The 56109-nt window shown below is 69.2% G+C and carries 58 protein-coding genes (2 of these 58 running past the window's edge); 24 read left to right on the forward strand and 34 right to left on the reverse strand.

The window, feature by feature from the left end; all coding sequences use genetic code 11:
• Positions 1-393 carry the 5' portion of a TetR/AcrR family transcriptional regulator gene (locus OH802_RS03280; protein WP_406025065.1) on the reverse strand. 252 nt of this gene lie to the left of the window's left edge, so 393 of the gene's 645 nt are visible here — the first part of the coding sequence; its start codon is at positions 391-393; its stop codon lies off the left edge, out of view.
• 72 nt (positions 394-465) lie between these two features.
• Between OH802_RS03280 and OH802_RS03285 the strand changes: the two genes are divergently transcribed.
• Complete coding sequence (locus OH802_RS03285; RefSeq protein ID WP_406025067.1) at positions 466-1356, forward strand: sterol desaturase family protein; 891 nt, start codon at positions 466-468, stop codon at positions 1354-1356.
• A gap of 60 nt (positions 1357-1416) precedes the next feature.
• Here OH802_RS03285 and OH802_RS03290 read toward each other — a convergent pair whose 3' ends face one another.
• The 7 genes from OH802_RS03290 to OH802_RS03320 all read right to left on the reverse strand — a co-directional run bounded on the left by OH802_RS03290 (position 1417) and on the right by OH802_RS03320 (position 8536).
• Entirely contained in the window at positions 1417-2031 is a 615-nt protein-coding gene (locus OH802_RS03290; protein WP_406025069.1) for a hypothetical protein, read from the reverse strand.
• The gene (locus OH802_RS03295) at positions 2028-2828 is read right to left on the reverse strand and encodes an HAD family hydrolase (protein WP_406025070.1); all 801 of its coding nucleotides are present in this window, start codon (positions 2826-2828) and stop codon (positions 2028-2030) included. Before OH802_RS03295 ends, OH802_RS03290 begins: the two co-directional genes overlap by 4 nt.
• Complete coding sequence (locus tag OH802_RS03300) at positions 2825-3337, reverse strand: GNAT family N-acetyltransferase (protein ID WP_406025072.1); 513 nt, start codon at positions 3335-3337, stop codon at positions 2825-2827. Before OH802_RS03300 ends, OH802_RS03295 begins: the two co-directional genes overlap by 4 nt.
• A 14-nt stretch (positions 3338-3351) precedes the next feature.
• Positions 3352-4209, reverse strand: coding sequence for an HAD family hydrolase (locus OH802_RS03305; protein ID WP_406025074.1), 858 nt, complete (start codon positions 4207-4209; stop codon positions 3352-3354).
• On the reverse strand, positions 4206-5477 hold the full coding sequence (serS, locus tag OH802_RS03310; protein ID WP_406025076.1) for a serine--tRNA ligase: 1272 nt from the start codon (positions 5475-5477) through the stop codon (positions 4206-4208). Before serS ends, OH802_RS03305 begins: the two co-directional genes overlap by 4 nt.
• A gap of 52 nt (positions 5478-5529) precedes the next feature.
• Positions 5530-6222 (reverse strand): peptidoglycan-binding protein, encoded by a 693-nt coding sequence (locus tag OH802_RS03315; RefSeq protein WP_406025078.1) that lies wholly within the window; start codon positions 6220-6222, stop codon positions 5530-5532.
• Between the two features lie 100 nt (positions 6223-6322).
• Complete coding sequence (locus OH802_RS03320) at positions 6323-8536, reverse strand: calcium-binding protein (RefSeq protein ID WP_406025080.1); 2214 nt, start codon at positions 8534-8536, stop codon at positions 6323-6325.
• Positions 8537-8693: 157 nt separating this feature from the next.
• Between OH802_RS03320 and OH802_RS03325 the strand changes: the two genes are divergently transcribed.
• Positions 8694-10265: a YegS/Rv2252/BmrU family lipid kinase gene (locus OH802_RS03325; RefSeq protein ID WP_406025082.1), complete on the forward strand. Its 1572-nt coding sequence runs from the start codon at positions 8694-8696 to the stop codon at positions 10263-10265.
• Between the two features lie 410 nt (positions 10266-10675).
• On the opposite strand, the gene OH802_RS03330 is transcribed toward OH802_RS03325, so the two are convergent.
• Positions 10676-11086: a DUF4446 family protein gene (locus OH802_RS03330; RefSeq protein ID WP_406025083.1), complete on the reverse strand. Its 411-nt coding sequence runs from the start codon at positions 11084-11086 to the stop codon at positions 10676-10678.
• A gap of 78 nt (positions 11087-11164) precedes the next feature.
• Between OH802_RS03330 and OH802_RS03335 the strand changes: the two genes are divergently transcribed.
• The 8 genes from OH802_RS03335 (at position 11165) to OH802_RS03370 (ending at position 18163) form a co-directional block, all read left to right on the forward strand.
• Positions 11165-11950, forward strand: coding sequence for a prephenate dehydratase (locus OH802_RS03335; RefSeq protein WP_406029225.1), 786 nt, complete (start codon positions 11165-11167; stop codon positions 11948-11950).
• Between the two features lie 3 nt (positions 11951-11953).
• Complete coding sequence (larB, locus tag OH802_RS03340; RefSeq protein WP_406025085.1) at positions 11954-12631, forward strand: nickel pincer cofactor biosynthesis protein LarB; 678 nt, start codon at positions 11954-11956, stop codon at positions 12629-12631.
• Positions 12628-13839, forward strand: coding sequence for a nickel pincer cofactor biosynthesis protein LarC (gene larC, locus OH802_RS03345; RefSeq protein WP_406025087.1), 1212 nt, complete (start codon positions 12628-12630; stop codon positions 13837-13839). The genes larB and larC overlap by 4 nt, the downstream gene beginning before the upstream one ends.
• 32 nt (positions 13840-13871) lie before the next feature.
• A complete protein-coding gene (locus OH802_RS03350) occupies positions 13872-14474 on the forward strand; it encodes a TMEM165/GDT1 family protein (protein WP_406025089.1) in 603 nt (200 codons plus the stop codon).
• A 25-nt stretch (positions 14475-14499) separates the two neighbouring features.
• Positions 14500-15702, forward strand: coding sequence for an arginine deiminase (locus OH802_RS03355; protein ID WP_406025091.1), 1203 nt, complete (start codon positions 14500-14502; stop codon positions 15700-15702).
• 104 nt (positions 15703-15806) lie between these two features.
• Positions 15807-16178, forward strand: coding sequence for a cyclic nucleotide-binding domain-containing protein (locus tag OH802_RS03360; RefSeq protein ID WP_357334012.1), 372 nt, complete (start codon positions 15807-15809; stop codon positions 16176-16178).
• A gap of 80 nt (positions 16179-16258) precedes the next feature.
• On the forward strand, positions 16259-17197 hold the full coding sequence (locus tag OH802_RS03365) for an adenylate/guanylate cyclase domain-containing protein (RefSeq protein ID WP_406025094.1): 939 nt from the start codon (positions 16259-16261) through the stop codon (positions 17195-17197).
• A 93-nt stretch (positions 17198-17290) separates the two neighbouring features.
• A complete protein-coding gene (locus OH802_RS03370) occupies positions 17291-18163 on the forward strand; it encodes a GyrI-like domain-containing protein (RefSeq protein WP_406025096.1) in 873 nt (290 codons plus the stop codon).
• A 104-nt stretch (positions 18164-18267) separates the two neighbouring features.
• Here OH802_RS03370 and OH802_RS03375 read toward each other — a convergent pair whose 3' ends face one another.
• The 5 genes from OH802_RS03375 to OH802_RS03395 form a co-directional block, all read right to left on the reverse strand.
• Positions 18268-19206 (reverse strand): DUF5926 family protein, encoded by a 939-nt coding sequence (locus OH802_RS03375; protein ID WP_406025098.1) that lies wholly within the window; start codon positions 19204-19206, stop codon positions 18268-18270.
• Positions 19207-19250: 44 nt separating this feature from the next.
• Positions 19251-20021 (reverse strand): glycerophosphodiester phosphodiesterase family protein, encoded by a 771-nt coding sequence (locus OH802_RS03380; protein WP_406025100.1) that lies wholly within the window; start codon positions 20019-20021, stop codon positions 19251-19253.
• Between the two features lie 83 nt (positions 20022-20104).
• A complete protein-coding gene (locus OH802_RS03385) occupies positions 20105-20485 on the reverse strand; it encodes a DoxX family protein (protein ID WP_406025102.1) in 381 nt (126 codons plus the stop codon).
• Between the two features lie 49 nt (positions 20486-20534).
• Positions 20535-21263 (reverse strand): SDR family NAD(P)-dependent oxidoreductase, encoded by a 729-nt coding sequence (locus OH802_RS03390; protein WP_406025104.1) that lies wholly within the window; start codon positions 21261-21263, stop codon positions 20535-20537.
• Positions 21260-22030, reverse strand: coding sequence for a hypothetical protein (locus tag OH802_RS03395; protein ID WP_406025106.1), 771 nt, complete (start codon positions 22028-22030; stop codon positions 21260-21262). Before OH802_RS03395 ends, OH802_RS03390 begins: the two co-directional genes overlap by 4 nt.
• A 193-nt stretch (positions 22031-22223) precedes the next feature.
• Between OH802_RS03395 and OH802_RS03400 the strand changes: the two genes are divergently transcribed.
• Complete coding sequence (locus tag OH802_RS03400; protein WP_406025108.1) at positions 22224-23603, forward strand: lytic murein transglycosylase; 1380 nt, start codon at positions 22224-22226, stop codon at positions 23601-23603.
• A 9-nt stretch (positions 23604-23612) separates the two neighbouring features.
• On the opposite strand, the gene OH802_RS03405 is transcribed toward OH802_RS03400, so the two are convergent.
• Positions 23613-24629, reverse strand: a complete 1017-nt coding sequence (locus OH802_RS03405; RefSeq protein ID WP_406025110.1) for an NADP-dependent oxidoreductase — start codon at positions 24627-24629, stop codon at positions 23613-23615.
• A 65-nt stretch (positions 24630-24694) separates the two neighbouring features.
• Between OH802_RS03405 and OH802_RS03410 the strand changes: the two genes are divergently transcribed.
• The gene (locus tag OH802_RS03410; RefSeq protein WP_406025112.1) at positions 24695-25585 is read left to right on the forward strand and encodes an amidohydrolase; all 891 of its coding nucleotides are present in this window, start codon (positions 24695-24697) and stop codon (positions 25583-25585) included.
• On the forward strand, positions 25582-26115 hold the full coding sequence (locus OH802_RS03415; protein WP_406025114.1) for a cysteine dioxygenase: 534 nt from the start codon (positions 25582-25584) through the stop codon (positions 26113-26115). Before OH802_RS03410 ends, OH802_RS03415 begins: the two co-directional genes overlap by 4 nt.
• Here OH802_RS03415 and OH802_RS03420 read toward each other — a convergent pair.
• Entirely contained in the window at positions 26082-27530 is a 1449-nt protein-coding gene (locus OH802_RS03420; RefSeq protein ID WP_406025116.1) for an aromatic amino acid lyase, read from the reverse strand. The genes OH802_RS03415 and OH802_RS03420 overlap by 34 nt on opposite strands.
• Positions 27531-27681: 151 nt before the next feature.
• On the opposite strand from OH802_RS03420, the gene OH802_RS03425 reads away from it, so the two are divergent.
• From OH802_RS03425 to OH802_RS03440, 4 genes are read left to right on the forward strand one after another with little or no spacing between them, the layout of a single operon-like run.
• Positions 27682-28743, forward strand: coding sequence for an ABC transporter ATP-binding protein (locus OH802_RS03425; protein WP_406029227.1), 1062 nt, complete (start codon positions 27682-27684; stop codon positions 28741-28743).
• On the forward strand, positions 28740-29396 hold the full coding sequence (locus tag OH802_RS03430; RefSeq protein WP_406025118.1) for an ABC transporter permease: 657 nt from the start codon (positions 28740-28742) through the stop codon (positions 29394-29396). The genes OH802_RS03425 and OH802_RS03430 overlap by 4 nt, the downstream gene beginning before the upstream one ends.
• Positions 29393-30112, forward strand: a complete 720-nt coding sequence (locus OH802_RS03435; RefSeq protein WP_406025120.1) for an ABC transporter permease — start codon at positions 29393-29395, stop codon at positions 30110-30112. Before OH802_RS03430 ends, OH802_RS03435 begins: the two co-directional genes overlap by 4 nt.
• A 28-nt stretch (positions 30113-30140) precedes the next feature.
• Positions 30141-31067: an ABC transporter substrate-binding protein gene (locus tag OH802_RS03440; RefSeq protein WP_406025122.1), complete on the forward strand. Its 927-nt coding sequence runs from the start codon at positions 30141-30143 to the stop codon at positions 31065-31067.
• On the opposite strand, the gene OH802_RS03445 is transcribed toward OH802_RS03440, so the two are convergent.
• Complete coding sequence (locus OH802_RS03445) at positions 31060-31635, reverse strand: TetR/AcrR family transcriptional regulator (protein ID WP_406025124.1); 576 nt, start codon at positions 31633-31635, stop codon at positions 31060-31062. The two genes, OH802_RS03440 and OH802_RS03445, sit on opposite strands and share 8 nt — an antisense overlap.
• Before the next feature lie 154 nt (positions 31636-31789).
• Between OH802_RS03445 and OH802_RS03450 the strand changes: the two genes are divergently transcribed.
• Both OH802_RS03450 and OH802_RS03455 read left to right on the forward strand, forming a co-directional pair.
• Entirely contained in the window at positions 31790-32362 is a 573-nt protein-coding gene (locus OH802_RS03450) for a hypothetical protein (RefSeq protein WP_406025126.1), read from the forward strand.
• Position 32363: 1 nt separating this feature from the next.
• Positions 32364-33818, forward strand: a complete 1455-nt coding sequence (locus OH802_RS03455) for a dihydrolipoyl dehydrogenase family protein (protein WP_406025128.1) — start codon at positions 32364-32366, stop codon at positions 33816-33818.
• Here the strand turns inward: OH802_RS03455 and poxB are convergent.
• The 6 genes from poxB to OH802_RS03485 form a co-directional block, all read right to left on the reverse strand.
• A complete protein-coding gene (poxB, locus tag OH802_RS03460; RefSeq protein WP_406025130.1) occupies positions 33815-35539 on the reverse strand; it encodes a ubiquinone-dependent pyruvate dehydrogenase in 1725 nt (574 codons plus the stop codon). The genes OH802_RS03455 and poxB overlap by 4 nt on opposite strands.
• 96 nt (positions 35540-35635) lie before the next feature.
• Positions 35636-37927, reverse strand: a complete 2292-nt coding sequence (locus OH802_RS03465; protein WP_406025132.1) for a choice-of-anchor J domain-containing protein — start codon at positions 37925-37927, stop codon at positions 35636-35638.
• A 540-nt stretch (positions 37928-38467) separates the two neighbouring features.
• Entirely contained in the window at positions 38468-39196 is a 729-nt protein-coding gene (locus OH802_RS03470) for a hypothetical protein (protein WP_406025134.1), read from the reverse strand.
• Between the two features lie 15 nt (positions 39197-39211).
• Positions 39212-39523 carry a hypothetical protein gene (locus tag OH802_RS03475; protein WP_406025136.1) on the reverse strand — a complete coding sequence of 104 codons (312 nt, stop codon included), beginning with the start codon at positions 39521-39523 and terminating at the stop codon, positions 39212-39214.
• Positions 39524-39539: 16 nt separating this feature from the next.
• Complete coding sequence (locus tag OH802_RS03480) at positions 39540-40232, reverse strand: hypothetical protein (RefSeq protein WP_406025138.1); 693 nt, start codon at positions 40230-40232, stop codon at positions 39540-39542.
• Between the two features lie 48 nt (positions 40233-40280).
• Positions 40281-40691 (reverse strand): hypothetical protein, encoded by a 411-nt coding sequence (locus OH802_RS03485; RefSeq protein ID WP_406025140.1) that lies wholly within the window; start codon positions 40689-40691, stop codon positions 40281-40283.
• 275 nt (positions 40692-40966) lie between these two features.
• Between OH802_RS03485 and OH802_RS03490 the strand changes: the two genes are divergently transcribed.
• The gene (locus OH802_RS03490) at positions 40967-41116 is read left to right on the forward strand and encodes a hypothetical protein (RefSeq protein WP_406025142.1); all 150 of its coding nucleotides are present in this window, start codon (positions 40967-40969) and stop codon (positions 41114-41116) included.
• A 100-nt stretch (positions 41117-41216) separates the two neighbouring features.
• Here the strand turns inward: OH802_RS03490 and OH802_RS03495 are convergent, their stop codons facing one another.
• Positions 41217-42413: an AAA family ATPase gene (locus tag OH802_RS03495; RefSeq protein ID WP_406025144.1), complete on the reverse strand. Its 1197-nt coding sequence runs from the start codon at positions 42411-42413 to the stop codon at positions 41217-41219.
• A gap of 205 nt (positions 42414-42618) precedes the next feature.
• Between OH802_RS03495 and OH802_RS03500 the strand changes: the two genes are divergently transcribed.
• Positions 42619-43482 carry an Fpg/Nei family DNA glycosylase gene (locus OH802_RS03500; RefSeq protein WP_406025146.1) on the forward strand — a complete coding sequence of 288 codons (864 nt, stop codon included), beginning with the start codon at positions 42619-42621 and terminating at the stop codon, positions 43480-43482.
• A gap of 9 nt (positions 43483-43491) precedes the next feature.
• Positions 43492-43818 carry a rhodanese-like domain-containing protein gene (locus tag OH802_RS03505; protein ID WP_355228780.1) on the forward strand — a complete coding sequence of 109 codons (327 nt, stop codon included), beginning with the start codon at positions 43492-43494 and terminating at the stop codon, positions 43816-43818.
• Between the two features lie 8 nt (positions 43819-43826).
• On the opposite strand, the gene aat is transcribed toward OH802_RS03505, so the two are convergent.
• On the reverse strand, positions 43827-44555 hold the full coding sequence (gene aat / locus OH802_RS03510; RefSeq protein ID WP_406025148.1) for a leucyl/phenylalanyl-tRNA--protein transferase: 729 nt from the start codon (positions 44553-44555) through the stop codon (positions 43827-43829).
• Between the two features lie 56 nt (positions 44556-44611).
• Between aat and OH802_RS03515 the strand changes: the two genes are divergently transcribed.
• Entirely contained in the window at positions 44612-45310 is a 699-nt protein-coding gene (locus OH802_RS03515; RefSeq protein WP_406025150.1) for an EcsC family protein, read from the forward strand.
• A 90-nt stretch (positions 45311-45400) separates the two neighbouring features.
• Complete coding sequence (locus OH802_RS03520; RefSeq protein ID WP_406025152.1) at positions 45401-46003, forward strand: AAA family ATPase; 603 nt, start codon at positions 45401-45403, stop codon at positions 46001-46003.
• Here OH802_RS03520 and OH802_RS03525 read toward each other — a convergent pair.
• From OH802_RS03525 to OH802_RS03565, 9 genes are all read right to left on the reverse strand, one after another.
• Positions 46000-47178, reverse strand: a complete 1179-nt coding sequence (locus tag OH802_RS03525; protein ID WP_406025154.1) for a hypothetical protein — start codon at positions 47176-47178, stop codon at positions 46000-46002. The genes OH802_RS03520 and OH802_RS03525 overlap by 4 nt on opposite strands.
• 30 nt (positions 47179-47208) lie before the next feature.
• Positions 47209-48330, reverse strand: a complete 1122-nt coding sequence (locus OH802_RS03530) for a hypothetical protein (RefSeq protein WP_406025156.1) — start codon at positions 48328-48330, stop codon at positions 47209-47211.
• On the reverse strand, positions 48330-49439 hold the full coding sequence (locus tag OH802_RS03535; RefSeq protein WP_406025158.1) for a hypothetical protein: 1110 nt from the start codon (positions 49437-49439) through the stop codon (positions 48330-48332). The genes OH802_RS03530 and OH802_RS03535 overlap by 1 nt, the downstream gene beginning before the upstream one ends.
• A gap of 100 nt (positions 49440-49539) precedes the next feature.
• Positions 49540-50478 (reverse strand): hydroxymethylglutaryl-CoA lyase, encoded by a 939-nt coding sequence (locus tag OH802_RS03540; protein WP_406025160.1) that lies wholly within the window; start codon positions 50476-50478, stop codon positions 49540-49542.
• A gap of 111 nt (positions 50479-50589) precedes the next feature.
• Positions 50590-52464, reverse strand: a complete 1875-nt coding sequence (locus OH802_RS03545; RefSeq protein ID WP_406025162.1) for an acetyl/propionyl/methylcrotonyl-CoA carboxylase subunit alpha — start codon at positions 52462-52464, stop codon at positions 50590-50592.
• A gap of 20 nt (positions 52465-52484) precedes the next feature.
• Complete coding sequence (locus OH802_RS03550; protein ID WP_406025164.1) at positions 52485-54011, reverse strand: carboxyl transferase domain-containing protein; 1527 nt, start codon at positions 54009-54011, stop codon at positions 52485-52487.
• A 77-nt stretch (positions 54012-54088) separates the two neighbouring features.
• Positions 54089-54652: a TetR/AcrR family transcriptional regulator gene (locus tag OH802_RS03555; RefSeq protein ID WP_406025166.1), complete on the reverse strand. Its 564-nt coding sequence runs from the start codon at positions 54650-54652 to the stop codon at positions 54089-54091.
• Between the two features lie 34 nt (positions 54653-54686).
• Positions 54687-55373 (reverse strand): hypothetical protein, encoded by a 687-nt coding sequence (locus tag OH802_RS03560; protein WP_406025168.1) that lies wholly within the window; start codon positions 55371-55373, stop codon positions 54687-54689.
• Positions 55370-56109 carry the end of a DEAD/DEAH box helicase gene (locus OH802_RS03565; RefSeq protein WP_406025170.1) on the reverse strand. The gene runs 1960 nt beyond the window's last position, so the window shows 740 of its 2700 coding nt (coding positions 1961-2700); its start codon lies off the right edge, out of view; the stop codon is at positions 55370-55372. Before OH802_RS03565 ends, OH802_RS03560 begins: the two co-directional genes overlap by 4 nt.

A 56109-nucleotide genomic window follows, 5' to 3' on the forward strand; every position in this document is an offset into this window, starting at 1 on the left:
GTAGACGGCGCGGGCGGCCGCCACCTCACCGTCGTCGGGCGCTGACGGGTCGAAGAGGAGCCGCCACAGCCACGGCTGCGGCTCGAGCGTACGGAAGAGACCGTCGAGGGTGCGCAGGCCACGCTCGACGCCGACCGAGTCGTCGGCGGCGACCCGCTCCATCTCGGCGGCGAGCGTCTCGGCGCCGTAGTTGAAGCTGGCCAGGAAGAGGCCCTCCTTGGAGCCGAAGTACTGATAGACCAGCGGTTTCGAGATGCCGGCATCGGCGGCGATCCCGGCGACCGACGCCTTGGCGAACCCCATGGTGCCGAAGACCTCGCAGGCGGCCCGCAGGATCTGCAGCTCGCGGTCGGCGCGCGGGACGCCCTTGGTTCCAGCGTTGGCCCGTGACATGTCCAAGAGTCTAGCGGCGGCATATGACCTTGAGGTAACTTACTCGAAGGTCATATCCCCGGGAGGTCCCCCATGAACGACATGCTCGACCCGTTGAAGAACCCGTTGACGTACGCCATCCCGTTCTTCGTGGTCTCGATCCTGATCGAGCTGGCGGCGCTGAAGTGGCTCGACCACGACGACAACCTGGCCGGTTACGTCTTCAAGGACGCACGCACCTCGATCCTGATGGGCCTCGGCTCGATCGTGTCGATGACCGTGTTCAAGGTGCTGACCTTCGCGGTCTACGCGGCGATCTTCGCCTACGCGTCGCTGTGGCAGATCCCGGAGACGTGGTGGGGTCTGGCGATCTCGGTCGTGGTCGTCGACCTCGCCTACTACTGGAACCACCGCTTCGTGCACCGGACGAGAGTCGGCTGGGCGGCCCACCAGGCGCACCACTCGAGCGAGTACATGACGTTCGCGACCGCGCTGCGACAGAAGTGGAACCCGTGGTTCGAGTTCTTCTTCTTCCTGCCGCTGCCGTTCCTCGGCATCTCACCGGCGGCGATCTACATCGCCTTCTCGATCAACCTGATCTACCAGTTCTTCGTGCACACCGAGACGATCGGCAAGCTCTGGCGGCCGCTGGAGCTCGTGCTCAACACGCCGTCGCACCACCGCGTCCACCACGGCTCCGACCCGGAGTACCTGGACAAGAACTACGCCGGCATCCTGATCATCTGGGACCGCCTCTTCGGCACCTTCCAGCCCGAACGGCAGCGCCCGACGTACGGCCTGACCTACAAGGTCGACACCTACAACCTCCTCCGGCTGGAGTACGGCGCCTTCCGGGAGCTCTGGACCGACGTACGCAGCGCCGACGGCTGGCGGCTCAAGCTGAGCTACGTCTTCCGGCCGCCGGGGTGGGCGCCGGAGGCTGATCCTTCGTCAAGGTATGCAGATCAGGGCACACATCCCTAGCGGAGCTCCGCATGGGATGTGATCCTTCGCCTGCATACCTTGCCGAAGGAACGGACCCGATTACCCGGCCTTCCGTCGCCCGAGAATCATCACGATGATCAGGCCGAGCAGGCCGACGACGACGAGTACGACGCCCGGGGCGGCGACCTCGACGAGCTTCTGGCCCTCGGGAGACGCGGGCTCGCTGAAGCTCACCTGCTGAGGCTCGGGGGCGATCACCTCGGGGAACTCCTTGGCGATCTCGGCCTGGAGCTTGTCGGTGTATTCCTCCACGCGCGGCGCGCTGCCGGCGGCGAGGATCGTGTCGCCCTTCTTCTGCACGAAGAAGTAGTAGTCCTCGTTGGCGGTCAGCGACTTCTTCTGGCACACACCGGGGTTGAGCGCGACGTCGAGGCTGCTGCCGCCGGTGACGCCCTTGAGCGCCTTGACGACGGTCACCGGGTAGACCACGGGGCCGCCCTTCTTGGTGGCCTTGCCGGGGCCGGTCACCCGCGCGTGGAAGACCAGCGGCTCCTTGACCGCGTCGCTGAGCTCGAAGGCCGGGCACTTCGCGGGAGCCGTGACGGGGGCTGCCGAGGCGGGTGCGGGGCTCGTCATGACCACCGCTGTCACCGCAAGGGCGAGGGCAGCGAGGAACTGGGGGACGCGGCGCATGGCGAAGATCAAACCAGTCACAGGCCGAAGACTCCAGCCAGGACCCGCGCGACACCGTCATCTTCGTGCCCGGGCGCCAGGTGCGACGCGCACGCGACCACGCTCGGATGGGCGTCCGCCATGGCGTACGAGGTCCCGGCCCAGTTCAGCATCGGCAGGTCGTTGGGCATGTCACCGAAGGCGATCACGTCCGAGGCGGAGATGCCGAGCTCGGTGCAGACCAGCTCCAGCGTGGAGGCCTTGGTGACCCCGGGAGCGCTGATCTCGAGCAGCGGGAACGACGAGTGGGTGACGTTGACGCGATCGCCGACGACGGCCGCCGCGGCCGCGAGCAGCTCGTCGGCGTCGTCGTGGTCGTCACGGCGGGCGAGCAGCTTGATCAGCGGCTCGTCGGCGAGCTCCTCGATCGTCGCGACGCGCCTGGCGGGACGGAGGGCGTCGGAGGTGTGGGTCGCGAACTCGGGCTCGCAGGACCACCCCTCGAGCGACTCAGTCGCGAAGACCAGTCCGGGCACGCTCTCCTTCAGCGCCGCCGCCACCTCGGCGGTCAGGGCCGGCTCGATCAGCCGGGTGAGCCGGGGCTGATCGGTGGCGACGTCCCAGACCAGGGCTCCGTTGGAGACGATCGCCAGCCCGACGCTGCCGATGTGCTCGAAGAGCTCCCGGGTCCAGCGCAGCGGCCTCCCGGTTACGAAGATGACCGGCACGCCGATCTCCTCGAGCTTCACGAGCACGCCACGAGTGAAGTCCGAGACCGAACCGTCCGCTCTGACCAGGGTGCCGTCGAGGTCGGTGGCGACGAGCTTCGGCGTCCTCATTCTTCCATTCTGCCACCGGGCACCGGCCTGGCCATCACCAGATGCCCGTCCTCGTCGGCGCCACGCAGCTCGGTGAACCCGCACTTGGCGAGCACTCGGAGGCTGGCGGCATTGGTGGGCTCGACAGAGGCCCGGATGCGTACGCCCTCTTCGTCGGCGCACGCCAGCAGGCCCTTGAGCGCCTCGGTCGCGAAACCCCACCCGCGTGCCTCTTCGATCAGGCCGTAGCCGACCTCGGTCTCCGGGGTGCCGTCAGGGGCGGTGTCGGGCGGCCCGAAGAAGCCGATCGAGCCGAGCACGGTCCCGTTGCGCATGATGTAGCGGGAGCTCCACCGGTCGCCCTCGACCCACATCGTCGCCGCATCGCGGTCGTCCTCGCGCGGGAACTGCGGGTGCCAGCTCTGCGGCCGCCCGATCCCGCCGTCGGGATCGCGGATGGCCTCGACGTCGGCGCGGGTCCACAACGGCAGCGTCAGCCGCTCCGTCGTGACGGTGTTGGGAAGAGTCACGAGCGCTGAGACTTTCAGAACCAGCGGGAGAGTTCCAGCGCCGCGCCGTCGTCGGCGACGTGGGCCGTCACCGCGTCGGCCACGGCCTGGACGACGTCGGGGGCGTTGCCCATGGCCACCCCGCGACCGGCCCACTCGAGCATCTCGACGTCGTTGCGGCCGTCACCGATGGCGAGTACGTCGGCCGGCTCGAGGTCGAGCTGGTCGCAGACGTAGGAGAGGCCTGATGCCTTGGAGACGCCGACCGGGGTGAGGTCGAGCCAGGCGGTGTAGCCGACCACGTAGTCGATGCCGTGCAGTCCCAGCTCACGGCCGAGGGCGAGGAAGTCCTCCGGTGTCGCGTCGGGATCGCGGATGATCACCCGGGAGACCGGCTCGGCGACCATCTCGTCGATCGGAGCGATCAGATGAGCACCGTCGAGCTCGCCCTCGGGGAACGGCCGGTTGAACCGGTAGCCCAGGCCACGGTTCTCGACCGCGACCAGCACGTTCGGCCGTCGTTCCAGGATGTTCTCCACCGCCGCGCGGGCGTCGAAGGTCTCCTCGTGCACCACGTCGACCGGCGGGTAGCGGAGCACCACCGCCCCGTTGGAGGCGACGATCCACAACCGCTCCGCGCCCTCGTCCGGAAGCCCGAGCAGGTCGGCGATCCCGGTCATCGAGTGGGCCGAGCGACCGGAGGAGAGCACCACGTGGGCGCCGGAGTCGTAGGCCCGGCGGACCGCGTCGCGCACCTTGTCCGAGAGAGCCTCGGAGGTCGTGCCGGTGCCCTCGATCCAGCGCAGCAGGGTGCCGTCGATGTCGAGCGCGACGAGCTTCGGCTGCCAGGCGGCCTCACCGGGCCGGGCGGTGGTGCTCTCGGTCGTGCTCACTTCTGGATCGGCTCCAGGACCTCGCGACCGAGCCATTTCTGCAGCGCCTTCGGCACCCGCACCGAACCGTCGGCCTGCTGGTGAGTCTCCAGCACGGCGACGATGGCGCGGGTGATCGCGGTCAGCGTGCCGTTGAGGGTGGCGACCGGGGTGGTGCCATTCTCGGTGCGCGCCCGGATGTCGAGGCGACGTGCCTGGAAGGTGGTGCAGTTGGACGCCGAGGTGAGCTCACGGTACTTCCCCTGGGTGGGGATCCACGCCTCGCAGTCGAACTTCCGCAGCGCGCTCGGACCGAGGTCGCCCGCGGCCACGTCGATGACCTGGTAGGCGAGCTCGAGCTTGTCCAGGAAGGCCTTCTCCCACTCGAGGAGACGCTGGTGCTCGGCGTACGACTCCTCGACGGTGGTGTAGACGAACATCTCCACCTTCTCGAACTGGTGGACCCGGATGATGCCCTTGGTGTCCTTGCCCGCCGAGCCGGCCTCCTTGCGGAAGCACGACGAGAAGGCGGCGTAGCGCCGCGGGAGGGTGTCGGGGTCGAGGATCTCGTCGGAGTGGTAGGCCGCCATCGGCACCTCCGAGGTGCCGACGAGGTAGAGGTCGTCGTCCTCGATCTTGTAGACGCCGTCGTCGACCTGGTCGAGGAAGCCGGTGCCCTCCATCGCCTCCGGGCGCACCAGCGCGGGCGCGATGACCTGGGTGAAGCCGGCCTCACGGGCCTGCTCCATCGCCAGGTTGATCAGCGCGAACTCGAGCTCCGCGCCGACCCCGGTCAGGAAGTAGAAGCGGCTGCCCGAGACCTTGGCGCCTCGCTCGAGGTCGATCGCGCCGAGCAGCTTGCCGAGCTCGACGTGGTCACGCGGCTCGAAGCCCTCGGCCTCGAAGTCGCGCGGCTTGCCGACCTTCTCGATCAGGACGAAGTCGTCCTCACCGCCGGCCGGGGCGTCGTCGGCGAGGTTGGGGATGGCCTTGAGAGCCTTCTTCCACTCCTCCTCGGCAACGCCCTGCGCCGCCTCGGCCTGCTTGACCGCGGCCGCGAGCTCCTTCACCTCAGCGAGCAGCTGCTGCTTCTCCTCGCCCTTGGCCTGGGCGACCTTCTTGCCCATCTGCTTCTGCTCGGCCCGCTTGGCCTCGAAGTCCGCGATCGCCGTGCGCCGGGCGCTGTCCGCGGACAGCGCCCGGTCCACCACGTCGGAGGACGCGCCACGGCGCTCCTGCGAGGCACGTACGCGGTCGGGGTCTTCGCGGAGGATGCGCGGGTCGATCATGCGGCAAGGCTAGTCGACTGGACCACCAGATCTCACTTCAGTAATCGGCCGGTCACCAGTAGACCGGGCTGGTCTTGCCGCACGGGCGCAGCCACGAGCGGTAGACCGTCCGGTTGGGGAAGTCGTAGGCGTAGGAGTCGTTGGTGAAGTAGGTCCCGCCGGTGTAGGTGATGTAGGCGGCCGACGTCGGGTACGTCTTCGGGAACCCGCTCGGGTTCGACGCCGTCGAGCGCGAGCCCTTGCTGGGGATCGAGCCACGGATCAGCGGGTTCGCCAGGGAGCCGCTGGTGGTGATCGTGGCCTGCTGCCACCCGGTGCTGCGCTTGTTGGTGACCGTGTAGCGGATCGACTGGCCGCCGCGGACGATGACGCAGGCGTACCAGTTCGCGGTCGAGGTCGAGGAGACGATCGTGCCGGCGCCGGACATGCCCGCCTTGATCTTCGACCAGGTGCGCGACCCGACGATGCCGTCCGCCGACAGCCCCTTCGCGCTCTGGTAGTCCTTCACCCGCGCAGTCGTCGCGGACCCGAACGAACCGTCCGGCTCGAGCCCACCGAGCACCTTCTGCAGTAGTGTGACGCAGCTGCCGGTGTTGCCGGGACGTACGGTCTTCGGGCTGCTGATCGTGCAGCTGACCGCGGCCTCCGCAGGCGCCGTGCCCGCGTCCACGGCGACCAGTCCGCCCGTTGCCACAGCTGCCGCCGCGAGCAGGCCGCCCATGCGCAACCGCACCGATGTCTTCACTGTATGGATCCCTCTCGATTCATGTGTTCGGAACTCGAAAGGGGCAGTGTCGCGAACCGGTGCTGCCGCCCGAACCCGTACCTCTCCCGTACCTCCGGGGCTACGGAATGCGTACGCGCCGCTCGACCGACGAGCTGCTGTCGCTGCCCGTGCCACCGTCACCGTAGTCACGGCCGTAGCCGCCGTAGAGACGATCGTTGCCCGAGTGACCGTAGAGCGAGTCGTTGCCCGAGCCGCCCTCGATTCGGTCCGAACCGCCGAGACCGAGGAGCTTGTTGGCCCCCGAGTTGCCCCGCAGGACGTCGGCGTAGTTCGTGCCCGTCACGTGCTCGAAGGTCAGCAGGCGATCCGCGCCCGCCCCCGTCGACTGCACCGATGTCGTGTTGAGCGCGACCTTCACCCCGTTGCGTACATTCGAGTACTCGACGGTGTCGGTGCCCGAGCCACCCTCCGCGCGGTCGTTTCCGAGGCCGGGGAAGATCGTGTCACTGCCGGCTCCGCCAAGAAGTACGTTGGCGCCACCGTCGCCGATGAGGCGATCCGAGTAGGGGCTGCCCGTCAGGTTCTGCATTCCCACGAGCGTGTCGGTGCCGCCACCCCCGGTCGCACGGGACATGGTCGCGGTGACGCGGTTGTCGGCAGTGGCGTAGGACGCCGTGTCGATGCCGGTGCCGCCGTTCAGCGAGTCGTCGCCTGCGTTGCCCGCGAGCAGATCGTCGCCGCTGTCGCCGCGCAGCGAGTCGGTGTTGTTTCCGCCTTCCAACGTGTCGTTTCCGCTGCCACCCTCGATCACGTCGTTGCCGGCGTCGCCCTTCAGCCGGTCGTTGCCGCCACCGCCGAGGATCCGGTCGTTGCCAGAATCACCGACGACGGTGTCCGCGCCTTCTCCGGCACTCACGGTGTCGCTGCCGGGGCCAGGCTTGATGGTGTCGTTGCCGTCTCCGGCGTCGATGCGGTCAGCGGACCCGACGGTGGGGCTGTAGTAGTCCTCGTCGCCGTAGATCGCGTCCGCTTCTCCCCTGCCGTAGATCGAGTCGAGGCCGGAACCGCCGATCAGCTCGTCCTTGCCGGATCCGCCTTCGATGAGGTCGTTCCCAGCGCCACCCCTGATGTAGTTGGACTCCGCGGCCCCGAAGATCTTGTCGTCCCCCGCGTCACCGTTGGCGGAGAGCGACGTAGATCCTCCGTAGATGGTGTCGTTGCCGTTGCCGCCGTTGGCGTCGCCACCGATCGCTCCAACACTGATCGTGTCGCTCCCGTCGCCGCCATATGCAGCCGAGCTCACACTGCCGTCAAGAGTGATCGCATCGTCCCCGAGTCCGCCGAACACGCGTGCGGCGCCGTCGCCGGTGCTCAGAACGTCGTTGCCATCGTCGCCGCTGATCAGGTCCAACGCACCGTACGGTCCGCCGGTGATTGTGTCGTTCCCCCCGTCGCCCCAGAGCTCGTCGTAGTCGGTGGACCCGCCGCTCCGATTGCCGATGAAAGTGTCGTCGCCATCACCGCCGTGGACGATGTCCTCACCGGCACCGTCCTGGAGTGTGTCGTTCCCGGCTCCGGCGTCGATCCGATCGTTCCCGTACGAAGCATCGATGACGTCGTCGCCACTGGTGCCGGCGATGACATCCGCGTAGTTCGTCGCGCTGACTGACTCAAATCCCACAGCCGTCGCGCCCCAGTTCGAGGTGCCTGTGGACATGTCGAGGTCGATAGCGGCGCTCGAACCGCCGAGGTAGAAGACATCGATGGCAGCGTCGTCCGACCCGCCGTCGAGGACGTCGCCCTCGGAGCTCCCTGCCTCGGCGTGGATACGGTCCGCTCCCGGCCCTCCACGGGCAACGTCAGCGCCGTCCCCGGAACTCACGGACGGCCTCAGGAGGTCGTTGCCTGCGCCACCGTAGATCGAGTCGCTGCCGCCTTCGCCATAGATGATGTCGCTGGCATCGCCGCCGTAGACGATGTCGTTACCCGCACCACCGCGAATAGCGTCGGACCGCGACCCGGTGTTGCTGTAGATGACGTCGTCGCCGGCGTCTCCGTAGATGGTTCCGACACTGGAGGTCTCGCGCATGCAGATCACGTCGGCGCCTCCCAACGCGTGCACGCTGCTATTGAGGCCTTCCGCGAGCACGATCACGTCGTCACCCTCGGTGGGCGCCTGACCTTCGACGCTGAGGTCGACGGTGACGGGCTTGCCGCCGCACTCACCTTCTGCCGCGGCGGCGGAGCCGGCGAGGAGGCCGCCGACGCCGAGGGCGACGGCGGGGACGGACAGGAGCCCGAGGAGGGCGTACGAGGAGGCGCGAGAGCGCATGAGAGACCTCACAACGACGAGGGACCGAGGGGTGCCGGCGCCGACCCGAATCATGCGCGGAGAGCGAACGGTAGCGCTCTCAGTCATGCCCCGCCCGCGGTTTTGTCCAGCCCGTTCATTCACTGTGTGGAAGACGTATCGCGCATACTGACTCACCGTGCTTGACCTTTCGCGCCGTGCCCTGCTGCTCTGGGCGGCTTCGCTGTTCGCTCTGTGCGCCCTCATCGGGATCGCGGGGATCAACGGGTGGCCCCCGGTCTCGACGATCGACGAGCTCGGCTGGGACGCGACGGCGGTGACCGCGGAGAACGGCTGGATGCTCGACTTCTGGCACGTCGTCGAGGTGGGCACCGAGTGGTATCTCGCTGTCGGCGTCGCGCTCCTGGTCGCCGCGGGACTGTTCCGGACGTACCTGCGCGCCGCGGTCTACGTGTTCGGCGTCGTGGTGATCACCCTGGTCGTACGCCGCGCGGTGGTGCTGCTCGTCGACCGGGACCGGCCCGCGTGGCAGCTGGCGTCGTGGTTCCACGAGTCACCGTCGTACCCGTCCGGTCATGCGACCGGGATCGCGGTGCTGGCGGGCGTGATCGCGGTGGTCGTGACGATGTTCGTACGCCGCCGCGGCATCCGCCGCCTGGCCTATACCGGCCTCATCGTGCTGGTCGTGCTCGTCGCCGCCGACCGGGTCTTCCTCGGACGCCACTACCCCTCCGACGTGCTCGGCGGGATCCTCTTCGCTGCCGGCGCCGTCTTCCTCGGCATGGCGCTCTACACGCCGCTGCCCGCCTCGCACGCGCTGGGACGTCGGCCGCTGGTCGACTCGGTGCGTGGCAACCGGAAGATCGCGGTCGTCCTCAACCCGATCAAGGTCGAGTCGGTCGAGCATTTCAAGACGATGGTCAACACGATGGCCAAGGAGTCCGGCTGGAAGACGCCGACCTGGCACCTGACCACGGTCGACGACCCGGGCAAGGGCATGGCGCTGGCGGCCCAGGCGGAGGGCGCCGACCTGGTCCTCGTCTGTGGCGGCGACGGCACCGTACGCGAGGTCTGCTCCGCACTGGCCGGCACCGGCATCGCCGTGGGGATCGTCCCCGGCGGCACCGGCAACCTGCTGGCCCGCAACCTGTCGATCCCGCTCTACATCCGCGCCGCGATCGACGTCGCGCTCACCGGGCAGGACCAGGCGATCGACCTGGTCGAGGTCTCGGGCGACAACATCGAGGACACCAACTTCCTGGTCATGGCCGGGATGGGCTTCGACGCCGCGATCATGAGCGGCGTCAACGAGGACATCAAGAAGCGGATCGGCTGGATGGCGTACGTCCTCTCCGCCTTCAAGAGCCTGATGTTCCCGGCGATGCGGCTGGAGATCTCCGTCGACGACGGCGAGTTCACCAGGCACCGGGCGCGCACGGTCGTGGTCGGCAACGTCGGCTACCTCCAGGCGAACATGCCGCTGCTGCCGGCGGCCGCGCTCGACGACGGCCTCATCGACGTGGTGCTGCTCTATCCGCAGCGATTCTGGTCCTGGCTCCCGCTCGCGGTCCGGGTGCTGAGCAAGCGCCCGCGCACCGACAATCTGGTCAACCGGATGACCGGTGCCAGCGTCGTGATCCGGACCAACCACGACCAGCCGCGCCAGCTCGACGGCGACACGATCTCCGAGGGTCGCGAGCTCCGCATGCAGTGCCTCCCCGGGCGCCTGCTCGTCCGTGTGCCACGCTGACGGCCAGTCCCGATTCGGTCCCGAATCCAAACGACACGCGATGGGGCCGAACGTCCCGGGAATCAGGGTCTAAAGTCCCTCTTTCTGCGTGTTTTCAGCGCGTTTGGCGTCGATTCTCGTGGCAAAACCGAGCCGACTCGCCGACACAGATGTCTTGTTGACAAGTAAATGTTCATAAGGTGTCTGACACGACTCGGCGTGAGCCGAGTCGTCGTCTTCGACCGGGCTCAAGCCTGACTCCGGCCGGCGACGTGGCAAGACCCACACACTGGTCGGAAATCCCCCGCGACCAGTGGTCGACTCCCGGGCCGTCCCACCCGCAGCCCGGGTTTGAAAACCGGCACGCTCGGAACGGTTCCCCCGCCACGCCCGAGCGTGCCGGTGTCGTTTTGGGCCCGGATCAGCCCGGATCAGCTCCTGGGCTTGGCCTGCTGGACGGCCTCGGTCTCCTCGGGTGACATCAGCTGGGACGACTTCCAGGCGCTGATGCTCTTCGCGTACGACCTCGCCTCGGTGCGGCCGTGGATCGAGGTGAGCACGACCCCGTCGCCGTTGTCGTCGAGCAGCGCAAGGCACCAGCTCAGGTGGCCGCCGGCGTCTCCGAAGGCGTCGAAGCGCACGACCGCGAGGTGGCGCAGGTTCATCGCCGACTCGGCGCGCAGGGCCGCGACCTCGGCGCGCAGACCGGCGACGTCGGTCGGGAGCGACTCGACGTCGGCAGGGTCGGGGCGACGTACGTCCTTCGTCTTCTGCCAGGCCGCTCCGGCGAGGACCAGGGCGGCGATTGCTGTCAGCAGACTGAGAATTGCAAGAGCGAGCACATCGGGCGAATCTAGACTGTCGCTGTGTCCGAGCCACATCGCATCGCCTATCAGGGCGAACCAGGGTCCAACTCACACATGGTGTGCCAGCGGCACTACCCCGAGCTGGAGTCGGTGCCGTGCGCCTCGTTCGAGGACGTCTTTGCGACCGTCGAGGCAGGTGAGGCGTCGCTGGCGATGATCCCGATCGACAACTCCCTGGCCGGGCGGGTGGCCGACATCCACCACTTCCTCCCCGAGTCCAACCTGCACATCATCGCCGAGCACTACCTGCGGATCCGGTTCCACCTGCTCGGCCTTCCCGGCGCCCACCTCGACGACATCCGTACGGTCCACTCCCACGTCCATGCCCTGGGCCAGTGCCGCAACATCATCCGGGAGCACGGCTTCACGCCGGTCGTCTCCGGTGACACCGCCGGCGCCGCGCGCGAGGTGATCGAGGCGGGCGACCCGACGATGGCCGCGATCTCTCCGCCGCTGGCCGCCTCGATCTACGGGCTGGACGTGCTCGCCACCGACATCGAGGACGCCGACCACAACACCACCCGCTTCGTGGTGCTCTCGCCCGACTTCATCCAGGCTCCCGCCGACGCGGGTCCGGTGGTGACCTCGTTCATCTTCAACGTACGCAACCTCCCGGCGGCGCTCTACAAGGCGCTCGGCGGCTTCGCGACCAACGGCGTCAACATGACCAAGCTGGAGTCCTACATGGTGGATGGGAAGTTCACCGCCACCCAGTTCCTCGCCGAGGTCGACGGTCACCCGGACCAGCCGGGGCTGAAGCGGGCCCTGGAGGAGCTGGCCTTCTTCACCACCGACGTGAAGCTGCTGGGGGTCTACCCCGCCGACCCGGCGCGGTTCTGAGTCATGTCGGACGACGAGCCGACCGCCGACCTCGGGTTCGCCCGCGTCGACCTCGACCGGGAGCGCCGCACCGGCGACCCCGAGGTCGTGTACGCCGACGGCAAGACCCCCGAACAGGTCGTCGCGATCCTTCGCCGACTGCATGAGGCGCATCCCTCGCGCGCGGTCCTGGCCACCCGGGTCTCCGCCGAGGCGGCCGCCCGGGTCGTGGCCGAGCTGCCGACGGCGATCCATGACGCCGAGGCGCGTGCGGTCACGCTCGGGCCGCTGCCGACCCCGCACGGCCGGGTGTGCGTCGTGGCCGCCGGGACCTCCGACGGGCCGGTCGCGGCCGAGGCCGCGCTCGCGGCACGGGTCCACGGGGCCGGAGTCGAGCGGATCACCGACGTCGGCGTCGCCGGGATCCACCGCCTGATGGCCGTACGCGACCGGCTCGACGACGCCGACTGCCTGATCGTCGTCGCGGGGATGGAAGGTGCCCTGCCCTCCGTGGTCGGCGGGCTGGTGGGAGTGCCGATGATCGGGGTGCCGACGTCCGTCGGCTACGGCGCCTCCTTCGGCGGGCTGGCCGCGCTGCTGGCGATGCTCAACTCGTGCGCTCCCGGCGTGACCGTGGTCAACATCGACAACGGCTACGGCGCCGGGGTCGCGGCGGCCCGGATCGCGCGGCGGGCTCGGTGAGCGTCGTCTGGGTCGACGCATCCTCCGGGGCGTCGGGGGACATGCTGCTCGGCGCTCTCGTCGGCGCCGGGGTGCCTCTCTCGGTGATCGCCTCGGCCGTGGATGCGGTCGCCCCCGAGCCGGTGGATCTCGCTGCTGCGCCGGTGACCCGTGGCGCGCTGGCCGCGACCCGGTGTCATGTCGAGATCGCCGACTCGGTCCATCACCGCACCTGGACCGACGTCCGCGCACTGCTGACCGCCGCCGCTCTCGACGGCGCCGTGCGTGACCTGGCGCTGCGGGTCTTCGAGCGGCTGGCTGAGGCCGAGGGCGCTGTTCACGGGATCTCGCCCGAGGAGGTCCACTTCCACGAGGTCGGGGCGCTGGACGCGATCGCCGACGTCGTCGGGGTCTGTGCCGGCTTCGTGCACCTGGGCGCCGGCGAGGTCGTGGTCTCGCCCGTCGCGGTCGGGTCGGGCTCGATCCGGGCCGCCCATGGCACCCTTCCGGTGCCGCCGCCGGCCGTGGCGCGGCTGCTCACCGGCGTACCTTCCTTCGCGGGGCCTTCGGGACATCCCGAGATGGAGCTGTGCACGCCGACGGGTGCCGCCCTCCTCGCCACTCTCGCCACCTCGTGGGGCGACCAGCCAGCGATGACGACCCGAGCGATCGGCATCGGCGCCGGCAGCCGGAACCCGGAGGGCTGGTCGAACACACTGCGCCTGCTGATCGGTGATCGTGCGGTCGGAGACGACATCGCGCCGACAGAGCTCGTCATCGAGGCGAACATCGACGATCTCGAGCCGCGGCTCATCCCCGGGGCTCTCGACGCGCTTCTCGCGGCCGGCGCGAACGATGCCTGGGTCACGCCGATCCTGATGAAGAAGGGCCGACCGGCCTACACGCTCCACGCCCTCACCCGTCCAGGTGCCGCCGAGGCGGTCCGGCGGGTGTTCTTCCGGGAGACCTCGACGATCGGCGTACGCGAGCACGAGGTCGTCAAGCACGCCCTGCCCCGCGAGATGCTGACCGTGAACGTCGAGGGACACCCGATCGCGGTCAAGGCCGCCTGCCTCGACGACGAGGTCGTCAACCTGCAGCCCGAGTGGGACGACGTCGCGCGCGCCGCCGCCGCGCTCGATCGCCCGGCGATCGACGTACTCGCCGAGGCCAAGGCCGCCGCCCTCGCCGCGGTGACGACTCGGCGCGGCCGTGGTGCGACGATATGAGCCTGACGTAAAGAAACTGGAACGGAAACCTGATGGACATCACCGTCGTCGCGCTGGCCTTCGCCGCGATCTTCGTCGTCGAACTGCCGGACAAGACGTTCCTGGCGACGCTGGTGCTGTCGACGAAGTACCGGCCGATCTTCGTGTGGCTCGGTGTGGGCGCGGCGTTCGCGATCCAGACGCTCATCGCGGTGGCGATCGGTGGGGTGGCGACGCTCCTCCCGACCGACCTGATCCACATCGTCGCCGCCCTGCTCTTCCTCGGCGGCGCGGTGTTCCTGTTCATCGAGGGGCGCCGCCACCACGGCACCGCCTCCGAGGACGACGGCAGCGAGTTCGCCGAGAAGGCAAAGGACGTACGCGGCTTCCGTCAGGTCCTGGCCAGCTTCATGGTCCTGTTCGCGGCCGAGTGGGGAGACCTCTCCCAGCTGCTGAGCGTCTCGCTGGTGGCTCGCTACCACGACCCGGTCTCGGTCTTCATCGGCTCCTGGGCCGCGTTGCTGGCGGTGTCGGGGCTCGCGGTGCTGCTGGGACGTACGTTGCTCCGGTTCATCAAGCTGCACGTCCTGCACTACGTCGGAGCCGTCGTCTGCCTCGTCCTGGGCATCCTGACGTTGGTCGAGGTGTTCGCCTGAGCGGCGTTCGCCTAGGCTGCCCGGCATGGTTGAACTTGGCGCCGACAGCGAGGTCGGACGACTGCGTACGGTAATGCTCCACCGGCCCGGCCGGGAGCTCACCCGGCTGACGCCGCGCAACAACGACAAGCTGCTCTTCGACGGCATCCCGTGGGTCAAGCGGGCTCAGGACGAGCACGACGCCTTCGCGGCCGCGCTGCGGGATCGCGACGTCGAGGTGCTCTACCTGACCGACCTGCTCACCGAGACCCTCGAGGTGCCCGAGGCGCGGAAGCTGGCGCTCGAGAACGTGCTGGGCTCGCTCACCCTCGGCGACACCCTGCGCGACTACCTGAGCGATGCCCTCGCTGACGCCGGACCGGCCGAGCTGACCGACCACCTGACCGCCGGCGTCCGCAACGACGAGGTACGCGGCGGCCACGGCCTGGTCACCAGCCTGCTCGCCCACGACGACTTCCTGATCGACCCGCTCCCCAACCTGCTCTTCACCCGCGACTCGTCGGTGTGGATCCGCGACCGGGCCACGGTCACCTCGCTGGCTATGCCGGCTCGCAAGCGCGAGACCGCGCTCACCGAGCTGATCTACCAGTTCCACCCGCGCTTCCGGGCCAGCCCGCGGCTGCACGGTGCCCACCTGGAGCACGTCGAGGGTGGGGACGTACTCCTCCTCGCTCCCGGTGTCGTCGCGGTCGGGGTCGGCGAGCGCACCACCCCCGCCGGGGCAGAGCGGCTCGCCCGCCAGGTCTTCGCCGAGGAGCTCGCCCACACCGTGCTCGCGGTGCCGATCGCGCAGGAGCGCGCGACGATGCACCTGGACACCATCGCCACGCTGGTGAACACCGACAAGATGGTGATCTACCCGAACGCGGTCGACTCACTGGTGGCGTACGCCGTGACCCCCGCGGGCGACGACGGCCAGCTGAACATCGCGGACCCGCGCCCGTTCCTCGAGGTCGCGGCCGAGGCGATGGGGATCGACAAGCTCCACCACATCGACACCGGGCTCGACCCGGTCGCCGCCGAGCGCGAGCAGTGGGACGACGGCAACAACACCCTGGCACTGGCGCCGGGCGTGGTCGTGGCCTACGAGCGCAACACCCAGACCAACGGAGCCCTGGAGGCCGCCGGCATCGAGGTCATCGCGATCGCCGGCTCCGAGCTGGGCTCCGGCCGCGGCGGTCCGCGATGCATGAGCTGCCCGATCGCCCGTGACCCGCTGCCCGCATAGGCAACTACACCCGCGGGTAACCCCTGTAGACGAACATCGTTGATCTCTGTAACTGCCGTCACATAGCGGTAGCCACCCCACAGCCGACCCCGAAGGAAACCCTCGTGACCGAGTCGTTCTTCTCCATGTTCACGCCCAAGGAGATCGCGCACATCAGCGCCACCGGCACCCGCGTGCACCTGCCCGAGGGCTGGTCGCCGATCTGGGAGGACACCCCGCCGGACAAGGCCTACATCATCCTCGACGGCACCGTCTCGGTCCGCCGGGACAAGGAGGAGATCGCCCAGTGCGGTCCCGGTGACATCATCGGCGAGGCGGCGATCATGAGGGGCTCGCTGCGCACGGCCTCCATCGTCGCCCTCACCCCGCTCGACCTGATCCACCTCAGCGCCGACAAGCTGCAGCAGCTGTCCGTCGAGATGCCGACGTTCGCGAGGGCGCTGGAGAAGGTCGCCAAGGAGAGGTTCGGCTCCTGACGCTCGAGGACCAGGCTGGCGAGAGCCTCGGCCAGGGCCGTAGCCGTGAGGCAGACATCGAGCTGGCCGAGGCGCTCGCCGTGGTCGAGTCCTTCGTCCTCGGCCAGACGCCCACGCTGACCCGTGCCGAGGTGGCGGAGGCTGCCGGCGTACCCATGGAGGTCACCGAGGACCTCTGGCATCACCTCGGCTTCCCGCATGCGGGCGAGGACGAGATCGCCTTCACCGAGGCCGATGTCGAGGCGTTGCGGATGACGCAGGAGCTCGTCCGCCTCGGCGTGCTCAGCGAGGACCGCCAGGCGGCGCTCGTGCGGACCTGGGGACGGTCCTACGCGCGCCTGGCCGAGTGGCAGACGTCTCTGCTGGCCGAGGTCGCCCGCGAGCGCGGCGGCGACGAGGTCGAGGACCTGGTCGCCCTGACGGGGCAGGTGCTGCCCCTGGTCGAGTCGCTGCAGGACTACGTCTGGCGGCGCCATCTGGTCAGCGCGGCGCGGCGGATGCTCACCGTCGCGGACGCCTCCGCGGTGCCGCTGGCGGTCGGCTTCCTCGACATCGTCGGCTACACCGCCCGGTCCAAGCGGCTGAGCGACAAGGAGCTGGTCGACTGGGTCGAGGAGTTCGAGGACACCTGCTCCGACGTCGTCGTCGAACATGGCGGACGGGTGATCAAGTATCTGGGCGACGGGGTGTTCTTCACCTTCGAGGACGTCGCCGCCGCGGCCCGGACCGCCCTGGACCTGGCCGCCCTCGGGGAGGATCGCGACAGCGCGTTCCCGCACGTCAGGGCCGGTATATCCTACGGCGACGTGGTGCTCCGACTCGGCGACGTCTTCGGTCCGACGGTCAACATCGCCGCCCGCCTCACGACCGTCGCCCGGCCCTCGTCGGTGGTCATCGACGAGAACGCCGCCGCCGCGCTCGAGGACGTCGACGGCTTCCAGGTCGAGAAGATGCGGCGTACGAGCGTGAAGGGCTACTCCCGCCTGCAGGCGTTCCGGCTGCGTTCGCGGTCCGACTGAACCTGATCGAACCTGGCCAGACTGAATCTGACCAGAAAGGTCGGGCGCCGGAGGCTGCTCCCGGGCGAGGCTTGATGGCGAAAGGAGGACCACATGATCGGAACGCTCAACACCCTGGTCGACCTGGTCGAGGCAGAGATCGGCAACGGGCTCACCGGCGAGGTGGACGTTGCCCGGGTCGCCCGCGACCACGGCACCACCGAGTACCACCTGCGCCGGATGTTCTCGGCGCTGGCCGGGATGCCTCTGTCGGAATACGTACGCCGCCGCCGGATGACCCTGGCAGCGGCCGACCTGGTGGCCGGCGCCTCTGACCTCCTGGAGGTCGCGGTGCGCTATGGCTACGGCTCGACCGAGGCGTTCGGGCGCGCGTTCCGTGCCGTGCACGGTTCGGCTCCGGCTGACGTACGCCGATCCGGTGGTCCGCTACGCACACAACCCACGCTCAGGTTCCGTCTGAGCGTCGAAGGGAGCACCCCGATGGACGTCACCATCAACGACATGCCCGAGCTGCGGCTGGTCGGCCACGCCACCAAGGTCCCGCTGATCTACGAAGGCGTGAACCCGCACATCCAGGCACACATCGCCTCGATCGCGCCCGAGGAGCACGTTCGGCTCAAGGAGCTCAACGACACCGACCCGCGCGGCATCCTCGCCGTCACCGACTCCCCGTCGCCCGATGCGCAGGAGGGGACGATGATCACCTACCTGCACGGGGTCGCGGTCACGCCGTCGGCCGCGGTGCCCGACGGGCTCGACAGCATCACCGTGCCGGCCGGCTCCTGGGCGGTCTTCGCCTCCAGCGGCCCACATCCGGAGACGCTGCAGCGGCTCTGGGCGGCGACCGCCACCGACTGGTTCCCGTCGAACCCGTGGCGGCTCCGCCCCGGACCGTCCGTCCTGCGCTACCTCGAGCTCACCGAGACGTACGCCTCGTGCGAGCTCTGGTTGCCGGTGGAGCAGTAGGGGCGGCGAATGCTCACCGAGGTGACTCGGTGAGCGGTCGCTCCCCTCGTGGAACTCCACGAAGTAGGTGAGTGCTGACCGAGTTACCTCGGTCAGCATCCACCTCAGCGGATGGTGACCTGTCGGTTGGCGAGCCCGGCGCGGGCCGAGCGCACCTCGGGGGTGATCTCGGAGTCGTCGGCGAGGGCCTCGTCGAGGAGCTTCTTGAACGCCACCGCCGGCTCCTCGAGCGCCTCGGCGCCGGTGCCGACCGGCAGGTCCCAGACGGGAGCGAGCAGACCGTGGGCACGGAACATGCCGACGAAACGAGCTTCGGGGACGATCACGTCCTCGCCGGTCACGTGCAGGCGCGCGAGCGCGGTCAGCAGGGCGTCCTCGGGCTCGGGCATCACCCAGCGCAGGTGCTCCTTGGAACCGACCGAGGTCCAGTACGCAGCCTCGACCGACGCCAGTCGCAGCGTCGGCAGCACCGACTCGTTGGCGTGCTCGAGCGCGTGCTCGAAGTCGCCCTTGTCCTCGACGTCGGCGAGCCACCAGTCGAAGCCCTCGTGGACGGTGACGTCCAGGGTCGAGTCGGTCACCAGGTCCTGCAGCCGCGGGCCGGGAGCGGGCGCGGTGGTCAGGCCGAAGATGCCGGACTCACCGGCGGCGCGGCTCTCCAGCGCCTGGAGCAGCGCCGCGGCCACATCACGCGACACGTCGCCGTAGTTGTGCTGCACCTGCAGCCCGGCCCAGACCTCGCCCGAGTCGCGCGACATCGCCGGCGCGGCGCCGGGCAGCAGGGTGCCGAGCGTGACGGGGGTCGACTCGAAGCCCTTCACCGTCAGCGACACCGTCGCCGAGGGCACCAGCTCGCGCAGCGCGACCAGGTCGCACTCGCCGGGCAGGCCCTCGAACGGGCGCCCCACGAACGCGCCGCCGGCGGCACCGTGGCACGCCTTGTAGCGCTTGCCGGACCCGCACGGGCAGGCCGCGCGCGGGTTGGGACCGTCCGTCGGGGCCGCAGCCGCCTGACGGTTCTTGACTCGGGACTTCTTGGCCACGGCCAAACCCTAACCTGCCTGGCCCGCGCGCCAGGCAACGCGCCTCAGCGGCCGAGCAGCTCCAGCATGAACCCCGGCCGGTCGGTGATGACCGCGTTGACGCCGATGTCGAGGCAGAGCTTGAGCTGCTCCTCGGTGTTGACGGTGTAGACGTGGAGGTTGCGGCCCTTCGACGCCAACCGCCGCCCGAGCTTCGGGTGGGCGGTGAGCATCTCGATGCTGGCCCCGAGCCACCAGTCCTCGCCGATCGCGTGCCGCAGGAGCGACCAGTTGGCGGCGCGGTCGATGAGCTGGACCAGAGGTACGCCCGGCGCCAGCCGCTCCACCCGCTGCAGCGCCGTGAACGAGAAGCTCATCACCCGCACCGGGCTGCCCGGACCGGCCCAGCCGAAGTCGTTGAGCACGTCGACCAGCCGGCCCTCGGTCAGCCCGCCGTAGCGCGTCGGGTGCTTGGTCTCGATCGCCATCTCGACGTGCCGGCCGTAGTCCCGCACGACCCGCAGCAGCCGGTGCAGCGTGAGCACGCCTCGCATATCTCGGTCCGGCGGCTCGTCCTCACCCTCCCAGAACCCGTTCTTCCAGGCCGCGAAGTCGATCGCCTGCAGCTCGCCGAGGGTCATCTCCGAGACCAGCCCCCGCGCTCCGATACGGCGCAGGTGGCGGTCGTGGACGCAGACGAGATGCCCGTCCATGGTCAGACGTACGTCGCACTCCAAGGCGTCCGCACCCGCATCCAGGGCTGCGACGTACGCAGCGAGGGTGTGCTCCGCGATCTCATGACTGGCGCCGCGATGCGCGACGACCTGGGGCCTCATGAGGAGATTGTTGTCCATCGGACAACCGCGTGGGGGCACGACACGACGCCGAAATCGTTACCTCGCCTGCGTACGCCGCGGTCCTAGAACGGCACGACCACGAAGCGACCGAGCGCCACGAAGGCCGCCAGCGACCAGAAGACCAGGTCACCGGCGGCGGAGCCCCACTCCTTGCGGATGATGCGGGTGGTCGTCGCGCCGGTCATGAGCAGCACCAGCCCGAGAGCGGCGAACGGGACCAGCCAGGTGGCGACCCCGGTCACTGCGGGCAGGATCAGCCCGGCCGCGGCCAGCACCTTCATCACACCGATGACCTTGAGGAAGCCGCCGGGGAAGTCGTCGGCGTAGTGCCACCCCTCGAAGGCGTTGCGGAACCTCTCCTTCGACAGCAGCAGCATCGCCAGTCCACCGGCCAGGAACCCGGCAGCCAGAAAGATCGTCACGATCCACAAGATGATGTTCATGCCAACGAGACGACGTACGTCGCCCGGCTGTGACATCAGACGGGGGACATCACCGCCCGCCGGTCACCCGTAGCGTCGTGGCGGTCACGTACCCGGCCTTCTCGCTCATCAGCCAGGCGACGGCCTCGGCGACCTCGTCGGGTGAGCTCGCTCGGCCGATCGGGATCTGGGGCGCCATCCGCGCGATCCGGCCGGGGTCGCCGGTGTTGGCGTGCATGTCGGTCTCGGTGAGCCCGGGGGCGACCGCGACGACCCGGATGCCGAGCGAGGCGACCTCGAGCCCGAGGCCCTTGGTGAGCGCGTCGATCCCGGCCTTGGCGGCGGCGTAGTGGACGTACTCCCCCGGCGATCCCAGCGTGGCGGCGCCGGAGGAGATGTTGACGATCACGCCACCCTCGGCGAGCGCCGACACCGCCGCACGGGCGACCAGCGTGGGGCCGACCAGGTTGACGTCGTACGTCCTCCGGATCTCGTCGGTCGGAGTGTCGACGAGGGGCGCGTAGCGGTAGGTCGCGCCGGCGTTGTTGACCACGCCGGTGATCGGGCCGGCGGCCTCGAAGAGCGAGGCGATCCCGGCGTCGGTGGTGATGTCGGCGGCCACGATCTCGCAGGAGACCCCGAGCGCCCTGATCTCGTCGCGCGTCGCGACCGCAGCAGCTTCGTCGGACAGATATCCGAGCACGAGCGAGTGGCCGTCAGCGGCCAGTCGACGAGCGACCGCGGCACCGATCCCGCGAGTGCCTCCGGTGATGAGAGTGCTCAGATTTCGATCTTTCACACCCGAAGGGTGTCACGCAGCCTCCACGCCACCAGCGCCAGTGCCAGGACGCCGGCAAGCGCCCATCCGGCGGGGTAGTGCACCGCGGGTTCGTTCCAGCGCTCGTGGAAGTAGACCAGGTGCGAGGAGAGCAACCCGGCGTCGACCGAACGGCCCTCCTGGATGAGTACGCCGACGGCCACCAGCACCGTCAGCAGCGTCTGCATCGCCCAGCCCAGGATCCAGGCGGGCACCCACGCGACCACATCGACGGCCCGGCGTACGGACGTCACGAGCACGGTCACCAGCGCGGCCGCCAGCAGCGCGTCGATGACCGACGACGGCAGCTCGCCCGGGAGCATCCCGTCGAGCCAGAGAGGTACGCAGACGGCCGGCGCGGCCAGCATCGGCGCCCGCAGCACGCACGGCCCGAGGCTCGCGGCGATCCCGGCGGCGAGACCGGCGACCGTCGTGATCGCGGCGATGGCGATCAGATGGGTGAGCATCGACGGGTTGGTCGCCGCCGGCCCAGCGGCGAACATCAGCCCCAGGAAGGCCGCGGCCACGACACCGGCGCCGGCGAGCACGGCACTGAGCAGCCGACGGTCCGGACGCAGCCCCGCGGCGAGCCCACCGAGCGCGGCGGCCAGCAGCGTGAACGAGACCAGCTCGGCGACCATCGGGGCGAGCAGGAGCGGCTGCGGCTGGACGAGCTGGGGAAGGAAACCGACGCCCCAACCCGCGGCCGCGACCAGCGGAACCATCCACAGACGAGTCCGTTCAGTCATGTCGTCCACGGTGACAGGCGGAAGGTGAGGCCAGGCGGCGTACCGGGGAACACCAGCCCAACGTCAGGTGGCCCGACCGTTGCCGTTCTTCCCCAAGGTGGGTGGATTTCTAATTGCAGGGCGCCGATCGGGAATACCTGGGTAGGCTCAAGGGACGGACACGTACCCCACGCGTGGAAGAGGTGAGACCGGCATGAGCAAAGCACCCCGAAAATTCTGGGCCAGAAGCATCAGTACAGCGGCGCTGACCAGCATCGGGCCTCGGGCCGTTGCCGCCGTCGCGCTGACCGCTGCCTTCGCGGTTCTGGCCCCGAACGAGGCGCGCCTCGACACCGGTCATCAGCAGCCTGAGTTTCCCGATCCGGGCGCTCTCCAGGACCCCCTCGGCATCTCCAATGGCCTGGGTGGCGTGAAGAACCTGACCCCGACCGATGCAGTGAAGCTGGCCTCCAACGCCGAGGAGCTGTCGATCCCGGCGGTCGCCCTGGCTGCGTACCAGCGCTCGGCCACCGTGCTCAACGACGCCGACGCCTCCTGCCGCATCGACTGGGCGCTGGTCGCCGCGATCGGCATGGTCGAGAGCAACCACGGCCGCTTCGGCGGCAGCGAGCTCAACTCCAACGGCCTCGCCCTCCCCGCGATCATCGGCCCGCAGCTCAACGGCGCCGGCAACTTCGCGGCGATCCGCGACACCGACAACGGCCTCTACGACCACGACACGGAGTACGACCACGCTGTCGGCCCGATGCAGTTCATCCCCTCCACCTGGACGGTCATGGGCACCGACGGTGACGGCGACAACCGCCGCGACCCCCAGGACGTCGACGATGCTGCCGTTGCCACCGCGGCCTACCTGTGCGCCGGCACCGAGGACGTCAGCACCGACTCCGGCGCCCAGTCCGCGGTCTACCGCTACAACCAGAGCGACACGTACGTCGAGGCAGTGCTGAAGATCGCCGACCAATACCGAAACGGGGAGTTCCCGGGCTCACCGAGCGTGGACGGTGGGTCCACCTCCTCGATGAGGCCCACCGCGTCTGCCCTTCCGCGCACCTCGAACACCGTCGCGCCGAAGTCGGAGATCAAGGCCGCTCCCAACGGCGCCACCAAGACTCCGGTTCCGCCCCCGTCGGCGGACTCCGGTGACAACGAGCCCGACCCGTCGGCGGACCCGAGCACAGATCCCGGCGACGGCGAGACCAGCGAGCCGGTCGAGCCGACGCCGACGCCTACCCCGACGCCCACACCGACTCCGACGCCAACCCCGACCCCGACTCCGACGCCCACCGACGCCGCGACGGCGGTGACTCTCGCGGAGCCCTGCAGGGTGGCGACGATCGCGGTCTACGGAGACACGTTCGAGGCGGCAGACAAGGTCACCTACGACGCCGTGATCGCCAACTGCATCGCCACGTTCGAGCTTGGGACCACCATGCCCGAGGGCCTCACGATCAGGGACCACCTGCGCACGCTCTTCGGAACGGCAGAGTTCCCGACCCTCAAGGAGCCGGCCGCGGAGGCGACTGCTCCCGACGAGACGGTCGTGGAGTCCCCGACCGCCCCGTCGTCGTAGCAAGCCGGGTCAGCTGACCTTGATCACCGTCTTGCCGAAGTTCTGACCCCGGAGCATCCGGTTGAACGCGGCAGGCGCGTTCTCGAGCCCTTCGGTGATGTCCTCGCGGTAGCGCAGCTTGCCCTCGGCCAGCCAGCCGGCCGCCTCGGCGAGGAAGGCCTGCTGGTGATCGGGGACGAACTCGTCCTGGATGAAACCCCTGATCAGCAGGGACTTGTTGAGGATGTGACGCATCAGACCGGGCGCCCGGTCCGGCCCCTCGGGCGCAGCGGTGTCGTTGTAGTGCGCGACGATCCCGCAGACCGGCACCCGGGCGAACTTGTTGAGCCGCGGCAGCACCGCGTTCCACACGTGACCGCCGACGTTCTCGAAGTAGACGTCGATCCCGTCGGGGACCGCCGCCTTCAGCTGCTCCTTGAAGTCGGGCGCGCGGTGGTCGAGGGCGGCGTCGAAACCGAGCTCGGTCAGATGGGCGACCTTCTCCGGTCCACCGGCGATCCCCACCGCGCGGCAGCCGAGGATCTTCGCGATCTGTCCGACCGTGGCGCCGACGGGACCGGTCGCGGCCGCCACCACGACGGTCTCGCCGGGCTTCGGCTGCCCGATCTGGGTCAGCCCCGCGTACGCCGTGAACCCCGGCATCCCCAGCACGCCCAGCGCGGTGGAGACCGGTGCGACGGACGGATCCAGGCGGCGGGTGTGCTTGGCCGGCGCGACGGAGAACGCCTGCCAGCCTCCGTACGCCAGCACCACATCGCCCACCTGCCGCGACGGATCCCGCGACTCCACCACCTCGGCGACCGTGGCGCCGGGCAGCACGTCGCCCAGGGCGGTCGGAGCGGCGTACGACGGCGCATCGCTCATCCGCCCACGCATGTAGGGGTCGAGCGAGAGGAATTTCGTACGCAGCAGCACCTCGCCCTCCGCAGGCGCGGGCACCTCGGAGGTGACGATCGAGAAGTCCTCGGCGGTTGGCTCACCAACTGGGCGAGAGCGGAGCAGGATCTGGGTGTTCGTGTCGGTCATCCCGCAATCGTGCCTCACCGGCGGGCAGGCTTGCTTAATCACAACTAAACCTATTGACTTAGCCCATGAAGCGCCAGGTCGACGTCCACCAGCACCTGTGGCCGCCAGGGCTGGTCGAGGAGCTGCGCCGCCGGCGGCAGCCTCCGTACCTCGATGGCTGGCTGCTCCACCTCGGCGGAGAGCCGCCCTACTCCGTCGACCCGGGAGATCACGACCTCAGCCGCCGCGCGGCACAGGAGGAGGGCCTCGTCCTGCTGTCGCTCTCCAGCCCGCTGGGCATCGAGTCGCTCGCCCCGCCCGAGGCGCAGGGACTGCTCGACGCCTGGCACGGCTTCGCCGACGACCTGCCCGCCGACTACGGGCTGTGGGCCGCGCCGGCCCTCGTCGAACCGGACCTCGACGGCCTCGCGAAGGTCCTGGCGCACGACCGCGTCCACGGCCTCCAGGTCCCGGCGACGGCGCTGTCGACCCCCTCCGCGCTCGAGACCCTGGCTCCGGTCCTCGCCACGGCTCAGCAGGCCGACCTGCCCGTCCTCGTCCACCCAGGCCCCGCGACGGACCTCGCGACAGACCAACCCAACTGGTGGCCCGCGCTCACCTCGTACGTCGCCCAGCAGAGCGCCGCATGGCACTCCTGGCACGTCGCGGGACGTTCGCTGCTGCCGACCCTGCGGATCGCGTTCGTAGGGCTGGCCGGACTCGCGCCGCTCCACCACGAACGCCTCGCACAACGCGGCGGAGAGCTCGGCGCGATCGACCGGCACGTCTACTACGAGACCTCGTCCTACGGCACCCAGGCGATCGACGCGATGTCGCGCGTGGTCGGCGTGGACCCGCTGGTGAACGGCTCGGACCGGCCCTACGCCGAGCCGACCGATCCCGGCTTGGGCGAGGCCCTCAGCCGGGCGATCTTCGTCGCCAACCCGCACCACCTGCTCACCGGAGGAGACCGATGACCATCACCGAACCGACCATGGACACCGTTCTTGGGGTCGCGGAACTGCCCGAGCTGCCGGGACGTACGCTCACTCCCGGCGAGCTGCGCGCCTGGGTCGACGAGCTCGCAGCGCACCCCGAGCGGTGGGAGCACCTGGTGCGCCATGACACCGGCGGGCGCCACTACGTCTCGCTCTACCGGGACAAGGACATCGACGTCTGGCTGCTGTGCTGGAACACCGTCGACGACACCGGCTGGCACGACCACGACATCTCCTCGGGCGCGGTCGCGGTGACCCGCGGATCGGTCTTCGAGCAGCAGCCGAGGTTCGGCGGCGATCCCGTGCAACGGGAGGTCGGCGCGGGTCGCAGCTTCGGCTTCGGGCCCGACCACATCCATCGGATGAGCGGTGCGGTCGACGGCGCGGTCTCGATCCACGCCTACTCGCCACCACTGTGGCGGATGGGGCAGTACGCGATCAGCGACGACGGCGTGATGCGCCGCGTCTCGGTCTCCTACGCCGACGAGCTGCGCCCGCTGGAGGACTGAACCACCTCCGCCGCGGCGGACAGCTCCGGGCCGAACACATGGTCCGGAGCGACGTGCTCCCAGGAACAACGCTCGAGCAGCTCGGTCGCCGGCACCGCGAGGACGCGGTCCGGCGCGAGCCGCAGCGCCCGCACGGCCGCGACGAGCTCGCAGGCCAGCAACGACGGGACCAGGTCCCCGAGATCTGCACAGAGCCGGGCCGACCAGGTCGAGTGGCTGGCGTGCTCCTCCAGGCCGAGCGAGACGACCGTACGTCCGGCCGTGACCGGCGAGCTCAGCGTGCTCGCCCGGGCGAGCAGGTCGGCGGCGACGTACTCGGTCACCATCAGTCCCGAGGACCCGGGCGGTCCATCGGCGAGGAAAGCTGGCAGGCCGGTCTGACGCGGATCGAGGAGGGCAGAGAGGCGTGCGTGCGAGAGCGCGAGGACCGGCGGCAGCGCCGCCCGGAGCGCGTCCAACGCGCCGGCCAACCGCTGGGTCATGAACTGACCGTGATGCAGGACCTCGCCAGGCTCGGAGGGGACCAGCGGGTTCTCGGCCGCCGCTCCGATCTCGCTCATCAGCACCTGCTCTGCCATGGCGGCCGCCGCCTCCGCCGCCCCCTGGACCTGGGGCAGCGCTCGCAGCCCGAACGGATCCTGCAACCGCGCCGAGCCGCGCTCGGCGCCGTCGAGCAGAGTCCGCATCCGAACCGCCACCGCGGACGCGAACGGGTCGTCCTTCGCGGCATGCACCCGCCCGTCGTACGCCGCCACCGACCCACGCAGCGCCAGATGGGAGAGTGCGGCGACCTGCTCGGCCGAGCGCAGCAGGTCCGCGAGACGCACCATGGCCAAGGACGCGACCGCGACCGTCGCGGCGTTGCTGCTCAGGAAGGTCAGGCCATCGGTGTAGGTCGGCTCGACCACCGCGGCCGAACCCGAGCGCCACGGCAGCTCGCCGGCGAGGGTGAGCCCGAGCTGGGCGAGCACCGTCAGATCACCGGTGCCGAGACCACCGTGGTCACGCAACGTCGGCACCGCCCCGACCTCCAGGGCGCGGGCGAGCCCCGCGGCCAGGTCGGGCGTCACTCCGGCGCCGCCGCGGAGCAGCTGGTGGAGGCGTACGAGCATCGTGGCCCTGGCCTCCTCGTCGCTCAGCGCCGTGCCGGTCCCGGCCGCGTGACTGCGCCACAGCCGAAGGCTCGGTGTGCCGCGGGGGTCGAGGCTGACCGCACGCAGCGCTCCGACCCCTGTGGTCACGCCGTAGACCTCGCCGGCGTCGACGGCTGACGTCAGCCGGCCGTGCGCCGCGCCGAGTCGTTCGAGATCGTCCGCGGTGAGGCGTACGTCGACGTTGCTCCCACCCAGGGCGAAGGCAGCGACATCTCGGGCATCGAGTCCCGGTTGACCGACAGGGCGGGACGAATGTGGCACATTTCAAGCATCGAGTACCGAGGCCCGGACAGCAAACCAGACTTTTCCTATCGGTTTAGTATCTTCTTCTGTTCCTTCCCCTGATCTGGCAGGCTGAGGATCTTGTGCAACGGCGTCCGCAGGTGAAGAACAACAGACAGGAACGGTGGCTGTGATCGAGTTCGAGGGCGTGACCAAACGCTATCCGGACGGCACCGTCGCCGTGGAAGACCTCTCCTTGACGGTCGAAACCGGGCAGATCACCGTGTTCGTCGGGCCGTCCGGATGTGGCAAGACGACCGCGCTGCGGATGATCAACCGGATGATCGAGCCGAGCTCCGGCCGGATCCTGATCGACGGTGACGACGTCACCAGCCGCCCGGAGGCACAGCTGCGGCGCGAGATCGGCTACGTGATCCAGGGCGCCGGCCTCTTCCCGCACCGCACGGTCCTCGACAACGTCGCGACCGTCCCGATCCTGCAGGGCGTCTCCCGCCGGGAGGCCCGCACGAGCGCCCTCGACCTGCTCGAGCGCGTCGGGCTCGCCGCCAACCTCGGCGAGCGCTACCCGGCCCAGCTCTCGGGCGGCCAGCAGCAGCGCGTCGGAGTCGCCCGGGCGCTCGCGGCCGACCCGCCCGTGCTGCTCATGGATGAGCCGTTCTCTGCCGTCGACCCGGTCGTACGCGACGACCTCCAGCAGGAGCTTCTCCGGCTCCAGGGCGAGCTCGGCAAGACGATCGTCCTGGTCACCCACGACATCGACGAGGCGATCCGCCTCGGCGACAAGGTCGCCGTCTTCGCCCAAGGCGCCCGCCTGGCCCAGTTCGCCCCGCCCGCCGACCTCCTCGCCGCCCCGGCCGACGACTTCGTCGCCTCGCTCGTCGGCCGCGACCGAGGATTCCGTGGCCTCGGGTTCGCCGACGGGAGCTCGGTCTCGCTCAAGCCCATCGACCACAGCGTCGACGGCCTCACCCTCGAGGTCGACCGCGACGGGCGACCGCTCGGCTGGCGCGGTTCCGACGGGCTCCTCCCGACCGAGGGCACCTTCAGCGACGGCGCCAATCTGCGTACGGTCACCGACCTGGTCATCCTCTCGCCCGCCGGTGCTGCGATCCGGGTCGACGCCGAGGGTCGCGCCGACGGGCTGGTCTTGCTCGAGGACCTGGCCGGGAGCGTACGTTCGCAACAGCGGGAGCGCCTGGCGGCCTTGGCCTCCGCGGAGGAGGCCGGGTGAACGAGATCTGGCGCTATCTCGTCACCAACGGCGACGACGTCCTCACCGCGCTCGTCCAGCACATCTGGCTCGCTCTGCTGCCGGTGGCGATCGCCTTCATCCTCGCCCTGCCGCTGGGCGCCCTGGTCCATCGCTACGTCCCGGCACGCCACATCGCGCTCACCGCCGGCAGCGTGATCTATACCGTCCCGTCGCTGGCGCTGCTCCTGCTGCTCCCGGGCCTCCTCGGCACCAGCGTCCTCGACCCGATCAACGTGGTCATCGCGCTCACCCTCTACTCGCTCGCCCTGCTCATCCGCACGACCGCCGACGGCCTCGACGCGGTCGACACCACCGTCCTGCAGGCCGCCACCGCGATGGGCTATCGGCCCGTACGCCGCTGGTTCACGGTCCAGCTGCCGCTGGCGATGCCGGTGATCCTGACCGGTCTGCGGGTCGCGACCGTGGCCAACGTGAGCATGGTCAGCATCGCGGCCCTGATCGGCATCGGGGGCCTCGGGCAGCTCTTCACCCGAGGGTTCCAGCTCGGCTTCTACCTGCCGCCGATCATCATCGGGCTGGTCCTCTCGGTCACTCTCGCGGTCATCGCCGACGTCCTCATCGTCGCCCTCCAGCGCGGGCTCACCCCGTGGGCGAGAGCGGGTGCGCGATGAGTCTCGACTACCTGCTCGACGCCGCCAACTGGTCGCTGACCAGCCCCGACGGCTTCCCCCAGCGCATCCTCGAGCACCTCGGCTACACCATCCTCGCCTTGGCGATTGCGGCCGTGATCGCGTTCCCGATCGGTCTGCTGATCGGCCACACCGGCCGTGGCGCGCTGATCGCCATCAACCTCGGCAACGCCGGCCGCGCGCTGCCGACCCTCGGCGTGCTCATGCTCGCGCTCGGCCTGGTCGGGATCGGTCTGGTCCCGGTCACGATCGCCCTCGTCGTGCTCGCCATCCCGCCCATCCTCGCCACGACGTACGCCGGCATCCAGTCCGTCGCCGACGAGACCGTCGACGCGGCGCGAGGGGTCGGCATGACCGAGGCCCAGATCGCCTGGCGCGTCGAGGTCCCGATCGCGCTGCCGATCATCATCGGCGGCCTGCGCAACGCGTCGCTCCAGGTGGTCTCGACCGCGACCATCGCGGCGTACGTCGGTCTCGGCGGCCTCGGCCGCTATCTCTTCGACGGCCTGGCGACGCTCCAGTACGACCAGGTGGTCGCCGGCGCGATCGTGATCGCCGTGCTCGCGGTCGTGATCGACCTGGCGCTCGCGGGTGCGCAGCGACTCCTCGTCTCGCCCGGCGTCGACGGCCGCGAGGCCGGCAACCGTCCGACCACCCTCCGCGCCGCCGGCCAACCCGCTGGCACACCCGCCGGCTGACCAATCCAGCAACCCGAGAGGTATCTCAATGTCCCGCCGAATCCGCACCACCGCGTACCTGTTCGCGACGCTCGCCGTGGCAGGCACCCTGACCGCCTGCGGCGGTGACCCGCTCGACTCCGGATCGGACTCCGACTCGGGCGGCGGCACGATCGTCGTCGGCTCGGCCAACTTCCCCGAGAGCGAGCTGCTCATGGAGATGTACGCCCAGGCTCTCGAGGCCGAGGGCGTCAAGGTCGAGACCAAGCCCAACATCGGGTCCCGCGAGGTCTACATGGAGGCCTTCAAGAGCGGCGACATCGACCTGCTGCCGGAGTACAACGGCGCCCTGCTGGCGTACCTGAAGCCGGACGGTGTCCCGGAGAACGTCTCCGCGCCCGAGGACGTCTACGAGGCGCTCCAGGACGTACTGCCGAAGGGCAGCGAGACCCTGCCGCAGTCGGAGGCCGAGGACAAGGACACCCTCACCGTCTCCAAGGAGACGGCCGACAAGTACTCCCTGAAGAGCATCGAGGACCTGGCTCCGGTCGCGAAGGACCTCTCGCTCGGCGGTGCCCCGGAGTTCAAGGAGCGCCACCAGGGCCTGGTCGGTCTCGAGGAGGTCTACGGGGTCACGTTCAAGGAGTTCAAGCCGCTCGACGCCGGCGGCCCGCTGACGACCGGTGCGCTCGCGAAGGGCGACATCGACGTCGCCAACGTCTTCTCCACCGACTCGGCGATCCCCACCAACGGCTGGGTCGTCCTGGAGGACCCGGAGAACCTCTTCCTCTCCCAGAACGTCGTCCCGCTGATCCGCTCCGAGGCGCTCAGCAGCGACGCCGAGACCGCGCTCAACGCGGTCTCCGAGGCGCTGACCACCGCCAACCTCACCGAGGCACTCGCCAAGGTCCAGGTCGACAAGGCCGACCCGGCCACCGTCGCCAAGGAGTTCCTCGCCGACAACGGCGTCAGCTGAGCGCTGAGCCCAGGCCGCTCCGGTAGGTCAGAAGTCCCTCGAGCCCTCGTAGGAACGTCTCACCGACCGGGGCGGGATCGGTCAGACAGCCGGCCGCCATCGCACCGTCTCGCAACATGACGAAGTGGCGGCCGGCAAACTCCGAATCAGGCTTCCCTGTCGCCGCGAAGAGATCGGTCATCGTGGACAGGAACCACTGCCGGTGCTTCAGCACCGCCTGATGGACCACGTGCGCCCGGTCCGGGTATTCGGCCGCGGCGTTGAGGAACGCGCAACCGCGGAACCCCTCGCCCTGGATGTCCGCGGCGATCGACCGGCCGACGGCCCGGATGAGGTCGTCGGGGTCCTCGACCTCCGCCCGCGCGGCATCCACGCGCGCCCGGATCGCCTCGTCGGCCTGCGTCAGGTACGCCACGACGAGCTCGTCCTTGCTCCGGAAGTGCCGATAGAGCGTCGCCCGCGTGACCTGCGCCTCGGCGATCACGCGATCCACCCCGACCGAGTGCAGACCCTCGGTGTAGAAGAGCCGACTCGCCGTGCTGAGCAGTCGATCCCGGGCCTCAGACATCCGCCATCCCTCTCGTTCTCACGGTCTAGGTCTCGCGGGCTCGACGGTAGCAGACAGAACGATCGGTCTTGCATTTGTCGAATGGCTGGTGCAGACTCTCGATCCAGGTAGAACGATCGTTCTGTCTCCCAGTTTGATCCGAGAAAGGGATCCGATGTCCACCTCCGTCGAGACCGGCCATTCCGGCACACTGATCGCCCCGCCCCGCGCACTGCCGAAGCTCTACTTCTTCCGCTTCGGGTTCGCGATCGTCTGGGCCGTCCTGGTCGCACTCACCGCGACCACGCTCAACGCCGCGAGCATCGCGCTGCTGGTCATCTACCCGCTGTTCGACGTGGTGGCCGCCGTGGTCGACCACCGCACCTCGGGTGCCAACGGCCCGCGCGTCCTGCTCTACGTCAACATGGCGCTCAGCCTGCTCACCGCTGTCGGCGTCGCCGTCACCGCCATCTCCGGGATCCCGGACATCCTGCGGGTGTGGGGTGCCTGGGCGATCACCGCCGGCCTGGTCCAGCTGTTCGTCGCGGTACGCCGCTACCGACTCGGTGGCCAGTGGGCGATGATCCTCAGCGGCGGGATCTCGACCTTCGCCGGAACGGGCTTCATCCTGATGGCCGCCGGCCCGAAGCCGTCAGTCACCGGCCTCGCGGGCTACGCGACGCTGGGCGGCATCTTCTTCCTCATTTCTGCCCTCCGACTGCGCCAGCGCGCAGGTAAGGTCAACTGACATGACGAGCACCAGCCAAGACCTGACCGTCGACGTCATCATCATCGGCGGCGGTCCGACCGGCGAGAACGTCGCCGACCGCGTCGTCCAGGGCGGCCTGACCGCAGCGCTCGTCGAGCGTGAGCTCGTCGGCGGGGAGTGCTCCTACTGGGCGTGCATGCCGACGAAGGCCCTGCTTCGGGACGCGGCAGCCCTGCGCTCCGCCCGCGCGCTTCCGGCCGCCGGCCAGGCGGTCACGGGCACGCTCGATGCCGCCGCCGTGTTCGCCCGGCGTGACGAGTTCACATCCCACTGGAAGGACACCGGCCAGGTCGAGTGGCTGACCGGGGCCGGGATCACCCTGGTCCGCGGGCACGGGCGCATCACCGGCACCCGCTCGGTCACGGTCACTGCCGACGACGGCACGACCACAGACCTTCAGGCACGCCACGCCGTAGTGGTCTCCACCGGCAGCTCCTCCCTCATCCCGCCGATCCCGGGCCTCGAGGAGGTCGGGCCCTGGACCAACCGCGAGGCCGCCGGCGCCCAGTCCGTTCCCGATCGCCTGGCGATCATCGGCGGCGGGGTGGTCGGTGCCGAGATGGCGACCGCCTACAGCGCCCTCGGGTCGCAGGTGACGCTGATCTCCCGCACCCGACTCCTGCCGGGAGTCGAGAAGTTCGCGGGTGAGCAGGTTGCCGAGGCGCTCCGGACGTACGGGGTCACGCTTCACCTGGACGCCGGCGCGACCGAGGCTCGGCGTGATGATGGCGGCGAGGTGCGGGTGACCCTCTCCGACGGCACCGAGGTGACCGCGGACGAGGTCCTCGTCGCCACCGGACGAGTGCCGAACACCAAGGACCTCGGGCTCGAGCACGTCGGTCTCGAGCCGGGCAGCTGGCTGAAGGTCGACGACGCCCTGGGCGTGGTCGACGACAACGGGCAGCTCGAGGAAGGCTGGCTCTACGCCGCGGGCGACGTCAACCATCGAGCGCTGCTGACCCACCACGGGAAGTACCAGGCTCGTGCGGTGGGCGATCTGATCGCCGCACGCGCTCGCGGCGAGGAGCCCGACCTGAACGCCTGGGGGCGCCACGCCGCCACCGCCGACGAGCGCGCCACCACCCAGGTGATCTTCACCGACCCCGAGGTCGTCGCCGTAGGACACTCCGCCGAGTCGGCCGAGGCGGCCGGCATCGAGGTCGGCGTCGTCGACTACGACCTCGGCTCGATCGCCGGAGCGTCGCTCCACGCGGACGGCTACCGCGGGCAGGCGCGGATGGTCATCGACGAGCAGCGGAAGATCCTGGTCGGCTTCACCGCGGTCGGCCCGGACATCTCCGAGCTCCTGCACGCGGCCACGATCGCAGTGGTCGGCGAGGTCCCGCTGGACCGCCTCTGGCACGCGGTTCCCGCCTACCCGACCATCAGCGAGATCTGGCTCCGCCTCCTCGAGACCGCGGGACGCGATCGCTAGAACAGCTGGCGGAGATTGGCCTTGCTGAGGTCGATCAGCTCGTCACCCCGCCCGGACATGACAGACCTGAGGGCGTAGAGGGTGAAGCCCTTGAGCTGCTCGGCGGTGATGTTGGGCGGGATGGAGAGCTCTTGGCGCTCGGTGACGACGTCGAGGAGCGCGGGACCGTCGTGAGCGAGCACGTCGGCGACCGCGTCCGGGAGATCCGCTGAGTGCTCGACGCGACGGGCGTAGATGCCCATCGCGTTGGCGACGTCGGCGAAGTTCGGGTTCACCAGATCTGTGCCGTAGGTGACGAAGCCCGCGGCCTTCATCTCGAGCTCGACGAAGTTCAACGAGGAGTTGTTGAACACCACGAGCTTGACCGGGAGCCGGTTCTGGATGAGGGTGACCAGCTCGCCGAGGAGCATGGTGAGGCCGCCGTCACCGGCGAGCGCGACGATCTGCCGGCCCGGGTGGGCGACCTGGGCGCCGACCGCCTGCGACAGCGCGTTGGCCATCGAACCGTGGGCGAAGGAGCCGATCAGCCGGCGGCGACCGTTCATGGTCAGATAGCGCGCCGCCCACACGACCGGCGACCCGACGTCGGGGATGAAGACGGCGTCGTCGGAGGCGGTCTGGTCGACCAGGCGAGCGAGGTACTGCGGGTGGATCGGCGCCTTCGATCGGGACGGAGTGGCCAGCTCGTCGAGCTTGGTCCGGGTGCGGCGGTAGTGGTCCAGGGAGTCGTCCAGGTGACGCCGATCATCGCTCCGCTCGAGCAGCGGCAGCAGCGCCGAGGCGGTGTCCTTGACCGTGCCGACCAACCCGAGCTCGATCGGGTGGCGACGGCCGAGCTGCTCGCCTCGTACGTCGACCTGGATGGTCTTGGCGTGCTTCGGGAAGAACTGCCGGTAGGGGAAGTCGGTGCCGAGCATCAGCAGCGTGTCGGCCCGCTCCATCGCGCGATAGCCGGAGGCGAAGCCCAGCAGGCCCGTCATCCCCACGTCATAGGGGTTGTCGTACTCCAGGAACTCCTTCCCGCGGAGCGCGTGCACCACGGGGGCGCCGAGTGTCTCGGCCAGGGCCACGACCTCGTCGTGCGCGCCGGCACAGCCGGCACCGGCGAGGATGGTGACCCGCTCGCCGACGTTCAGCAGGTCGGCCGCCCGCCTGATCGCGTCCTCGTCGGGGATGACCCGCGAGCGCGTCGGGCGGATCTCGACGGTCCGCTCGACCACGGACTCGGCCAACGCGACGTCACCGGGGATCACCAGCACCGCCACGCCCTGCTTCTCGACCGCCGTACGCATCGCGATCTCGAGCACGTGCGGCATCTGGCTCGGCTGGGCGACGTACTCGGTGTAGACCGAGCACTCCCGGAACAGCTCCTGCGGGTGCGTCTCCTGGAAGTAGCCGGTGCCGATCTCGGCGGTCGGGATGTGGGCGGCGATCGCGAGCACCGGCACCCGTGAGCGGTTGGCGTCGAAGAGCCCGTTGATCAGGTGGAGGTTGCCCGGTCCGCAGCTCCCGGCGACCACCGCGAGCTCACCCGTGGTGGCCGCGTCGGCCGCCGCCGCGAACGCGGCAGCCTCCTCGTGACGTACGTGGATCCAGCTGATGTCTCCGTTCTTGCGGAGCGCGTCGGTGAACCCGTTGAGGGAGTCACCCGGGATCCCGTAGACGCGGCGGACACCGCTGGCGGACAAGGTGGACACGATCTGTTCGGCGATGGTCGACATGCAGGCTCCTTCTCGGCGCGTACGTCATCCACCGTAGAACAGCGGCGGGCTGCGGCCGTCCATCGACAGCCGCAGCCCGCTCGTTGGGTTGTGGGATCAGCCGCCCGGCTGGGTGACCCCGTCGACCGTCAGGGTGTAGCGCGCCGGGTCGGACACGCTCTCCGTCGGATCGTCGAACATCACGACCGCCGCCACGGTCTCGGCGGTGTCACCGATCGCGGCGTCGAGCGCGGCACCACTGAGGGTGCCGTCGAACGACTCGTCCAGCGCGAGCGTGTGCACCCACGCGGGCGAGCCCGCCGGGCCGTACGCCACCAGCTGGACCGTCCAGCCCTCGACCGGGGTCGGGTTGACCTGCGACATCGACTGCCAGCCGTCCAGGGTGTCGCTGGGCAGCGCGGTGCCGCCGACGGCGATGTCACGCACCCAGAACCCGGACTCGTCGACCCCGGAGTCGGTGATGTAGCGGAACGCCACCAGGACGTTCTGCCCGCCGTACGCCGACAGGTCCGCACTCTGCGACCGCCAGCCTCCGGAGTCGCCGGAGAAGCCGGGCAGGTTGTCGACCACGGTCGGGATGGCACCCGGGTCGTGCTCGCTGGTCGTGTCGGCGGTGGCCAGGCTCTGCCAGGTCTCACCGCCGTCGGTGGAGACCTGGACGTAGCCGAAGTCCCAGCCGACCTCGGCGTCCCACAGGGCGTCGAAGGTCAGCGACGCGCCACCGGCGGGCACGTCGACAGCTCGCACGACCGACCGGTCGAGGTTCGGTCCGCAACCGGCGTAGAGGGCCGCGGCCCCGGTGCCGTCAGCCGGCGGCGAACCACAGCTGCTGTCGGCCGCCGTGGCGTCCGGCGGAGTGGCGTCGACCGTCCACTCGACCGGCTTGGGCTCCAACGACGACGCGCCATCGAAGTTGAGCGACTCGATCTCGCCCGCGGAGAGGTAGGCACCGGCACCATCGCGGAGGCGTACGTAGTCCGAGCCGTTCGGCGGTGCGCCGTTCTCGTTCCACGCCTCGGGGTTGTCCCAGTTGACCTTCGCGGACAGCGAGTCGGCCTGGAACGTCGCCGCGTCACCGCCGTTCAGGTTGCCGCCGTTGGCGTCCAGTGCCGCGTCGAGAGCCACCATGGCGGCCCAGTCGTGGATCGTCTGCTGGGCGGAGATCCCGGCACCGAACTGGTCCAGCACCACCTGGAGCCCCTCGAGACCGCCGGCATCCTCACGGTGCAGCGCACTGAGGAAGTCGGGGCCGTAGTGGCTGGCCAGATACTCCATGAAGGAGTAGACCGCGCCGTAGTCGCACAGCGTCTCCGGCCCACCCTGGTCGCCCCAGCCGGTCAGCGAGTTCTCCGAGCCACCGAACGCCGGATCGAGATAACCCATGAAGCACGCCAGGTGCGAGTCCGCGCCGGGATCGTCAGGTGGGGTGCTCGGGTCGACGTAGCCGACCAGGGTCTGGGCGTAGTCGGACAGGCCCTCGTTGACCCAGGAGACCTCGTCGGCGTCCTCGTAGTACTCCAGCAGGTGTTGGTACTCGTGCGCGAAGGTGCCCTCGTACAGCAGCGGTCGAGATGCTCCGACCAGCCGACCGGGAGCGCTGTTCAGCTCCTCGTTGCAGGCGACGTACGCCGGATCGGCGCTGTCGTCGGGCGGGTTGGTGCCGGTGCGGTGCAGCCAGTCGAAGACATCGATGCTCATCACGTTGCGGTCGAAGTACTCGTTGAAGACCGAGTAGAAGAAGCCCGCGATGTAGGTCTGCCCGTCAGGAGTGGCGGGCTCGTAGAAGTTGGCGTCCCGGACGTTGTCGACCAGCACCACGATGTTGTCGCCGTCGCCCTTGTACTCCGAGGAGGGCAGGTTGGGGATCAGCCCCGGCAGGGTCGCCTTCTTGCCGTTCCGGTCCGGCGGCACCGAGAACTCCTCCGACTCGATCGGGTAGATGGTGTTGTCGAACTCCGAGATGAAGTTCGAGACCTGGGCGTCGGTGACCTCGGTCAGGCCGAGGGCGTTGCGGCAGTCACCGGCAGGAAACGCCCGGTCATCGGCGACCCACACCTCGATGTTGTCGCCGACACCGCGCAGCGTGTAGTCCTTCAGATAGATGCTTCCCTGGGCGTCATCGAGACCCAGCCAGGTGCGGCTCTGACCGACCTTCGCGGGTCCCTTCGGCGGCTGTTTGCCGGCCAGGTCACCCCGCTTCCGCTCGATGCCGACCTTCTTGCCGTTGTTGTAGTCGGACCCGGTCTGCTTGAGCTCCTTGGCGGCCCGACCTCGATCATCGTCCGCCGGAGGTGCACTACCGGCGGGTGCGCCGGGCAGCGTCAGGCCGAGGACGAGCGCTCCTGCGGCTCCGATGGTGAGGAGTCGTGCTCTTTTCCAACCCCGCATGCGTGGTTCTCCCTCCACTCGTTCATGCCGCGCCCGAGCTCGCTGCGGGAATGTGGTCCAGTGTGATGTGCATCACGGACCATGTAGAAGTCAAGCACCGGCCGAACACGAAGGGAAGACCGACTTTCGGGACGTTTGCGTCGACTGGCGTCGACGGCCCTCCTCAGCGACCGACGGAGAGAAGGTCGGCGTACGGATCGCCGAGGCCGTCCGCCAGGATCTCCAGTCTTATGCCGACGTACCAGCTGTTCGAGAAGCGTTATACACCTCCTGGCGACGAGAAGAAGTCAAGCGGATGGAAGGCGCGCTCAAGTTGGATCGCGAGGGTCAGTGACCTCCGCAGCGACGTTGCGCACCAACGGACCGTTTCTGTCGATGACCACGACTACTTGGCGACTCTTCACACTTGGCTTGTTCAAGGACAGACCGATAACGACCTGTAGTTGCCCTAAGTTGCCAACGTGAGGCTTGACTTCAGAATCGGCACTGCTCTTGTTGGCGGGTTGATGTCGCGGTCTGCGGCGATCGACAGACGCCAGATCAATGCGGAAAGACGGCGTTCGGCCACGCCTGGCCGTCGAAGCCATTCCACTCGTTGAGAAGAGCGCGCCACTTACCTTCGACCGACTGAACGGCATTGGTGAGCTCGGTTTCCGCGTACAGGATGGAACCCGCGAGGGTCACGAAGCAGAGGAGTGCGCCCGCAAGGCCGACGATGGCTCCCACACCCGTCTCGGACGCGGCAACGCCGGCAATCGCCGAACCGATGCCGCCCAGCAGTGCCAACACGGCGACAATGTAGGCGTTGGTCCAAGTCTGGATGGCTCCCGCGAGTTCATCCAATCCCGAAGAGATGTCATCAGGGTGGCCGGCGATGGCGTCGATGGCACCCTTTTGGGCCGGAATGATCGCCCGGTAGGCGTCGGCCGCCGTTCCCTGGAAGGTGCTTGCGTCCTCAGCGGTCAAGCCTCCCTCATCGATCCGTCCTGAGAGTCCGGAGATACCCGCCTTGACACGATCGGACCAGCCATCGGCTGCCGCCCGCAAGCTCACTTCCTCCCCGGACTCATCAACGCTGGTTCGCATCGAGGAGATCTCGGCGGTCGCCTTCGCGCTCACCTTGTCCCACTCAGACAAGATCTTGTCGGCGACGCTGTCGGGCACGTAAAAGGGAAGGTGCTGAAGCACAAAGTTCACGGCGCCACGCAGATCCTCCATGAGGCCCTCAGCCTCGTCCAGCATCCCGTATAGATCGCTCTTCGTCGTCATAGTGCCGTCTCCTCGTCAGAAGGTGTAGTCCCAGAACTGCTCGATCGACTCCTTGGCACGTTCATCAGCACTGGTGATCACTCGCTTGACGTTGAGAAGCTCGTCCGAGACTTCCTTAGCCTCGTTCCGGCCACTGATCAGAAGGCCAGTGACCTTCTCTACCAACGACGGATAGAGAGTGTCGACCGCCCCTCGACTTGGAAAGTCCCCTGATGCGACGGTCAGACCGCCGACGGCGCTCGCCGCATTGCCCAGCGCCGTCGATACGCCGGTCCACCGCTCTGCATCGGCTGTGAGCGCCTGCGCCGCCATTGCAACCGTGACCATACCTACTCCTCTGATCTCACTCGTGTCGCTCTGTCATGAGTCCAACCGCACGCCCCAACGGGGTCTCCCACATCAAGTCGTCGAGCGAGGGTGCTGCGACTCCGAGATCCTGGGCGCCCTTCATCGCTGCCGCGACCTGCTGAGAGATCGACCTGTCCGAGACCTCCCGCGCCCACGTCGAATCAATGTTCAGGTAGGTGATCTCCCCCTGACGATTCGCCCGGGCGACAACACCCCCTTCGGCTTGTCGCGATTCGAAGGTCTCCTTTCCTGCTGCTGTGAGCGCTTTGATCATGTCTTGGGTGGCAGCACGGATACCGCCGAGATCGCGAATCCGTGACATCGCCTGGTCGGTCATCGCAGCGGAGGGACGTGGCGGATCGGGGATGCTGTTTGCGGCCTTCAAGCGCTCCTCGATCGGAGGACGCGCCGAGTTCTCCTCGATCCGTTCCAGCATGTGCTGGAGGCGACTGGTGGAGGCGTCCTGGTAAGCAAGCAGCACATGATCCGCCAGACCGCGTGCGCCGGCTTCCTGTCGCCAACTGCCATCGACGGCGACGTCGGAGACGGTTCCCTGACCATCAATCGTGACGCGGACGCCAGCCTGTGAGCCCGTCACAGACGGAGCATTGCCATCAGAGGCTGTCTGTACCGCAGCGATGAGACGCAAGGCCTCGTCGCGGAGTTGGTGCACGGGCTCAAGATCCATCAGATCAGACTCCAATCAACGGGTGACACTCGACATCAAGCCGGTTCCTCAACGGCTGCCTGCCAAGGCAAGAATCCCGAGTGCACCGAGCGCGAAACTCCAGACGAGCTGAAGCGCGAGGATGGGTCCAGCAAAGGTGTGTCCGCTCAGGATGCTGACAATGAGCGCGAGGGCGCAGACAACGCCACTGACAAGAGCAGCCACCAAAGAAGCAGAAGCCAGCGGAACTGGTCTGCGTCCGCCGAAAGACACGGTGTACGAGAATGCCATCAGTGTCAGCCATCCGATGAGGGTCGTTGCAGCTGCTGCTAGGAAAGCGGTCAACAGCAATCCCGAGAGCTCGCCGGCGCTGAACGATGTGGTGATGGCGGTTGACACCACGAATGTGATCGTGAATAGCGCAACGAAGGCCAAGACCGTCCGCGATTTACGCGTCGTCTGGCTCGGATCTGCAAGCACTGCGATCGATCCTCCTGCCGCCCGGTCGGCACGAGGCCTGAAGTGGCCCCATCGGCGAACCAAACGATCCACCGACAGGCAAACTATCAGTGCGGGGTTGCCGCTTCCAGGTCATTCTGATCGCCGTGCTGAGGAGCTTGAGCGCGGGCTGCGTGAGGAGTCCACGGCGAGGGGCACGGAGCCAGCGCGGACGCCGCCGGAATCGTGGGTCAGCCCCAGCGTGCACGAGTTAAGGGCGACCAGATACGTGTGTGCCGGCTGATCCCACTGTTGACGTGCCCGGCCACCTGTCCCGGCCGGGCATCATCCACCTGTGCCTGCGAGGGGCGGACCTCGACGCGACAGTCGGCACCCTCAAGCAGAAGACCGTCGAGTTCCTCGCCGACCATTCGAGGTCGAACCCATCGGTCAGCGCCTCGCGATGATCCGCGACAACAGCGGATACATCATCGAGCTGGCTCAAGCGATCGCCTGAAACCCGGTCCCGCGTCGTCGCTGACGGCATCTCGCTACGGCCCGGCCGAATCAGCCCTGCTGGCGCAGGTAGCGGCCGAAATGAGGGACCGTGAAGGCGATCCGGCCGCGTTCACCGGAGTAGATCAGGCCCTTCTTCATCAGCGCATCACGTGCCGGGGAGAGCGACTGCGGCTTCTTGTTCAGGAAGGCGGCGACGTCCGCGGTGGCGACGGTGCCGATGTCGTCGGCGCCGAGCTCGACGGCTGCGTCGGCCATCGCCCGCAGGTAGTCCCGCTCGGCAGGGGTGGCGCGCTCGTAGCGTGAGCCGAAGAAGCCGACCGCCAGCTCGCGCTCGGCTTCGGGGGCAGCGACCTTCACGTCCTCGACGGTGATCGGGGAGCGGGGCGCCTGGTCCCACACGGTCTTGCCGTAGGCCTGGATGAAGTAGGGATAACCGCCGGTGGCGGCGTACATCTCCGCGAGTGCGGCTGCTTCGAACTCGGCCTCCTCCTCGCCCGCGGGGGCGGCAAGGGCGCGGTCGGCGGCGTCGCGCTGCAGACGGTCGATGCGCTGGTAGGAGAAGAGCCGCTCGGAGTAGGACTTGCTCGCCGAGAGCACGGCCGGCAGGTGCGGCAGGCCGGCGCCGACGACGATCACAGGCAGCCCCGACTGGCTGATCTCGTGGCAGGCGGCACACATCGCCGAGACGTCGTCGGGGCCGAGGTCCTGCATCTCGTCGATGAAGACGCCGACGCCCTTGCCCACGTCTGCGGCGAGCCCGCCGACGTCGGTGAGCAGCTCGACCAGGTCGATCTCTATGTCACCGGAGTCGGCCCGGCCCCGCACCGCCGGCGCCTCGATGCCTGGCGACCACTGCTCGCGCAGCTTGGCGTTGGGACCGGCCTCCCGCTGGGCGAAGGAGCGGATCACGCCGAGCACGTGGTCGACATCGTCGGAGCTCGGATGCCCCAGCTCACGCACCGCCTGGTGCAGGGCGCTCGACAGCGGCCGGCGCAGCGACTGGTCGGGGCGCGCCTCCATCTTCCCGGTGCCCCAGCCCTTGCGGACCGCCGCCGACCGCAGCGTGTTGAGCAGGACCGTCTTGCCGACGCCGCGGAGCCCGGTGAGCACCAGCGACCGCTCCGGACGACCGCGCGCCACCCGCTCCAGCACCACGTCGAACTGCCCGAGCTGCTCGTTACGACCAGCGAGCTCGGGGGGCCGCTGACCGGCGCCAGGAGCGTACGGATTGCGGATGGGGTCCATGATCAGACGATATCCACATCTATAGGACGCGTCTTAGATTTGGCTAGCGAGCCACATCTTTCATGAGCGTAGGTCTCTATTCACCTTTCTAGGATGGATCTTAGAAAGGCGCAGACTCTCACATCGATCGCTAGCGTCGAACGTGTGTTCGATCGTAGCGGGATTTCCTCCCCTCGCGCAAGCCTGACGATCTAGACTCGCGGACATGCCGGAACTCCCCGAGGTGGAAGCGCTCGCCGAGGACCTGCGCGGGCGCCTCGACGGCCGTGCGATCACGAAGGTGCACGTCGCGCAGTTCAGCGCCCTGAAGACGTACGATCCGCCGCTGACCGCGGTCGAGGGCACGCTCGTCGACAACGTGACCCGCCACGGCAAGTTCATCGACATCGAGGCGAGCGGCGTCCACCTGGTGCTGCACCTGGCCCGCGGCGGCTGGATCAGGTGGCGTGACGAGGTCCCGGCGGCGCCGCCTCGCCCGGGATCGAAGTCAGGGCTGGCGATCCGGGTCGTGCTCGACGACGACACCGGGCTGGACATCACCGAGGGCGGCACCAAGAAGCGCCTGGCGCTCTACGTCGTCCACGATCCGCAGGACGTCCCGGGCGTCGCCTCGCTGGGCCCCGACCCGCTCGCCGACGACTTCACGCTGGCCCGCTTCCGCGAGATCCTCGCAGGTCAGGGCCGTAAGCAGATCAAGGGCGTGCTGCGGATGCAGTCGATCATCGCGGGCATCGGCAATGCCTACTCCGACGAGATCCTGTGGGCGGCGAAGATGTCGCCGTTCAAGCCCGCCGAGATGACCGAGGAGGAGTCGGAGAGCCTCTACAACGCGCTGCGGACGACCCTCGAGGAGGCCGTCGAGCGCGACTCCGGCCTGGCGATGAGCGAGCTGAAGGGCGAGAAGAAGTCCAACCTTGCCGTGCACGGCAAGGCCGGCAAGAAGTGTCCGGTCTGCGGAGACACGGTCCTCGAGGTCAGTTTCGCCGACTCGAGCCTGCAGTACTGCCCCACCTGTCAGACCGGCGGGAAGCCGCTCGCCGATCGCCGGATGTCCCGGCTCCTCAAGTAGGCTTGACGGGTGACCATCCCCACCGTCGAGATCGCTGGAGTGCCCGATCCCCTGCCCGTGGCCGTCCTGGACGTCCGGGAGGACGACGAGTGGGCAGCGGGCCACATCGAGGGCGCGACCCACATCCCGCTCCAAGAGCTCCCGGCGCGCCTCGGCGAGCTTCCCGAGGGCCAGACCCTGGTGGTCTGCAAGGTCGGCGGACGCAGCGCCCAGGCGGTCAACTACCTCGCCCAGCAGGGCTTCGAGGTCGTCAACCTCGCCGGCGGGATGCTCGACTGGGCTGCCGCCGGGCGACCGATGGTCAGCGAGACCGGCGCCGAGGCGTACGTCCTCTAGGACCACCGCTAGGACTGGGCCGGAGGACCGCCGAACGCCTCCGGGAGCGGCAGCCTGAGCGCCTTCTCCAGGCGGTCGAGGTAGTCGTTACGACCCACCTCGACGACGCCGAGCGAGGCCAGATGGTCGGTGCGCCACTGCACGTCCAGGATCCGCTGGTCGATCGACCCCGCCTCGCGCAGCGCCGAGACCAGCCCGACCAGGGCGACCTTGGACGCGTCTCGGACCCGGTGGAACATCGACTCCCCGGCGAAGAGACCGCCGATCGCGACCCCGTAGAGCCCGCCGACCAGGCGATCGTCCTGCCACGCCTCGACCGAGTGCGCCCAGCCCAGCTCGTGCAGGTTGCCGTACGCCCGGCGGATCCGTTTGTCGATCCAGCCGTGGGGCCGGCGCGGGTCGGCACACGAGGCCACCACCTCGTCGAAGCTGGTGTCGATCCTGATCTCGAAGTCCCGCACCGACCTGCGCAGGGACCGCGAGACGACGAGCCCGTCCAGCGGAAGTACGCCGCGCCTGACCGGCGAGAACCACATCATCGGATCGCGCTGGGACTCCCCGGGCATCGGGAAGATCCCGTGCCGGTACGCAGCCAGGAGTGTCCCGGGCGCAACGTCCGCGCCCATCCCCACCAGATCGTCCAGATCGGCCCCGCCATGGCCCTCGCCTGGGTCCCGGAGGTCGGCGAAGGCCCACGGCGAGGGCTCGGGTTCGATCGGTCCCCGAAGTTTCGCCACGACGAAACGTTATCGCCCCCTGCGGCACCAACCACCACACACTTAAGATTTGCCTCATGATCGGTCCCAAGGCAGTGCTCACCAGTGCGGCTGGCCGGCTCGCACCCAAGGTCATCCAGTCCGCTCCCGGCGTGACCACCACCGTGGTCCGGCAGGCGCTGCACCACGCGATCGTCGGGGTCGGCCCGCTCCCCGCAGCGGCCGCGGCTGCCGAGAAGCACCTCAAGGACCACGACAACGACGTCGAGCTCGCGGTGAAGCACGTCATCGACAACCACGTGCGGCTGGCCGGTGTCGGCGGCTTCGCGACCAACATCGGCGGTCTGGTCACCCAGGCGATCACGCTCCCGGCCAACATCACCGGGATGGCCATCATCCAGTGCCGCATGGTGGCCGCGATCGCGCATCTCCGTGGCTACGACCTGACCGATCCTCGGGTGCGTAACGCCATCCTGCTCACCCTCCTGAGCGAGGAGAAGGTCGGCAAGCAGATCCAGGAGAGGAAGATCCCGGCTCCGCCGATGGCGGTCGCGACCGCTCCGACCTACGACCGCGCGATCGATGCCATCGTCGCCTCGGAGGTGGCCCAGGAGCTGCTCAGCCGGGTCACCGGCAGGGGCATGATCTCCATGGCCGCCAAGCGGATACCGCTGGTCGGCGGTGTCGTCGGTGGAGGGGCCGATGGGTGGATGACCTACCAGATCGGTCGCTACGCCTCGCGCGAGCTGTTGCCGCGTCACCCCGAGAACGGCTGAGCCCGGCTCACAGGAACTTCACAGGTCCGTCCAACGTTCCTCAGAGCACGGAACTCCACACTGTTGGTGTCCGCTTGGGAGGAGCAGCAGATGACCCTCGACACGACGTACGCCCCGATCAGCCCAGCCCGCGCTGCCGGGGTCGAGGTGAGACCTCACCTGCTCCTCCTGGGCGGCGTACCCGGCGCCGGCAAGAGCACGCTGATCCGCGACGTGGCCGACCGGCGTCCCGACGTACGCACCCTCGACCCGGAGACCCCGGGGCGCTGGCTCGCGGCACGGCTGCCGGAGGTGCCCTACCGCCTCTACCGGCCGCTGGTGCACCTGTGGCACGCGATCGCGACCCTGGTCCTGGTCCTGCTCGGCCCGACCCTCGGTGGCCACACCCTCCTCGTCCACGACCCGGCCACCCGGCCCGGTCGGCGCGAGCTGCTCGGGCGGATCGCCCGCGCCCGCGGCTGGCGTACGTCGCTGGTCATGATCGATGTGCCGCGCATCGCGGCGATCGACGGCCAGCACGAGCGGGGCCGGATGGTCCGTACGGAGGCCTTCGAGCGCCACTGGCATCGCTGGACCGACGACCAGCCGCGGCTCCTGACCGCGGCGACCTTCGGGGACGCCGACGGCTCCTGGGACCGGGTGCACGTCTTCGACCGCGCCCGGGCCGCGGGACGGCTCGAGGCGATCCTCTAGCGGCGGATGAGGCGGTAGACCTTCAGGACCGCGCGGCCCCACCAGCGCCGCTCGAGACCCTCGCGGGCACGCTGCTTCGGCACCAGCGACCGGGTGTGCTCGAGCTCGGCGCGCAGCTCGCCGACCTCGTCCTCCAGCCGGGCCTCGGACTTGCGCAGCCGGATGGCCTCCTGGAGCAGCGCGTCGATCGTGGCGACGCCGGCGTCGAGGACCTCGCGCGAGGAGATGGTGTCCGGGTCGACGAACGGCTTGTCGGCCAGGTCAGCGGGGACCAGCAGCTCATCCAGCCCGCCGACCACGTCGTAGCCACGTCCCGACAGCGCCTTGACCCAGCTCTCGGAGAGCGACTCGACCCACGGCAGGATCGAGGGGGAGAGCGCCAGGCGAGCGGAGTCGCGGCGCTTGGCCAGCGTGCGGTGGGCCAGGAACTCGCGTACGAAGGGGCGGTAGTCGGCCGGCTCGAGCACCGGCACGACCGCCAGGTTGATCTCGCGGAGCAGCGCCGCCTCGGGCACACCGAGGGACGGGTTGCCGCGGTCGATCCCCTCGAAGTCGATGGTCAGGTCGTCGAGGCCGAAGGCGGTGGAGAACCGCTCCCACAGCAGCGACGAGGACGACCCCGGCGGCGGGACGGTGATCAGGTGGACGCGCTCGGGCGCGATGCCCTGGGTCCACCGGTCGAGGATGTCGGGCAGCTCCTGGACACCCCAGAACCACGATCCGATCCGGCCCTCGCGGGCGGGGTCGCGGATCTCCTCGAGGAACTCGGCGTAGGTCACGACCGAGCGGTGCTTGACGTTCTCCTGCCACTCGGCCGGGATCTGCCGGGCCAGGTCGCGCGCGGAGAGCATGATGTGGATCTCGGAGTCGCCCAGCGAGTCCAGCGCGTGCTTGGCCTGCTGCCAGGACGCGGTCGCCAGGATCTCGTGGGAGATGATCACGGTGCCGTTCTCGACGGAGCGCACCTTCTCCGCGAGGGCGTCCCAGGCGCCGGTCGCCTCCTCCTCGATGCCGCCCCAGGGCAGGTCCATCAGGTCGAGCGCCGCCAGGAAGTGCGCGTCGAAGCGGTCGGCGAAGTAGTGGACTCCCTGCTCGGCAAGGGACTCCCGGTTGTGGAAGAGGACGTCTTGAAGATAGGACGTGCCCGTCTTCGGGGTGCCGACATGAAGCAGCACGCGCCGCCCAGTCTCCAACGTTCTACTCCTCTAGGAACGCCCCGCCAGCAATGACAACGCGAGCACCAGCGCCCGGCGCTCGTCGGGACCCTGCGTCGCCGCCCCCGAGGGGAGCAGCCGGTCAGGGTCTCCGTGGAGAGCGTATCCGGCTTCTACCAATGCATCACGTTGGGCCCGCGCCTGTGTTTCGACCCAATTCAAACTTTCCGCGGGAGCGCCGACCTCCCGGGCGTCCGGAACGAGCGGTTCGAGCTTCTCCAACCGCGGTCGCAGCCGGTCGACCAGCAGCTTCCGCTGGGTCTCCAGATCGGTTCGTACGCTGAGAACCTGCCCGATCACGCGAGCGACCTCGTTGCCCTCGGCCGAGATCGACCAGGGGCCGGGCAGGCTGTCCACGCCGAGCAGGCCGGGCAGCAGGGCGGGATCGGTGACGATCTCGACGCGGTCCTTCCCGACCCGTCGGGCCCACCAGCGGGCGATCCTGGGCAGATCGGCACGGGGGCCGAGCCAACCGCGCCACTGTGCGTCTCGGATCCAGATGTGCCATGGGTTGACCCGGTTGGTGAAGGTGCGGAACCTCCACGCGCCGGCGGCGATCTCGTCCAGCGGGCCGCCGAGGACGTAGACGGTGTAGCCATCGGCGCCGGGCAGCCTTCCCTGCCGCTCCAGCTCCTCGCGGATGGGCAGCGTGAGCCACGGCGAGCCGACCAGGCGATAGGGGAACTTCTCCTGGTCAGGCTCCGACTTCTTGGGCCGGCGCGACCACCTTCGCGGACGCCGCGAGGGCGCCGTCTCCACGGTGGCGAGCAGGTCCTCGGCAAGCAGCACGCTCGCCGCTCTCAGCAGCTCCCGCGCCGACAGCGCCGCCGGATCGACCGGCAGCGGGCCGTACGTCCTCGTATAGGTGTCCCCGAGCAGCGGCAGGTCGCGGCGGCCTCGGCCGGGCGGGCTCGTGCGCAGCAGGGCGTCCACCCGATCAGGCTCGGACGGACCTGTCTCATTGAGCCGCCGCAGCAGCTCGAGCATCTCGGCACCCGGCAGGTGGTCGGTCGTGAAGGGCGTGGCGGGCTCGGACCAGGATGCCCAAGGAGTCGTACCGCCCTCGCGCAGGTGCGCGGCCCAACCCCAACCCCTGGTGGGTGCAGCTGGCATCAGGAGCGTCGCCCCTTGACCCGCCGCATCAGACTGGCGGCGCGGGAGGCGACGGGGCGCTGGGGCGGGTCGGTGCGGGCCGCCTCGACGACGACCGCGACCAGGGCGTCGATCGCCGCGTCGGCGACGTCCTTGGTGCGCGGCGCGTCCGGGTCGATCCACTCGACGTCGGCGTCGGGTCGCTGCGGGCGGAGGTCGTCGAGGTCGCCGGCGATGTCGACCTTGGCCAGCTCGGCCCACTCGATCCAGGATTCGGCGACCTGGTCGGCCCAGTCGAAGGTGGTCGGCGGGATGGTGACCCGCTCTCGACCGTCGCGGTGGGCGAGGGTGCGCTTGGCGATCACCTCGGTGACCATGTGGCGGTAGTCCTCGCGGGGGAGCTCCTGCGACTCGAGCCGCGCGTTGAGCCGGCGCAGCAGCGTCGCCTCGGCGCGGCCGAGCGACTGGTTGTGGCGGTCGCTGTCGATCGGGGTCCAGGACTCCTCGATGCCGACGACCTCGCAGAACCGGCGCCAGAGCAGCTCGCTCGGCGCGCCGTCGTGCGGCACGGTGACCAGGTGCACGCGCTCCGGCGGCAGGTTGCGACCCCACCGGCTGAGCACGTCGGGCAGGCCGTGCGTACGCCAGAACCAGGCGGCCGAGCGCGACTGCTTCGCGGTCTGCATCCGCTCAAGGTAGCGCGCGAAGGTGACCTTGCGCTCGCGCTGCACCTGGTCCTGCCACTCCGCCGCCAGCACGCGCGCGATGTCGCGGGCGGTGTAGACGATGTGCACCTCGGTGCGTCCGCCCTCGCCGAGGTCGGTCATCGCCTTCTCGACCCGGTCGGGCCGGGCCCCGGCGAAGAGGTGGTGGCTGATCAGGATCGTCTCGGACTCGTCGCGGCGCACCCGTTTGACCAGCGTGTCCCACTCGCCGTGGACCGTCTTCCTCATTCCGCCCCACGGACGGTCGATCAGGTCGAGCGCCGGCCGGAAGAAGTCGGGCTGGCCGCCGACCGGGTAGAAGACGCCATGCTTCTCCAGGGACACCCGGTTGTGGAACAACCTGTCCTGGAGGTACGTCGTGCCCGTCTTCGGAGCGCCGACGTGGAGGAAGACTTTGCGCGCCATGATCCCGCTATTCTGCACCAAGTTAGTAGAGATTGTCGCGGCGGTCCGTCTTTTGTCACCCGGCCGTCACTCTTGGATGCAGTCTAGGGCGTGTCTCCAGCTAGGACCGCAAGGCACGTACGACGGCCGATGGGCTCGGCCTGCCGAGGTGGCCGGCGAGCCAGCTGCTCGTGTCGGCGACCTTGTCGAGATCGACGCCGTGCTCGATCCCGAGACCGTCGAGCATCCAGAGCAGGTCCTCGGTGGCCAGGTTGCCGGTGGCTGACTTGGCATAGGGGCAACCGCCCAGGCCGCCGGCGCTGGCGTCGTAGGTCGTCACCCCCGACTGGAGGCCGGCGAGGGTGTTGGCCAGGGCCTGGCCGTACGTGTCGTGGAAGTGCAGCGCGAGCCGGTCGGTCGTGACGCCCGCGTCGCCGAACGCCTGGATCAGAGCCTTCACATGGCCGGCGGTCGCGACGCCGATCGTGTCCCCGAGGCTGAGCTCGTCGGCACCGAGATCCAGGAGCCGCTTGCCCGCCTCGACCACCTTCGCGATCTCCACCTGGCCCTCCCAGGGGTCGCCGAAGCACATCGACAGGTAGCCGCGGACGGTCATGCCTTCCGCCTTAGCGCGGCTCATCGTCGGCTCGAACAGCGCCCACTGGCCGTCGAAGGTCTGGTTGAGGTTCTTGTTGGCGAACGTCTCCGTCGCGCTGCCGAAGATCGCGATGTGCCGCAGCCCCAGCTCGAGCGCCCGGTCGAGGCCCCTCTCGTTGGGGACGAGCACCGGGAGCTCTCTCGCCCTGTCGCCGAGCCTGTCGACGAGCTCCGTCATCAGCTCCTTCGCATCGGCCAGCTGCGGCACCCACTTCGGGTGCACGAAGCTCGTCGCCTCCACCGGGCTCAGCCCGGCATCGAGCAGCCGGGTGATTAGGTCTGCCTTGACGCCGGTGTCGATCGCCGTCTTCTCGTTCTGGAGGCCGTCACGCGCACCGACCTCGTAGATCGTGATCCTGCTGGGCAGGTTGTCGTGGCGTACGACTGCGGGGAGATCAGTCATGGAGTCGGCTCCTGGTGGGTTCGTTCCACGTGTAACACGCTGTTCGTAGGACTATTCGCCCTATTGGAACGACCGGAAAGACCCACGAACGACGTGTTACACGGGCCGCGGTCAGGCATCGGTCGGCTCCACCACGAACAGTTCCGCGCCGAGGGGGACCTGGGATCCCGATGACGCGCCGACCACGGTCACGGTGCCGGCGAACGGGGCCTTGAGGGAGACCTCCATCTTCATCGCCTCCATGACACCGAGGACCTGGCCCTCCTCGACCTGGTCGCCGACCTGGACGCGTACGTCGATGACGGTGCCGGGCATCTTGGCCTCGACTGCGCCGTCGCTGTGGTGGGCGGCGGCGCCGGCGACGCGGTCGGGCGGGGAGAAGTCGAAGCGGTGTCCTTGGTGGACGATCTCGGCGAGGCCGGGCTGGACGTTGATGGCCGCCCAGTGGCGTACGCCGTCGACGATGGCGACGAGGACGTGGTCGGCCGCGCTGATCTGCCGGACCAGATGGTCATCCACGCCGCCCGAGGGGCGGTCGACGGTGACGCTGCGGTCGAGTTCGACGACGGTCGGTGCCGGGGAGCCGGCGAGGCGCCAGCCGTCGGCGCGGAACGGCGTCGTGGTGTCCGACGCCGCCGACAGCATCGCGCTGACCCAGGCGACGAGCGCGCGCGGCACTTCGGGGTCGGGTGCGGGCACCTCGTTGCGGTCGAGCCAGGCGGTGTCGATCTCCGCGTCCCGGAAGGCGTCGGAGGCGGCCAGCACGCGCAGGAAGCCGGTGTTGGTGGTCAGCCCGAGGACGGCGGTCGCGTCGAGCGCCTTGACCATCGCCGTACGGGCCTCTTCGCGGTCGGCGCCGTGGACGATGACCTTGGCGAGCATCGGGTCGTAGGCGGTGCTGACCACCTGCTCGCTCTCCAGAGCGTGCTCCACGCGAGCGCTCTCGGGCCAGCGCACGATCGAGGTACGGCCGGCCTGTGGCAGGAAGCCCTCGAAGGCGTCCTCCGCGTAGACCCGGACCTCGATGGCGTGGCCGTCGATGCGTACGTCGTCCTGGGCGATGCCCAGCGGCTCACCGGCGGCGACCCGGAGCTGGAGCGCGACGAGATCGGCGGCGGACCCGTCGATGCGGACCGCCTCCTCGGTGACCGGGTGCTCGACCTGGAGGCGGGTGTTCATCTCCAGGAAGTACGCCTCGCCGGACGCCTCGTCGAGAAGGAACTCGACCGTCCCGGCGCCGGTGTAGTCGACCTGGCGAGCGAGCGCGACGGCGCTGGTCAGGACCAGGTTCCGCTGCTCGTCAGTGAGCGTCGGTGCGGGCGCCTCTTCGATCACCTTCTGGTGACGGCGCTGGACCGAGCAGTCCCGCTCGAAGAGGTGGATGACGTTGCCGTGGGTGTCGCCGAAGACCTGCACCTCGATGTGACGGCCACGCTCGACGTACTTCTCGATCAGCAGGGTCTCGTCGCCGAACGCGCTCAGCGCCTCGCGGGCAGCCGCGGCTCGAGCCTCGTCCAGCTCCTCCGGCGAGCGGACGATCCGCATGCCCTTGCCGCCGCCACCCGCCGCGGCCTTGACCAGCAGCGGGTAGGGGCTGTCCTCGCCCCGCGGAACCACAGGTACGCCGGCGGCGACCGCGATCTCCCGGGCCGCGTCCTTGCGGCCCATCTGCTCGATCACCTCGGGCGTCGGACCGACCCAGGTCAGCCCCGCCTTCGCCACCGCGCGTGCGAACTCGGCCCGCTCGGAGAGGAACCCGTAGCCCGGGTGGACGGCCTCGGCACCTGCCTCTGCGGCGGCCGCGACCACCGCGTCGGCGTCGAGGTAGGACGCGACCTCGACGGCCTCGTCGGCGTCGCGTACGTGGGGCGCGTCCGCGTCGAGCGCGGTGTAGATCGCGACCGTGCGGATCCCCAGCTCACGACAGGTGCGGAAGACGCGTCGCGCGATCTCGCCGCGGTTGGCGACCAGAACACTCTCGAACATCCCAGACTCAAACATCCCAGTCACATCCTGAAAATTCCGTAGCGGGGCTCGGGCGTCGGCGCGTTCGCCGCCACCGCGAGCCCCATCGCCAGCACCCGTCGGGTGTCGGCGGGGTCGATGATGCCGTCATCCCACAGGCGCGCGGTGGCGTAGTAGGGAGAGCCCTGGGTCTCGTACTGGTCCCGGATCGGCGCCTTGAACTCCTCGTCGTCCGGCTTGCCGGCGACGGTCGCGAGCACCGATGCGGCCTGCTCGCCACCCATGACCGAGATCCGCGCGTTGGGCCACATCCACAGGAATCTCGGGTCGTACGCACGCCCGCACATGCCGTAGTTGCCGGCGCCGTAGGACCCGCCGATGACGACGGTGAACTTCGGGACCACCGAGCAGGCGACGGCGGTGACGAGCTTGGCGCCGTCGCGGGCGATGCCCTTGTTCTCGTACTCCTTGCCGACCATGAACCCGGTGATGTTCTGCAGGAACACCAGCGGGATGCCGCGCTGGTTGCACAGCTCCACGAAGTGGGCGCCCTTGAGCGCCGACTCGGAGAAGAGGATGCCGTTGTTGGCGACGATGCCGACCGGCTGCCCCTCGATGTGGGCGAACCCGCAGACCAGCGTCTCCCCGTAGAGCGCCTTGAACTCCTGCAGCTTGGACCCGTCGACGATGCGGCGGATCACCTCGCGTACGTCATAGGGCGTCTTCGTGTCTGCGGGCACCACGTCGGCGAGGGTCTCGGGAGATTCCACCGGCTCGTCGTACGTCGTCGTCCGCGTCTCCTGCTCCGGCAAGGTCGAGACGATGCCACGGACGATCTCGAGCGCGTGCTTGTCGTCGTCGGCCAGATGGTCGACGACACCCGACTTCGTCGCGTGGACGAGCCCGCCGCCGAGCTCCTCCGCGGTGACCTCCTCGCCCGTGGCCGCCTTCACCAGCGGCGGCCCGCCGAGGAAGATCGTGCCCTGGTCGCGCACGATCACGGTCTCGTCGCTCATCGCCGGGACGTAGGCGCCACCGGCGGTGCATGAACCCATCACGGAGGCGATCTGCGGGATCCCGCGCGCGGACATGTTGGCCTGGTTGAAGAAGATCCGCCCGAAGTGCTCACGGTCGGGGAAGACCTCGTCCTGCTTCGGCAGGAACGCCCCGCCGGAGTCGACGAGGTAGATGCACGGGAGGTTGTTCTCGGCCGCGATCGTCTGTGCCCGCAGGTGCTTCTTGACCGTCAGCGGGTAGTAGGTGCCACCCTTCACGGTCGCGTCGTTGGCCACGATCATGCACTTGCGGCCGCTCACCAGCCCGACCCCGGCGACCACCCCGGCCGACGGCACCGCCCACTCGTCCCCGTCGTCGTACATCCCGTACGCCGCCAGCGGACTCACCTCCAGGAACGGTGACCCGGGGTCGAGGAGACCGTCCACCCGGTCGCGCGGGAGCAGCTTCCCGCGGTCGGTGTGCCGTTGCCGGGAGCGTTCGCTCCCCCCTTGCCGTACGCGCTCGAGCCGCTCTCGCAGCTCGAGCGTCAGCTCGCGCAGATTCGACGCCATGGACCGAGGTTAACGTTCATTAACCTCGGGTGACAAGCCCCACACCGAAGTCACCCGCGCCAGGGGCGCCCCGGCGGCTACTCGGCGAGGGCTCCGCGGGCCATCTTGGTGAGCACCGCGCGGGTCGCTTCCTCGGGGAGGACCCGGTTGTGAGGGGTGGAGTTGATGAGGCCGAAGACGGCATGGGCCATGGCGCGGGCGCTGTCGAGAGCCAGGCCCGGGTTGCGGTCGCGAAGCTGGTCGGCCCAGAGGTCGACGTACTTCCGCTGCAGGGTGCGCACCTGCTCGCGCGCCTCGTGCGGGAGCGACTCCCAGTCGCGCTCCTGGACGACGATCAGGGCCCGGTCGCGCAGCGCGAAGTCGACGTGCCAGTCGATCAGCGCCTCGATGGCCTCAGCGGTGCTCGAAGCGCCCTTCACGCGGACGCGTCCTTCGCGGAGCAGCTCCTGGGAGATCGAGACGAGCATCTCGGCGAGCATCGCGTCCTTGCTCGGGAAGTGCTTGTAGAGCGCCGGGCCGGAGATGCCGCAGGCAGCGCCGAGCTCGGAGACGGAGACTCCGTGGAAGCCGCGGGCCGCGAAGAGCTCGGCCGCGGTGTCCAGGATCTGCTCGCGCCTGGTCTTCGTCGTGGCCGAGGTCATTGCACGAGGTTATCGCGTGAGCTCCGGAGGCATCTCACTCCTCGAGCAGGTGGCGTGCTCGGAGCACCGCGTCGAGCGCGATCTCGACGTCGTCGACCTGGTCGCGGGTCGACTCGCCAGGCGCAGCGACGTCGACCGCCGCCGGCCCCGCCGGCCGATCCGGACCCAGCCCCCTTCGCAGGCTCGCCAGCAGCTCGTCACGCTCCGCCCCGCGCAGATGAAGCAGCGTGGACGCGTCGCGATCGACGATCCAGCAGAGCTGATGCAGCACCGCGAGCGAGTGGCCGCACACCGCATGCCAGTGCCCGCACGTGCAGGTGACCGCGAGCTCCTCGCCGTACGGAACCAGCTCGACCCCGGCCTCCTCGGCATGCTCGGCCACGTCCAGCGGCAGTTCGCCGGCCAGCAGCGCCTCGGCCCGCGCGGACGCGGCGCCGAGGACCTCCAAGAGCGCGGCGACGGACTCTGCACCCAGCACCGGCACCGTGCCGGTCACCGTCCACAACCCGAGCTCGTCATCGACCGCCGCCGCAAACCGCCCGGCCTCGACGACCAAGCCGCCGATCCGCCCCGAGCGGGCGAGCGACCGAGCGCCGGAGAGCTGGTGGTCGTCGTACGCCAGCTCCTCGATCGCCCGCAGGAACGCTCGCCCCCACCACGACTCGACCCTCACCATCCCGCGCCGGTGCGGCTCGCGGGCAAAGGTCAACGCTTTGCTCATGAAGCGATCCGGCGACGTTTTCGGCGCTTCTGGGGACCGAGCTTGACCAGCTCACGGAGCTCGGCGTTGGACAGCTCGGTGAAGGCGGCCTCGCCGCCTCCGAGGACCGCGTCGGCGAGGACCCGCTTACGCTGCAGCAGCTCCGCGACGCGCTCCTCGACGGTGCCTTGGGTGATGAGCCGGTGCACCTGGACCGTACGCGTCTGGCCGATGCGGTGAGCCCGGTCGGTGGCCTGGTCCTCGACCGCCGGGTTCCACCAGCGGTCGACGTGGATCACGTGGTCGGCGCGAGTGAGGTTGAGCCCGACCCCGCCGGCCTTGAGCGAGAGCAGGAAGACCGGCACCTCGCCGTCCTGGAAGCGCGAGACCATCCGCGAACGCTCCGCGACCGGGGTGCCGCCGTGCAGGAACTGGTGGGCGACACCTGCGGAGGCCCAGTGGGCCTCGAGGAGACGGGCCATCGCGACGTACTGCGTGAAGATCAGGACGGCCCCCGACTCGGCGAGCACGGTCGAGACCAGCTCATCGAGGAGGTCGATCTTCTGCGACCGCCCCGCGATCCGCCCGCCCTCCTGCTTGAGGAACTGCGCCGGGTGGTTGCAGATCTGCTTGAGCCCGGTGAGCAGGCTGAGCACCAGCCCGCGCCGTTGCGGGTCATCGGCGTCGAGCCGCTCGATCCGCGCCATCGCGTCGCGTACATAGGCCTCGTAGAGCACCGTCTGCTCCCGCGTCAGCG

This window comes from Nocardioides sp. NBC_00850 (assembly GCF_045207335.1).
Taxonomy (GTDB): domain Bacteria; phylum Actinomycetota; class Actinomycetes; order Propionibacteriales; family Nocardioidaceae; genus Nocardioides.

Coding starts and splice junctions, on each gene's coding strand:
- OH802_RS03285 (WP_406025067.1), top strand. CDS start 466: ATGAACGACATGCTCGACCCGTTGAAGAACCCGTTGACGTACGCCATC.
- OH802_RS03295 (WP_406025070.1), bottom strand. CDS start 2,828: ATGAGGACGCCGAAGCTCGTCGCCACCGACCTCGACGGCACCCTGGTC.
- serS (WP_406025076.1), bottom strand. CDS start 5,477: ATGATCGACCCGCGCATCCTCCGCGAAGACCCCGACCGCGTACGTGCC.
- OH802_RS03320 (WP_406025080.1), bottom strand. CDS start 8,536: ATGCGCTCTCGCGCCTCCTCGTACGCCCTCCTCGGGCTCCTGTCCGTC.
- OH802_RS03335 (WP_406029225.1), top strand. CDS start 11,165: ATGGTGTGCCAGCGGCACTACCCCGAGCTGGAGTCGGTGCCGTGCGCC.
- larB (WP_406025085.1), top strand. CDS start 11,954: ATGTCGGACGACGAGCCGACCGCCGACCTCGGGTTCGCCCGCGTCGAC.
- OH802_RS03350 (WP_406025089.1), top strand. CDS start 13,872: ATGGACATCACCGTCGTCGCGCTGGCCTTCGCCGCGATCTTCGTCGTC.
- OH802_RS03355 (WP_406025091.1), top strand. CDS start 14,500: ATGGTTGAACTTGGCGCCGACAGCGAGGTCGGACGACTGCGTACGGTA.
- OH802_RS03370 (WP_406025096.1), top strand. CDS start 17,291: ATGATCGGAACGCTCAACACCCTGGTCGACCTGGTCGAGGCAGAGATC.
- OH802_RS03380 (WP_406025100.1), bottom strand. CDS start 20,021: ATGAGGCCCCAGGTCGTCGCGCATCGCGGCGCCAGTCATGAGATCGCG.
- OH802_RS03385 (WP_406025102.1), bottom strand. CDS start 20,485: ATGAACATCATCTTGTGGATCGTGACGATCTTTCTGGCTGCCGGGTTC.
- OH802_RS03395 (WP_406025106.1), bottom strand. CDS start 22,030: ATGACTGAACGGACTCGTCTGTGGATGGTTCCGCTGGTCGCGGCCGCG.
- OH802_RS03400 (WP_406025108.1), top strand. CDS start 22,224: ATGAGCAAAGCACCCCGAAAATTCTGGGCCAGAAGCATCAGTACAGCG.
- OH802_RS03405 (WP_406025110.1), bottom strand. CDS start 24,629: ATGACCGACACGAACACCCAGATCCTGCTCCGCTCTCGCCCAGTTGGT.
- OH802_RS03410 (WP_406025112.1), top strand. CDS start 24,695: ATGAAGCGCCAGGTCGACGTCCACCAGCACCTGTGGCCGCCAGGGCTG.
- OH802_RS03415 (WP_406025114.1), top strand. CDS start 25,582: ATGACCATCACCGAACCGACCATGGACACCGTTCTTGGGGTCGCGGAA.
- OH802_RS03435 (WP_406025120.1), top strand. CDS start 29,393: ATGAGTCTCGACTACCTGCTCGACGCCGCCAACTGGTCGCTGACCAGC.
- OH802_RS03440 (WP_406025122.1), top strand. CDS start 30,141: ATGTCCCGCCGAATCCGCACCACCGCGTACCTGTTCGCGACGCTCGCC.
- OH802_RS03445 (WP_406025124.1), bottom strand. CDS start 31,635: ATGTCTGAGGCCCGGGATCGACTGCTCAGCACGGCGAGTCGGCTCTTC.
- OH802_RS03450 (WP_406025126.1), top strand. CDS start 31,790: ATGTCCACCTCCGTCGAGACCGGCCATTCCGGCACACTGATCGCCCCG.
- OH802_RS03455 (WP_406025128.1), top strand. CDS start 32,364: ATGACGAGCACCAGCCAAGACCTGACCGTCGACGTCATCATCATCGGC.
- poxB (WP_406025130.1), bottom strand. CDS start 35,539: ATGTCGACCATCGCCGAACAGATCGTGTCCACCTTGTCCGCCAGCGGT.
- OH802_RS03465 (WP_406025132.1), bottom strand. CDS start 37,927: ATGCGGGGTTGGAAAAGAGCACGACTCCTCACCATCGGAGCCGCAGGA.
- OH802_RS03470 (WP_406025134.1), bottom strand. CDS start 39,196: ATGACGACGAAGAGCGATCTATACGGGATGCTGGACGAGGCTGAGGGC.
- OH802_RS03475 (WP_406025136.1), bottom strand. CDS start 39,523: ATGGTCACGGTTGCAATGGCGGCGCAGGCGCTCACAGCCGATGCAGAG.
- OH802_RS03480 (WP_406025138.1), bottom strand. CDS start 40,232: ATGGATCTTGAGCCCGTGCACCAACTCCGCGACGAGGCCTTGCGTCTC.
- OH802_RS03495 (WP_406025144.1), bottom strand. CDS start 42,413: ATGGACCCCATCCGCAATCCGTACGCTCCTGGCGCCGGTCAGCGGCCC.
- OH802_RS03500 (WP_406025146.1), top strand. CDS start 42,619: ATGCCGGAACTCCCCGAGGTGGAAGCGCTCGCCGAGGACCTGCGCGGG.
- OH802_RS03515 (WP_406025150.1), top strand. CDS start 44,612: ATGATCGGTCCCAAGGCAGTGCTCACCAGTGCGGCTGGCCGGCTCGCA.
- OH802_RS03520 (WP_406025152.1), top strand. CDS start 45,401: ATGACCCTCGACACGACGTACGCCCCGATCAGCCCAGCCCGCGCTGCC.
- OH802_RS03530 (WP_406025156.1), bottom strand. CDS start 48,330: ATGCCAGCTGCACCCACCAGGGGTTGGGGTTGGGCCGCGCACCTGCGC.
- OH802_RS03535 (WP_406025158.1), bottom strand. CDS start 49,439: ATGGCGCGCAAAGTCTTCCTCCACGTCGGCGCTCCGAAGACGGGCACG.
- OH802_RS03540 (WP_406025160.1), bottom strand. CDS start 50,478: ATGACTGATCTCCCCGCAGTCGTACGCCACGACAACCTGCCCAGCAGG.
- OH802_RS03545 (WP_406025162.1), bottom strand. CDS start 52,464: ATGTTCGAGAGTGTTCTGGTCGCCAACCGCGGCGAGATCGCGCGACGC.
- OH802_RS03550 (WP_406025164.1), bottom strand. CDS start 54,011: ATGGCGTCGAATCTGCGCGAGCTGACGCTCGAGCTGCGAGAGCGGCTC.
- OH802_RS03555 (WP_406025166.1), bottom strand. CDS start 54,652: ATGACCTCGGCCACGACGAAGACCAGGCGCGAGCAGATCCTGGACACC.
- OH802_RS03560 (WP_406025168.1), bottom strand. CDS start 55,373: ATGAGCAAAGCGTTGACCTTTGCCCGCGAGCCGCACCGGCGCGGGATG.